Origin of the sequence: Nocardia sp. CNY236, assembly GCF_000482385.1 — a bacterium.
Classification (GTDB): domain Bacteria; phylum Actinomycetota; class Actinomycetes; order Mycobacteriales; family Mycobacteriaceae; genus Nocardia.
Window position 1 is genome coordinate 1 of record NZ_AXVD01000031.1, and the last position, 56,498, is coordinate 56,498.

General features: G+C 65.6%; 55 protein-coding genes, 2 rRNA genes and 2 pseudogenes (1 of these 59 running past the window's edge). 33 read left to right on the forward strand and 26 right to left on the reverse strand.

The genetic code is table 11. The annotated features are described in order from the left end of the window. The 3 genes from K940_RS0116480 to nucS form a co-directional block, all read left to right on the forward strand. Positions 1-95: ribosomal RNA gene (locus K940_RS0116480) — 23S ribosomal RNA — on the forward strand; the annotation flags it as partial. Between the two features lie 77 nt (positions 96-172). Then, positions 173-289 (forward strand): 5S ribosomal RNA (gene rrf, locus K940_RS0116485). 229 nt (positions 290-518) lie between these two features. Next, complete coding sequence (nucS, locus tag K940_RS0116495) at positions 519-1,208, forward strand: endonuclease NucS (RefSeq protein ID WP_036528884.1); 690 nt, start codon at positions 519-521, stop codon at positions 1,206-1,208. A gap of 406 nt (positions 1,209-1,614) precedes the next feature. Here nucS and K940_RS0116505 read toward each other — a convergent pair whose 3' ends face one another. Together K940_RS0116505 and mce are read right to left on the reverse strand one after the other, a co-directional pair. Next, positions 1,615-2,616, reverse strand: a complete 1,002-nt coding sequence (locus K940_RS0116505; protein ID WP_028478456.1) for a hypothetical protein — start codon at positions 2,614-2,616, stop codon at positions 1,615-1,617. Positions 2,617-2,703: 87 nt separating this feature from the next. Continuing rightward, the gene (mce, locus tag K940_RS0116510; RefSeq protein ID WP_028478457.1) at positions 2,704-3,177 is read right to left on the reverse strand and encodes a methylmalonyl-CoA epimerase; all 474 of its coding nucleotides are present in this window, start codon (positions 3,175-3,177) and stop codon (positions 2,704-2,706) included. A 124-nt stretch (positions 3,178-3,301) separates the two neighbouring features. Here mce and K940_RS0116515 point away from each other — a divergent pair, with 124 nt between their 5' ends. The 3 genes from K940_RS0116515 to K940_RS0116525 all read left to right on the forward strand — a co-directional run bounded on the left by K940_RS0116515 (position 3,302) and on the right by K940_RS0116525 (position 5,840). After that, entirely contained in the window at positions 3,302-4,480 is a 1,179-nt protein-coding gene (locus tag K940_RS0116515) for an acetyl-CoA C-acetyltransferase (protein ID WP_028478458.1), read from the forward strand. A 63-nt stretch (positions 4,481-4,543) separates the two neighbouring features. Further along, the gene (locus K940_RS0116520) at positions 4,544-4,921 is read left to right on the forward strand and encodes a DUF3817 domain-containing protein (RefSeq protein WP_028478459.1); all 378 of its coding nucleotides are present in this window, start codon (positions 4,544-4,546) and stop codon (positions 4,919-4,921) included. A gap of 61 nt (positions 4,922-4,982) precedes the next feature. Next, positions 4,983-5,840 (forward strand): tetratricopeptide repeat protein, encoded by an 858-nt coding sequence (locus tag K940_RS0116525; protein WP_028478460.1) that lies wholly within the window; start codon positions 4,983-4,985, stop codon positions 5,838-5,840. A 90-nt stretch (positions 5,841-5,930) separates the two neighbouring features. Here K940_RS0116525 and glgB read toward each other — a convergent pair whose 3' ends face one another. Both glgB and K940_RS0116535 read right to left on the reverse strand, forming a co-directional pair. After that, the gene (glgB, locus tag K940_RS0116530; protein ID WP_036528886.1) at positions 5,931-8,090 is read right to left on the reverse strand and encodes a 1,4-alpha-glucan branching protein GlgB; all 2,160 of its coding nucleotides are present in this window, start codon (positions 8,088-8,090) and stop codon (positions 5,931-5,933) included. Further along, positions 8,084-10,084 carry an alpha-1,4-glucan--maltose-1-phosphate maltosyltransferase gene (locus K940_RS0116535; RefSeq protein ID WP_028478462.1) on the reverse strand — a complete coding sequence of 667 codons (2,001 nt, stop codon included), beginning with the start codon at positions 10,082-10,084 and terminating at the stop codon, positions 8,084-8,086. Before K940_RS0116535 ends, glgB begins: the two co-directional genes overlap by 7 nt. 154 nt (positions 10,085-10,238) lie before the next feature. Between K940_RS0116535 and glgP the strand changes: the two genes are divergently transcribed. The 4 genes from glgP (at position 10,239) to K940_RS0116555 (ending at position 15,506) form a co-directional block, all read left to right on the forward strand. Then, the gene (gene glgP, locus K940_RS0116540; RefSeq protein WP_028478463.1) at positions 10,239-12,830 is read left to right on the forward strand and encodes an alpha-glucan family phosphorylase; all 2,592 of its coding nucleotides are present in this window, start codon (positions 10,239-10,241) and stop codon (positions 12,828-12,830) included. Between the two features lie 114 nt (positions 12,831-12,944). Further along, positions 12,945-14,309 (forward strand): NCS2 family permease, encoded by a 1,365-nt coding sequence (locus tag K940_RS0116545; protein ID WP_028478464.1) that lies wholly within the window; start codon positions 12,945-12,947, stop codon positions 14,307-14,309. Between the two features lie 165 nt (positions 14,310-14,474). Beyond that, on the forward strand, positions 14,475-15,008 hold the full coding sequence (locus K940_RS28650; protein WP_036528889.1) for a DoxX family protein: 534 nt from the start codon (positions 14,475-14,477) through the stop codon (positions 15,006-15,008). A gap of 87 nt (positions 15,009-15,095) precedes the next feature. Further along, positions 15,096-15,506: a RidA family protein gene (locus K940_RS0116555; protein ID WP_028478465.1), complete on the forward strand. Its 411-nt coding sequence runs from the start codon at positions 15,096-15,098 to the stop codon at positions 15,504-15,506. 23 nt (positions 15,507-15,529) lie between these two features. Here K940_RS0116555 and K940_RS0116560 read toward each other — a convergent pair whose 3' ends face one another. The 3 genes and pseudogenes from K940_RS0116560 to K940_RS28655 all read right to left on the reverse strand — a co-directional run bounded on the left by K940_RS0116560 (position 15,530) and on the right by K940_RS28655 (position 19,226). Further along, positions 15,530-17,572, reverse strand: a complete 2,043-nt coding sequence (locus K940_RS0116560; protein ID WP_028478466.1) for an ATP-dependent DNA helicase — start codon at positions 17,570-17,572, stop codon at positions 15,530-15,532. A 44-nt stretch (positions 17,573-17,616) separates the two neighbouring features. Next, positions 17,617-17,805 (reverse strand): annotated as a pseudogene (locus K940_RS0116565) (nicotinamidase); the annotation flags it as partial. 20 nt (positions 17,806-17,825) lie between these two features. Next, on the reverse strand, positions 17,826-19,226 hold the full coding sequence (locus tag K940_RS28655; protein WP_081706415.1) for a nicotinate phosphoribosyltransferase: 1,401 nt from the start codon (positions 19,224-19,226) through the stop codon (positions 17,826-17,828). 132 nt (positions 19,227-19,358) lie between these two features. Between K940_RS28655 and clpS the strand changes: the two genes are divergently transcribed. From clpS to rdgB, 10 genes are all read left to right on the forward strand, one after another. Further along, positions 19,359-19,709 (forward strand): ATP-dependent Clp protease adapter ClpS, encoded by a 351-nt coding sequence (clpS, locus tag K940_RS0116575; RefSeq protein ID WP_051407271.1) that lies wholly within the window; start codon positions 19,359-19,361, stop codon positions 19,707-19,709. 21 nt (positions 19,710-19,730) lie between these two features. Next, entirely contained in the window at positions 19,731-20,300 is a 570-nt protein-coding gene (locus K940_RS0116580; RefSeq protein WP_028478469.1) for a DUF2017 domain-containing protein, read from the forward strand. A gap of 63 nt (positions 20,301-20,363) precedes the next feature. Next, complete coding sequence (locus K940_RS0116585) at positions 20,364-21,428, forward strand: P1 family peptidase (RefSeq protein WP_028478470.1); 1,065 nt, start codon at positions 20,364-20,366, stop codon at positions 21,426-21,428. 123 nt (positions 21,429-21,551) lie between these two features. Next, the gene (locus K940_RS0116590) at positions 21,552-21,971 is read left to right on the forward strand and encodes a Mov34/MPN/PAD-1 family protein (protein ID WP_028478471.1); all 420 of its coding nucleotides are present in this window, start codon (positions 21,552-21,554) and stop codon (positions 21,969-21,971) included. A gap of 135 nt (positions 21,972-22,106) precedes the next feature. Further along, complete coding sequence (locus tag K940_RS0116595) at positions 22,107-22,379, forward strand: MoaD/ThiS family protein (protein ID WP_028478472.1); 273 nt, start codon at positions 22,107-22,109, stop codon at positions 22,377-22,379. Between the two features lie 8 nt (positions 22,380-22,387). Beyond that, entirely contained in the window at positions 22,388-23,350 is a 963-nt protein-coding gene (locus K940_RS0116600) for a PLP-dependent cysteine synthase family protein (RefSeq protein WP_028478473.1), read from the forward strand. Between the two features lie 66 nt (positions 23,351-23,416). After that, a complete protein-coding gene (locus K940_RS0116605; protein ID WP_028478474.1) occupies positions 23,417-24,142 on the forward strand; it encodes a rhomboid family intramembrane serine protease in 726 nt (241 codons plus the stop codon). Between the two features lie 69 nt (positions 24,143-24,211). Further along, on the forward strand, positions 24,212-24,976 hold the full coding sequence (locus K940_RS0116610) for a cyclic nucleotide-degrading phosphodiesterase (protein ID WP_028478475.1): 765 nt from the start codon (positions 24,212-24,214) through the stop codon (positions 24,974-24,976). Between the two features lie 140 nt (positions 24,977-25,116). Beyond that, positions 25,117-25,887, forward strand: coding sequence for a ribonuclease PH (gene rph, locus K940_RS0116615; protein ID WP_028478476.1), 771 nt, complete (start codon positions 25,117-25,119; stop codon positions 25,885-25,887). Next, positions 25,887-26,495 carry an RdgB/HAM1 family non-canonical purine NTP pyrophosphatase gene (gene rdgB / locus K940_RS0116620; protein ID WP_028478477.1) on the forward strand — a complete coding sequence of 203 codons (609 nt, stop codon included), beginning with the start codon at positions 25,887-25,889 and terminating at the stop codon, positions 26,493-26,495. Before rph ends, rdgB begins: the two co-directional genes overlap by 1 nt. Before the next feature lie 35 nt (positions 26,496-26,530). Here the strand turns inward: rdgB and K940_RS0116625 are convergent, their stop codons facing one another. From K940_RS0116625 to K940_RS0116645, 5 genes and pseudogenes are all read right to left on the reverse strand, one after another. After that, positions 26,531-26,896: a DUF3817 domain-containing protein gene (locus K940_RS0116625; protein WP_028478478.1), complete on the reverse strand. Its 366-nt coding sequence runs from the start codon at positions 26,894-26,896 to the stop codon at positions 26,531-26,533. 125 nt (positions 26,897-27,021) lie between these two features. Beyond that, positions 27,022-27,438 (reverse strand): annotated as a pseudogene (locus tag K940_RS28660) (transcriptional regulator); the annotation flags it as partial. Between the two features lie 78 nt (positions 27,439-27,516). After that, on the reverse strand, positions 27,517-28,392 hold the full coding sequence (locus tag K940_RS0116635; RefSeq protein WP_028478479.1) for an oxidoreductase: 876 nt from the start codon (positions 28,390-28,392) through the stop codon (positions 27,517-27,519). A gap of 102 nt (positions 28,393-28,494) precedes the next feature. After that, a complete protein-coding gene (locus tag K940_RS0116640; RefSeq protein WP_036528894.1) occupies positions 28,495-29,220 on the reverse strand; it encodes an HNH endonuclease family protein in 726 nt (241 codons plus the stop codon). Positions 29,221-29,373: 153 nt separating this feature from the next. Beyond that, on the reverse strand, positions 29,374-30,054 hold the full coding sequence (locus K940_RS0116645; RefSeq protein ID WP_036528897.1) for a PhoU domain-containing protein: 681 nt from the start codon (positions 30,052-30,054) through the stop codon (positions 29,374-29,376). A gap of 137 nt (positions 30,055-30,191) precedes the next feature. Between K940_RS0116645 and K940_RS0116650 the strand changes: the two genes are divergently transcribed. Further along, on the forward strand, positions 30,192-31,274 hold the full coding sequence (locus tag K940_RS0116650; protein ID WP_028478482.1) for a calcium:proton antiporter: 1,083 nt from the start codon (positions 30,192-30,194) through the stop codon (positions 31,272-31,274). Between the two features lie 93 nt (positions 31,275-31,367). Here the strand turns inward: K940_RS0116650 and K940_RS0116655 are convergent, their stop codons facing one another. Then, the gene (locus K940_RS0116655) at positions 31,368-31,748 is read right to left on the reverse strand and encodes a DUF5313 family protein (RefSeq protein WP_028478483.1); all 381 of its coding nucleotides are present in this window, start codon (positions 31,746-31,748) and stop codon (positions 31,368-31,370) included. After that, positions 31,745-32,248: a MarR family winged helix-turn-helix transcriptional regulator gene (locus tag K940_RS28665; protein ID WP_051407273.1), complete on the reverse strand. Its 504-nt coding sequence runs from the start codon at positions 32,246-32,248 to the stop codon at positions 31,745-31,747. Before K940_RS28665 ends, K940_RS0116655 begins: the two co-directional genes overlap by 4 nt. Positions 32,249-32,392: 144 nt before the next feature. Between K940_RS28665 and K940_RS28670 the strand changes: the two genes are divergently transcribed. Then, entirely contained in the window at positions 32,393-33,397 is a 1,005-nt protein-coding gene (locus K940_RS28670; RefSeq protein WP_036528900.1) for a DUF418 domain-containing protein, read from the forward strand. An 82-nt stretch (positions 33,398-33,479) separates the two neighbouring features. Here the strand turns inward: K940_RS28670 and K940_RS0116670 are convergent, their stop codons facing one another. Continuing rightward, on the reverse strand, positions 33,480-34,208 hold the full coding sequence (locus tag K940_RS0116670; RefSeq protein WP_051407265.1) for a VIT family protein: 729 nt from the start codon (positions 34,206-34,208) through the stop codon (positions 33,480-33,482). A 173-nt stretch (positions 34,209-34,381) separates the two neighbouring features. Here K940_RS0116670 and K940_RS0116675 point away from each other — a divergent pair, with 173 nt between their 5' ends. Continuing rightward, positions 34,382-34,792, forward strand: a complete 411-nt coding sequence (locus K940_RS0116675) for a nitroreductase/quinone reductase family protein (protein ID WP_028478485.1) — start codon at positions 34,382-34,384, stop codon at positions 34,790-34,792. 58 nt (positions 34,793-34,850) lie between these two features. Here the strand turns inward: K940_RS0116675 and K940_RS30895 are convergent, their stop codons facing one another. From K940_RS30895 to K940_RS28680, 4 genes are all read right to left on the reverse strand, one after another. Continuing rightward, complete coding sequence (locus K940_RS30895) at positions 34,851-35,858, reverse strand: hypothetical protein (RefSeq protein ID WP_051407266.1); 1,008 nt, start codon at positions 35,856-35,858, stop codon at positions 34,851-34,853. Next, positions 35,845-37,200, reverse strand: coding sequence for a hypothetical protein (locus tag K940_RS0116685; protein WP_231390406.1), 1,356 nt, complete (start codon positions 37,198-37,200; stop codon positions 35,845-35,847). Before K940_RS0116685 ends, K940_RS30895 begins: the two co-directional genes overlap by 14 nt. Before the next feature lie 5 nt (positions 37,201-37,205). Beyond that, positions 37,206-37,532 carry a hypothetical protein gene (locus K940_RS0116690; protein ID WP_231390407.1) on the reverse strand — a complete coding sequence of 109 codons (327 nt, stop codon included), beginning with the start codon at positions 37,530-37,532 and terminating at the stop codon, positions 37,206-37,208. 131 nt (positions 37,533-37,663) lie between these two features. Continuing rightward, a complete protein-coding gene (locus K940_RS28680; RefSeq protein ID WP_051407267.1) occupies positions 37,664-38,938 on the reverse strand; it encodes a hypothetical protein in 1,275 nt (424 codons plus the stop codon). A 245-nt stretch (positions 38,939-39,183) separates the two neighbouring features. Here K940_RS28680 and K940_RS0116700 point away from each other — a divergent pair, with 245 nt between their 5' ends. Together K940_RS0116700 and K940_RS0116705 are read left to right on the forward strand one after the other, a co-directional pair. After that, on the forward strand, positions 39,184-39,870 hold the full coding sequence (locus K940_RS0116700; RefSeq protein WP_028478488.1) for a crotonase/enoyl-CoA hydratase family protein: 687 nt from the start codon (positions 39,184-39,186) through the stop codon (positions 39,868-39,870). A 150-nt stretch (positions 39,871-40,020) separates the two neighbouring features. Further along, positions 40,021-41,028, forward strand: a complete 1,008-nt coding sequence (locus K940_RS0116705; RefSeq protein ID WP_036528902.1) for a cation diffusion facilitator family transporter — start codon at positions 40,021-40,023, stop codon at positions 41,026-41,028. Positions 41,029-41,052: 24 nt separating this feature from the next. Here the strand turns inward: K940_RS0116705 and K940_RS0116710 are convergent, their stop codons facing one another. From K940_RS0116710 to glpK (K940_RS0116720), 3 genes are all read right to left on the reverse strand, one after another. Then, a complete protein-coding gene (locus tag K940_RS0116710; protein ID WP_231390408.1) occupies positions 41,053-42,291 on the reverse strand; it encodes a cytochrome P450 in 1,239 nt (412 codons plus the stop codon). A 251-nt stretch (positions 42,292-42,542) separates the two neighbouring features. After that, positions 42,543-44,222 carry a glycerol-3-phosphate dehydrogenase gene (gene glpD, locus K940_RS0116715; protein WP_028478491.1) on the reverse strand — a complete coding sequence of 560 codons (1,680 nt, stop codon included), beginning with the start codon at positions 44,220-44,222 and terminating at the stop codon, positions 42,543-42,545. A gap of 66 nt (positions 44,223-44,288) precedes the next feature. Then, positions 44,289-45,809, reverse strand: coding sequence for a glycerol kinase GlpK (glpK, locus tag K940_RS0116720; RefSeq protein WP_028478492.1), 1,521 nt, complete (start codon positions 45,807-45,809; stop codon positions 44,289-44,291). A 251-nt stretch (positions 45,810-46,060) separates the two neighbouring features. Here glpK (K940_RS0116720) and K940_RS0116725 point away from each other — a divergent pair, with 251 nt between their 5' ends. The 3 genes from K940_RS0116725 (at position 46,061) to K940_RS28685 (ending at position 49,037) form a co-directional block, all read left to right on the forward strand. After that, positions 46,061-46,822, forward strand: coding sequence for an IclR family transcriptional regulator (locus tag K940_RS0116725; RefSeq protein WP_028478493.1), 762 nt, complete (start codon positions 46,061-46,063; stop codon positions 46,820-46,822). A gap of 51 nt (positions 46,823-46,873) precedes the next feature. Next, entirely contained in the window at positions 46,874-48,388 is a 1,515-nt protein-coding gene (gene glpK / locus K940_RS0116730; RefSeq protein WP_028478494.1) for a glycerol kinase GlpK, read from the forward strand. Between the two features lie 109 nt (positions 48,389-48,497). Beyond that, positions 48,498-49,037 (forward strand): Rv3235 family protein, encoded by a 540-nt coding sequence (locus K940_RS28685; protein ID WP_051407268.1) that lies wholly within the window; start codon positions 48,498-48,500, stop codon positions 49,035-49,037. Between the two features lie 91 nt (positions 49,038-49,128). Here the strand turns inward: K940_RS28685 and K940_RS0116740 are convergent, their stop codons facing one another. Next, complete coding sequence (locus tag K940_RS0116740; RefSeq protein ID WP_028478495.1) at positions 49,129-49,728, reverse strand: TetR/AcrR family transcriptional regulator; 600 nt, start codon at positions 49,726-49,728, stop codon at positions 49,129-49,131. 148 nt (positions 49,729-49,876) lie between these two features. Here K940_RS0116740 and K940_RS0116750 point away from each other — a divergent pair, with 148 nt between their 5' ends. After that, the gene (locus K940_RS0116750; protein ID WP_028478496.1) at positions 49,877-50,896 is read left to right on the forward strand and encodes a crotonase/enoyl-CoA hydratase family protein; all 1,020 of its coding nucleotides are present in this window, start codon (positions 49,877-49,879) and stop codon (positions 50,894-50,896) included. Between the two features lie 154 nt (positions 50,897-51,050). Here the strand turns inward: K940_RS0116750 and K940_RS33065 are convergent, their stop codons facing one another. After that, on the reverse strand, positions 51,051-51,377 hold the full coding sequence (locus K940_RS33065; RefSeq protein ID WP_036528904.1) for a hypothetical protein: 327 nt from the start codon (positions 51,375-51,377) through the stop codon (positions 51,051-51,053). A gap of 20 nt (positions 51,378-51,397) precedes the next feature. Between K940_RS33065 and K940_RS28695 the strand changes: the two genes are divergently transcribed. Together K940_RS28695 and K940_RS28700 are read left to right on the forward strand one after the other, a co-directional pair. Next, positions 51,398-51,889 (forward strand): hypothetical protein, encoded by a 492-nt coding sequence (locus tag K940_RS28695; RefSeq protein WP_231390409.1) that lies wholly within the window; start codon positions 51,398-51,400, stop codon positions 51,887-51,889. A 129-nt stretch (positions 51,890-52,018) separates the two neighbouring features. Continuing rightward, positions 52,019-53,293 carry a lipase family protein gene (locus K940_RS28700; protein ID WP_051407269.1) on the forward strand — a complete coding sequence of 425 codons (1,275 nt, stop codon included), beginning with the start codon at positions 52,019-52,021 and terminating at the stop codon, positions 53,291-53,293. Between the two features lie 33 nt (positions 53,294-53,326). On the opposite strand, the gene K940_RS0116765 is transcribed toward K940_RS28700, so the two are convergent. Then, on the reverse strand, positions 53,327-54,376 hold the full coding sequence (locus K940_RS0116765; protein WP_028478497.1) for a phosphotransferase family protein: 1,050 nt from the start codon (positions 54,374-54,376) through the stop codon (positions 53,327-53,329). Then, the gene (locus K940_RS0116770; RefSeq protein WP_028478498.1) at positions 54,373-55,581 is read right to left on the reverse strand and encodes an acyl-CoA dehydrogenase family protein; all 1,209 of its coding nucleotides are present in this window, start codon (positions 55,579-55,581) and stop codon (positions 54,373-54,375) included. Before K940_RS0116770 ends, K940_RS0116765 begins: the two co-directional genes overlap by 4 nt. 125 nt (positions 55,582-55,706) lie before the next feature. On the opposite strand from K940_RS0116770, the gene K940_RS28705 reads away from it, so the two are divergent. Continuing rightward, entirely contained in the window at positions 55,707-56,306 is a 600-nt protein-coding gene (locus tag K940_RS28705; protein WP_036528906.1) for a TetR/AcrR family transcriptional regulator, read from the forward strand. Positions 56,307-56,490: 184 nt separating this feature from the next. Then, positions 56,491-56,498 carry the 5' end (the start) of a hypothetical protein gene (locus tag K940_RS0116780; protein ID WP_028478499.1) on the forward strand. 1,612 nt of this gene lie beyond the right edge of the window, so the window shows 8 of its 1,620 coding nt (coding positions 1-8); the start codon lies at positions 56,491-56,493; the stop codon falls past the right edge of the window.

Below are 56,498 nucleotides of genomic sequence, written 5' to 3' on the forward strand. Positions count from 1 at the left end.
AAGGCCCCCCACAGACCATGGGGTTGATAGGCCGGAACTGGAAGCACGGCAACGTGTGAAGGTGACCGGTACTAACCGGCCGAAAACTTACCCACAAAAACACACCCCGCGTCCACTGTGCAGCATCTGAAACAACACACAACACACAACCGTGTGCACAGTTTCACAACGTTACGGCGGCCATAGCGGCAGGGAAACGCCCGGACCCATCCCGAACCCGGAAGCTAAGCCTACCAGCGCCGATGGTACTGCACCCGACAGAGTGTGGGAGAGTAGGACACCGCCGAAACACACCACCGATAGGGGACCCACAACCGGGTCCCCTATCACCATTTCCACCACCATTCCGCAGCGCGATACAACGAATGCCCGATACGACGAATCGACCGTCGGTCCGCTCGCTGTTCGTCGCTATCTGCGCCGAGCCGATGCATCGTCGGCGTTACCCGTGAATTCTCGAATGATCACACCTATGGGCGGATAGCGGCGTCCTTTCCGCACTGGCCTACAGTGCATGAGTGCGTCTCGTGATTGCTCGCTGTCAGGTGGATTATGTGGGGCGGCTGACCGCCCATCTCCCGATGGCTCGTCGACTATTGCTGATCAAGGCCGATGGTTCGGTGCTGGTGCACTCGGACGGTGGTTCGTACAAGCCGTTGAACTGGATGAGCCCGCCGTGCCGATTGGAAGAACGCACTACCGACGCCCAACTCCCGGATGACGGCGCGGCGCTCTGGGTGGTCAGCAACAAGTCCGGAGAAGAGCTCCGCATCCTCATCGAAGCGGTGGAACACGATTCGTCCCATGAACTCGGAGTCGACCCTGGATTGGTGAAGGACGGAGTGGAGGCGCATCTGCAGGAATTGCTCGCCGAGCATGTGCAGACCCTCGGCCCGGGCTACACGCTCGTCCGACGGGAGTACATGACCGCGATCGGCCCAGTCGACCTCTTGTGTCGGGACGGCGACGGCGGCACTGTGGCGGTCGAGATCAAACGGCGGGGTGAGATCGACGGGGTGGAACAACTCACGCGGTACCTCGAACTGCTCAACCGTGATCCGCTGCTCGCTCCGGTCGCTGGAGTTTTTGCCGCCCAGCAGATCAAACCCCAGGCGCGCACCCTTGCCGAAGATCGTGGCATTCGCTGTCTCACACTCGATTACGATGCGCTACGCGGCACGGAGAGCAACGAATTTCGGTTGTTTTGATCCCCGGGTGGGCGGATGCGGGTCGAGGCCGATTCGGGGTCACGTAATAGGCTGGCGACATGCCCCGGAGGAAACCTCGATCGGATCGGTCACGCGCGGTCGGCGCACCACTGGGGGACGTGTTCGGGCGTATCGACTCGGGTCCAGCCGGGGACGAAGACTATCTGGTTCGGGTGATTCCGGCTGCCCGCGCACTCAAGGCATATCGCTGCCCCGGGTGCGATCATGAGATCGCACCCGGGGTCACGCATATCGTCGCCTGGCCGGCGCACAATGGCGAAGACGATCGACGGCATTGGCATCGTGGTTGTTGGAATGGACGTCGGACCCGCACGATCACCCGACGCTGGTCCTGACCCCACCCGATGCTGGTCGTGAAACCAACTGCTGTCGCGAGGCCCGGACGTCAGTTGCCGACGTCTGCACTCTCGCGATCGTCGGTATCGATCTCGTTGTCGTCGCCGGTATTCTCGGAAAGCGCCTTCTGCCGGGAACCGCTGACCGATTTGGTCTTCCCGCCGACTGCCTTGCGCTGATCCGGAACACCATCGAGCAGTTCGCTCTCTCGGTTGACCGCGGCGAGCATCGCGGGCACCGAGTCCAGCTGGCCACGGATACCGAGCAACTGGGCGAGCACGCGTCCGCGCAGCACGCGCATTTCTTCGGCCAATTCTTTCGCGTGCGCGATCTTGCGTTCGGATGTCTGGGTGGCCGAGGTGATGAGTCGATTGGCTTCGTCGGTCGCGTCCTTGATCCGCTGTGCGGCCTCGGCGCGGCTGGTGGCCTCCAGCTCCTCCATAGCGCGGGTGAGTTTGGTGCGGCGTTCGGCCATCGTGGCCTCGAAATCCTGCTGGCTGGTCTTACGCTTCGCGTCGGCTTCCTTCGCGATGCGGTCGGCCTCGGCCTGGGCGGCCTCGATGATCTTGGCCGACTCGGTACGCGCATTGGCCAGGGTCTGCTCGAATTCGATCTCGAGCGCTTCGCGCTTCTCTTTCGTCTCCGCCAGCAGCGACTCGTACTTGCCGCGCATCTCGGTGGCCTGCTGCTCGGCGATCGACACCATCTCGGCTGCTTCGGCCTGGGCGAGTGCGCGTACCTCGGACGCCTCGTCGGATGCCAAGCGGAGCATGCGAGAAATGCGGTCGGACATACCTTCCGCAGTAGTCGGCGGCACCGAGAGTCGGTCGACTTCCTTGCGAAGTTCGTCGATCTCGTCGCGTGCGTCTTCCAGCTGGCCTGCGAGGTTACGTGCTTGTGCCGCGGCGGCATCGCGGTCGGTAGCGGTGACTCTCAGCTCCGCGTCGAGGCGGTCGAAGTAGTTACGCACCTCGTCTTGCGCATAACCCTTGCGCACAACGGTGAAGGGCAGCGCAATGAAGCGATTGCGAGCGGACTCGGGTGACGACATGGCACACAAACTACAGCCTGGAGACAATCGATGGTGACTCGACTGCGAATGTCATTCCAATGAGTCGCCCGAGTCCGATTTTCGATATTAGTCCGTAACATTCGGGTCGGGTTCGACCAACTCGATCAACACCCCACCGGCATCCTTCGGGTGGATGAAATTGATGCGAGAGTCTGCAGTTCCGTGCCGCGGAGTCTCGTAGAGCAAACGTACACCCCGAGCGTCCAGATAGGCGGCGACGGCATCGATGTCGGTCACCCGACAGGCCAGTTGTTGCAGGCCGGGGCCGTTGCGGCCGATGAACTTCGCAATGGTCGAATCCGCGTCGAGCGGGGCCAGCAGTTGTAGCGCGGTGGCCGTGTCCGAAGCGCTGGGCAGCGCGAGCATCGCCTCGTGTACCCCCTGCGCTTCGTTGATTTCCCGATGGGTCTCGATCATGCCGAGGTTCTCGGTGTACCAGGCCACCGCGGCGTCCAGATCGGGTACCGCGACGCCTACGTGGTCGATGGCGGTCACGTAGTCCGCGGGGAAGAAAGCTGACGGATCCGTAACGGCGTTCACCAGTCGAATCTACCGCGCCCTGGCCCGTACTGCGGTAGCCGTACCGGCTACCGTTGAGTTGTAGGCCTGCTGCTGCGCCGCCGGGCAGCGCGGGCAGGTTCGATCTACGAATGCGAGGCTCGTCGTGACCACTTCCGTGATCATCTCCGGAGCGCGTACGCCGATCGGTCGGCTGCTCGGGAGTCTGAAGGACTTCAGCGGCTCCGATTTGGGCGGTTTCGCCATCGAGGCGGCGTTGCAGAAGGGCGGTGTCGCGCCGGACCAGGTCGATTACGTGATCATGGGGCAGGTGTTGACCGCAGGCGCGGGACAGATTCCCGCTCGGCAGGCGGCGACGGCGGCGGGGATTCCGATGGACGTACCCGCGCTGACGGTGAACAAGGTGTGCCTGTCCGGAATCAATGCGATCGCCCTCGCCGATCAATTGATCCGGGCCGGCGAGTACGAGGTCGTGGTCGCCGGCGGCCAGGAGTCCATGAGTCGGGCGCCGCATCTGCTCGAGAAGAGTAGGGAAGGCTTCAAATACGGCGATGTGCGTCTGCGGGATCACATGGCCTACGACGGTCTGCACGACATCTTCACCGACCAGCCGATGGGTGCGCTCACCGAGCAGCGCAATGCGACCGATCGCATCGACCGGGCAGATCAAGACGCATTCGCCGCAGCCTCGCACCAGCGGGCGGCGGCGGCCTGGAAAAACGGCGTGTTCGACGACGAGGTGGTCCCGGTTTCGGTGCCCCAGCGCAAGGGTGATCCGCTCGTGGTGAACACGGATGAGGGCATTCGTGCCGACACCACAGTCGAGTCGTTGGCCAAGTTGCGCCCCGCGTTCGACAAGAACGGCACGATCACCGCGGGTACGTCCTCGCAGATCTCCGATGGCGCCGCGGCAGTGGTGGTGATGAGCAAGGAGAAGGCCGAGTCGCTGGGCCTGAGCTGGCTGGCGGAGATCGGTGCGGCCGGCGTGGTCGCCGGACCGGATTCGACGCTGCAGGACCAACCTGCCAACGCGATCGCCAAAGCGTGCGCGCGAGAGGGCATCTCACCTGCCGAGCTGGACGTGGTGGAGATCAACGAGGCGTTCGCGGCGGTCGGGATCGCCTCGACCCGCAGGTTGGGGATCGACCCGGCCAAGGTGAACGTCAACGGTGGCGCCATTGCGATCGGCCATCCGCTGGGCATGTCGGGCGCGCGCATTCTGCTGCACGTGGCGCTCGAGCTGAAGCGCCGCGGCGGCGGCATCGGCGTGGCGGCGCTGTGCGGCGGCGGCGGTCAGGGTGATGCGCTCATCGTTCGGGTCTGATCGCGGGCGCATCGTCGCGGTGTGATCCGGTCGACTACGACGATGCGTAGTGCATCCTGCAGAATGGTGCGCATGGGTAATGTCTTCGACCTCAGCACGGTAGCCAAGCGGTTTCGATTCATCGCAATGCTCGAGGCGATTTCCTGGGGGCTGCTGATCATCGGCTCGGTGTGCAAGCGCCTCCCCGAGCCGGTGCTGTGGCCGGTCAAGGTGTTCGGCTTGTCGCACGGCATCGTCTTCGTACTATTCGTGATCACCGCGATCGTGGCCGCGCGGGAACTGAGCTGGAGCCCCAAGACCACTGCTTTCGCGCTGTTGTCGAGCCTCCCGCCGTTCTGCACGGTGTTGTTCGAGGTCTGGGCTGCGCGTTCGGGCCAGATGGGTGAGCTGAGCATCGCGACATCGGCGGAGTCCGAAGCTCCCGCATCCGTGCGGTCGTGACAAACTAGGTGGCGTGAATCGACCAGTCGCACGCCGCCCTTCACCCGCTGTCGCCGCCGCCATGTCCGGCGCGGTCGATCTGTCCAGCCTGAAGCAGCCTGCAGGGGCCGCGGCCGGTGCGACCGGCGCGGCCGCGGGCGACCATGCCGTCACCGAGGCCGATTTCGAGGCCAAAGTGCTGCGTCGATCGATGCAGGTGCCTGTCGTGGTTGCGTTGTATTCCCAGCGCAGCCCAGGCAGTGTCGAATTGGTGAAGACGCTCGAGCGGTTGGTCGCCGCCGACGCAGGTACCTGGGACCTGGCGACCGTGGAAGCCGAGCCCAATATGCGTATCGCTCAGGCGCTGCGGGTGCAGGGCATTCCAACGGTGGTCGCGATCGCGGCGGGGCAGCCGCTGGCCGATTTCGAAGGAGCACAGCCCGAGCCGCAGGTGCGGCAATGGCTCGATGCCGTGATCGAGGCGGTGGCCGGCAAACTGGAAGGCGACGCCCCGCCACAGGAAGTCGCGGAAGATCCACGATTCGCGGCTGCCGAGGCGGCGCTGCAACGCGGCGATTTGGCCGAGGCCGAAGCGGCCTACCAGGCGGTTCTCGCTGAAGAGCCGACCAACGAACAGGCCACGGCAGCGTTGCGTCAGCTGCGGTTCCTCGCTCGGGCGCAAGAGGTGCCGGAGTCGGCCATTGCGACCGCGGACGCCGATCCCGCCGACATCGATGCCGCACTGGCCGCTGCCGACCTCGAGCTGTACCAGCAGCGGCCGGACGCGGCATTCGATCGCCTCATCGCCGTGGTCGAGCGCAGCGCGGGTGATGAGCGCACCACGGCGCGTACCCGGCTGTTGGAACTATTCGAACTGTTCGACCAAGCCGAGCCGTTCGTGGTCGCCGCGCGCCGGAGGCTGGCCGCTGCGCTGTACTGAATCGACACCCCCGCCGCCAGCGAACCGACCCCGCTGTCGGCGAACCGACACACTGTCGCGCGTTGCTCAGTGGCTGTCGTGCCGACCGACTCACTCGGGTCGTAACCAGATCGCGGTGTTGGGTGCGAGCCTTACCGTGGTCGACGCCGGACGACCTTGCCATGGATCAGTGGTGGCCGCCACCTCGCCGACATTCCCGATACCGGAGCCGCCGTACTGAATCGCGTCGGTATCGATGATCTGCAGCCAGCGTCCCGCGTGCGGGAGGCCCACACGGTACGCCTCGTGCGATGATCCGGAGAAGTTGTAGATGCACGCGACGACGTCGCCATCCGCGGCGTAACGCAGAAACGCCAGTACGTTGTTCACTCGGTCGTCGGCTTCGATCCAGGCGAAGCCGCCCGGCGCGGCGTCCTGGTTCCACAATGCGGGGTGTGCCCGGTAGACGGCGTTCAGGTCCCGTACCAGGGTCGCGACTCCCTGGTGCAATGGGTTGTCCAGCTCGTACCAATCCAGGTCACGGTCGTGGGACCATTCGCGAAACTGGCCGAAGTCCTGGCCCATGAACAGCAGTTGTTTGCCGGGGTGAGCCCACATGTAGGCCAAGAGCGCCCGCATGCCGCCGGCCTTGGCGAAATCGTCTCCCGGCATTCTGGACCAGAGCGTGCCCTTGCCGTGGACGACTTCGTCGTGGCTGATCGGCAGCACGTAGTTCTCGCTCCAGGCGTACACCAGTGAAAAGGTGATCTCGTTGTGATGCCAGGCGCGGTGCACCGGGTCTCGGCCGAGGAAGCTCAGGGTGTCGTGCATCCAGCCCATGTTCCACTTCATGGTGAAACCGAGGCCACCGACCTCGGTCCCCCGGGTGACGCCGGGCCAGGTGGTGGACTCTTCGGCAATGGTGGCCACGCCCGAATACAGATGGTGCACCGTTGCGTTGAGCTCTCGTAGGAAGTCGGCGGCCTCCAGGTTTTCTCGGCCGCCGTGCACATTGGGCTCCCACTGACCTTCCGTGCGTGAGTAGTCCAGGTAGAGCATGGACGCGACGGCGTCGACGCGCAGGCCGTCGATATGGAACTCCTCGATCCAGTAGCACGCATTGGCCACGAGGAAATTCCGTACTTCGTTTCGACCGAAGTCGAACACGTAGGTACCCCAGTCGAGCTGTTCGCCGCGCCGCGGGTCGGCGTGCTCGTAGAGCGGGGTGCCGTCGAACCGAGCCAGCGCCCAGTCGTCGCGGGGGAAGTGCGCGGGAACCCAGTCGAGAAGTACTCCGATACCGGCCGCATGCATGTGGTCGACGAACGCGCGAAAATCGTCCGGTGAACCGAATCGTGCGGTGGGCGCATAGTAGGACGTGACCTGGTACCCCCATGAGCCGCCGAAGGGGTACTCGGTGACGGGGAGCAGTTCGATGTGGGTGAATCCGGTCTCGCGTACATAGCTGGCAAGCTGTCGGGCCAGGTCGCGATAGTCGAGACCGGACCGCCACGAGCCGAGGTGGACTTCGTAGATACTCATCGGTGCGTGCGTCGGGTCGGTGGCCGTGCGGTGATCCAGCCAGGCGCGGTCGCGCCACACATAGCGGCTCTCGGTGACGATCGAGGCCGTTGCCGGGGGTGGTTCGGTGGCGAATGCGAGCGGGTCGGCATGATCGACGGTCCGTCCGTCCGCGCCGTGTATCCGGTATTTGTATTTGGTACCCGGCTCGACGCTGGGGACGAAGATCTCCCAGACTCCCGATGTTCCCAGCATGCGCATCGGCGCGGTATTGCCGCTCCAGTTGTCGAAGTCACCGAATACCGTGACCCCGCGCGCGTTCGGCGCCCACACCGCGAAGGAGGTTCCCGCCACCTCCCCGTCGGGGGTCTGAAAGCGACGTGGGTGGGCGCCGAGTACCTCCCAGAGCCGCTGGTGACGTCCTTCGCCGATCAGATGGAGATCGAGTTCGCCGAGTGTCGGCAGAAAGCGGTAGCCGTCGGCAGCGACGAGGGTGCGCCCATCGGCATAGGTGGTCACGACACGGTAGTCCATCCGCTCGGTGTGGGGCACCACCGCGGCGAAGACACCGTGGCCCAACGATTTCAGCGCGTGGTCGCGCTCGCCGATCCGCACCGACACCGCATCGGCGCGCGGACGCAGCACCCGCACCACAGTGCCTTCGGGATGGGGGTGCGCGCCGAGCACGGTGTGCGGGTCGGTGTGGGTGCCCGCCGCGAGCAGCATGAGGTCGCGGCGTCCGATCACCATGACCTGCGATATGCCAGCTCGGTCCGGGTCGGTTGCGACACCGGGGGCAGCGTGAGGACATGGGCGACCGCGCGGGCCGGATCCAATCGAACGAAATTCTGCCTCGCCCAGTGGTACTGCTCGCCGCTGACCTCGTCGACGACCACCAGGTGGTCGTGCCACTCGTGGCCGATCGCGGGCAGGTCGAGCGAGAGTTTTCCCCACTCGGTGCCGAACGGGTTCAGGTTGACCACAACCAGCACCGCGTCGCCGCTGGTGGGATCGACTTTGGAAAATGCGAGCAACGCGTCGTTGTCCACGTGGTGGAAGTTCAGACAGCGCAACTGTTGCAGGGCAGGGTGCGCGCGGCGGATCTCGTTGAGTCGAGTCAGCCACGGCTCCAGTGATTCTTCCCGCGCGAGCGCCTCGGCGAAGGGCCGTGGGCGCAGCTCGTACTTTTCCGAGTCGAGGTATTCCTCGCTACCCGGACGCAGCGCTCGGTGCTCGAACAACTCGAAACCGGAATAGACACCCCAGGACGGAGCCAGGGTAGCGGCCAGCGCCGCGCGAATGGCGAACATGCCCGGCCCGCCGTGTTGCAGGCTCTCGTGCAGGATGTCCGGAGTGTTCACGAACAGGTTCGGGCGGGCCTCGTCGGCTTTCGCCGCCAGTTCCGTACCGAATTCGGTCAGCTCCCACTTCGTCACCCGCCAGGTGAAGTAGGTATAGGACTGGCTGAAACCGCGCCGCGCCAACCCGTACAGCTTGGCCGGTCGGGTGAACGCCTCGGACAGGAAGATCACCTCCGGGTCGGTGCGGCGCACTGTCGCGATCAGCCATTCCCAGAAGTCGATCGGTTTGGTGTGCGGGTTGTCGACGCGGAAGATTTTGACGCCGGCGCCGATCCAGTGTCGGACCACGCGCAAGATCTCGGCGTACAGGCCGTCGGGATCGTTGTCGAAATCGATGGGATAGATGTCCTGGTATCGCTTGGGCGGGTTCTCCGCGTACGCAATGGTGCCGTCGGGCAGCGTGGTGAACCATTCCGGGTGGGTTCGCACCCAGGGATGGTCGGGCGCGCATTGCAACGCGAGATCGAGCGCCACCTCCAGGCCGAGGCGTTGCGCTGCTGCCACGAACTCGACGAAATCGGCCCAGGTGCCGAGGTCGGGATGTACTGCGTCGTGACCGCCGTGTCGCGAACCGATCGCCCAGGGTGAGCCCACGTCGTCCGGTTCGGCGGTGAGTGCATTGTTGCGACCTTTGCGGTTGACCTCGCCGATCGGGTGAATGGGCGGCAGATACACCACATCGAAGCCCATGGCGGCGATACGTGGGAGCTCTTTGATCGCGGTCGTGAAGGTGCCGTGGATCGGTGCGCCGTCGGCGTCGCGTCCGCCGGTGGAGCGGGGAAAGAATTCGTACCACGAACCGTAGAGCGCTCGCCGCCGCTCGACATCGACGGTGTGGCGCCGGCCGCGGGTGACCAGATCGCGTAGCGGTGCGGCCCGCAAGATTTCGATCGTGTCGGTGGCGAAGGCCGGCGCCACGCGCGCGGGCAGTTGCTGGTCGCTCCGCAAAGCGGCGGCGACCGCGTGCAGGTGCTCGAATTCCTTCTTGGGAACGGCCTGTGCCGCGCGTACGAACAGCCGGGCGCCGACCTCCAGATCGTTGGCCAGGTCGGCGGCGCATTGGCCGACGGCCAGTTTCGCCTCGATCGCGCAGCGCCAGGTGGCCAGCGGGTCGCTCCATCCTTCGATACGGTAGGTCCACGTCCCCGGGGCGTTCGCGCAGAAGGTCGCGTTGAACACATCGGGTTCGAAGTCCGGGCTCATCCGGATGCGAGTCGGTCGGGACGTACCCGGTGGGTGGACGACCACTGTGGCCGCGACCGCGCCCTGTCCTTCCCGCCACACCACGGCGCGGACCGGGAAGACCTCTCCGACCACTGCCTTGGCAGGTCGCCCTCCGGGGATGGACGGAGCGGTGTCATCGATGGCGATACGGCCGGTCACGCCGACCAACCTACCGGTTGCGGACGGCGAGGAGCGGTTGGCGGGCACTGTGGGCGCCGACCACGGGGCGATGGACCAACCCGCTGGTCAGGGCGCTGCACGGTCCGTGGTGGGTCCGTCACGGACCGTGCTCGATCCGTGTAGGTTCTACCGAATGAAGGCATTGCGCCGTTTCACCGTCCGTGCCCATCTGCCCGAGCGTCTGGTGGCCTTGAGCGAGCTCGCGACGAATGTGCGGTGGTCGTGGCATCCACCGACGCAGGATCTGTTCGCCGAGTTGGATCCGCAACGGTGGCAGGAACGAGGGCATGATCCGGTTCGTATGCTGGGGGACGTGCCTGCGGCGCGGCTGGACGAGCTCGCCGCCGACTCCGAGTACGTCGCCCGGGTCGACGCCGCGGCCGCGGACCTGCGCGAGTACTTGGCTGCGCCGGGGTGGTTCCAGCGTCGAGCAGCGCTCCAGCCCGCCGGAAGAGTACAAGGGGTGCGTGGCATTGCCTACTTCTCGATGGAATTCGGCGTTACCGAGGTGCTCCCGAACTATTCGGGCGGATTGGGAATCCTTGCCGGTGACCACCTGAAAGCTGCTTCCGATCTCGGGCTTCCGCTCATCGGGGTCGGATTGTTGTACCGTTCGGGCTATTTCAGGCAATCGTTGTCGGCCGACGGGTGGCAGGCCGAGCACTATCCTGCTCTGGATCCGCAAGGGCTGCCGTTGCGGGCGCTCACCTCGGGTGGGTCTGCGGTACTCATCCGGGTGGCCATGCCAGAGGGGCGGGTTCTGCGGGCGCGGGTATGGGTCGCGCAGGTCGGTCGGGTGCCCCTGCTGTTGCTGGACTCCGACATCGCCGAGAACGATCCGGAGCTTCGTGCGGTGACCGATCGACTGTACGGCGGCGACCAAGAACATCGAATCCGGCAGGAGATTCTGGCCGGTATCGGCGGCGTGCGTGCGGTGCGCGCATATACGTCGGCGGCCGCCGTGCCCGCACCGGACGTATTCCATGTGAACGAGGGCCACGCGGGTTTCCTCGGCCTCGAGCGAATCCGGGAGTTCGTCTCGGCGGGAATGGATTTCGATTCCGCGCTGGCAGCGGTGCGCGCCGGTACGGTGTTCACCACGCATACGCCGGTCCCCGCCGGTATCGATCGATTCCCGATGCCGATGGTGCGCCGCTACTTCGGGGGGGCGCACGGAGAGTCCGATTCCGCCTTGTTGCCCGGCCTTTCCGTGGACCGAATCGTCGCGCTCGGACGTGAAACAGACCCATCGGTCTTCAATATGGCGCACATGGGATTGCGGCTCGCTCAACGGGCGAACGGTGTGTCGACCCTGCACGGCGAGGTGAGTCGGGCGATGTTCGCCTCGCTGTGGCCGGGATTCGACCCGGCGGAGGTGCCGATCGGCTCGGTCACCAATGGCGTGCACGCCACCACATGGGCGGCCCGCGAGTGGGTGGACAAGGCGCGAGTGCTCATCGGCGCAGAGTTGGTGGAGGAAGCACGTGGCTGGGAACGGTTGCACGATGTCGATGCGACCGAGCTGTGGTCGACCCGCAACACTCTGCGTGCTGCCCTGGTCGAGGAGGTCCGTCGGCGGCTGCGTGCGTCGTGGCTGGAGCGGGGCGCGGCCGAGGCCGAACTCGGGTGGGTGCGTGGGGTCTTCGACCCCAACGTGCTGACCATCGGGTTCGCCCGCCGGGTGCCGACCTACAAGCGTCTGACGCTCATGATGCGCGATCCGCGCCGGTTGCGCGCCCTGCTGCTGGACCCGCGCCGGCCGATTCAGGTCGTGGTCGCCGGGAAGAGTCACCCGGCCGACGACGAGGGAAAGGCCCTCATCCAGGCCGCAGTGCGTTTCGCCGACGATCCCGAGGTGCGCCACCGGATCGTGTTTCTGCCCGACTACGACATTTCGATGGCTCGATACCTCTACTGGGGCTGTGACGTCTGGTTGAACAATCCGCTGCGTCCCTTGGAGGCGTGTGGAACCTCGGGTATGAAGTCGGCGCTCAACGGTGGGCTCAACCTGTCCATCCGCGACGGTTGGTGGGACGAGATGTACGACGGTGACAACGGGTGGGCGATTCCGACCGCGGAGGGTGTCCGCGACGAGAACCGTCGCGACGACCTGGAGGCCACCGCCCTCTACGACGTGCTCGAGCGCACCGTCGCGCCACGCTTCTACGATCGCGACGCCTCCGGAATGCCGGTGCGGTGGGTGGAGATGGTTCGCCATACTCTGCAGACCCTGGGGCCGAAGGTGCTGGCTTCCCGGATGGTCCGTGACTACGCGATCGGGTACTACGCGCCGGCCGCGTCGGCCTACCAGCAGGCAACGGCAGAGGATTTCGCCGGCGCCCGCGCGGTCGCCGAGTACCGCCGCCGGGTCGAGTCCGCATGGCCGGCGGTCAGGGTGATCCAGGTGGACAGTGCGGGATTGCCCGACACCCCGATCATCGGCGCTCGATTGTCGCTCACCGCACGGGTCGAGCTCGGCGGGCTACAGGTTCGTGACGTGGTGGTGCATGCGGTGCTCGGCCGGGTGTCCGCGACCGACGAACTCTCCGACATCACGACCGTCTCGATGACCCACACCGGGTCGGATTCCGGGGTCGAACTGTTCACCGTGGACACACCGGTCCCACTGTCGGGGGCGGTTGGCTATACGGTGCGTGTGCTGCCCCACCACGGGTTGTTGGCTTCGGATGCGGAGCTCGGTCTGGTGTCCGTGGCGCGCGCCTAGATCGGATGGCCCTGGTCACATCGGGCGCCCAGGCCCACGGTCGAGTTGCCCGCACAGAAGAATCGTCGGCTACCGTGCCTGGCAAGCTCGCAATGCTCTCGACTGGAGTCAGCCATGGTCACCGACGTTCTGAATCGGACCCGCGTACGTTTCGACAGCTATTTCGGGGTCCGGTCGGCGGGCTCGACCATACCGCGCGAACTCATGGCGGGGACGGTCACCTTCCTGGCCATGGCCTATGTGCTCGCGGTGAACCCCGCGATACTCGGTGATCGAGGCGCTCTGGGCGAGCAGGGCATTCCAATGCAAGCAGTCTTCACAGCGACCGCCGTGGCCGCTGTGTTAGGCACCGTGACCATGGCGGTGTGGGCACGGTATCCGGTAGCGCTGGCCCCGGGCATGGGGCTCAACGCCTTCTTCGCGTACTCGGTCGTGCTCGGTATGGGGATTCCATGGCAGGTGGCGTTGTCGGGGACGTTGCTGTCGGGGGTCCTGTTCTTCGTCCTCGCGATCACCAGGATTCGTGAACGGATCCTCGATGCCATTCCGATGCAGTTGAAGCTCGCAGTCGGTGCGGGTATCGGGCTGTTCGTGGCATTTCTCGGTTTGAAGAACGCCGGGATCGTGGTCGACAGCGAGGCGACATTGGTGACCCTCGGCGACTTCACCGAGCCCACGACGATGCTGGCATCGTTCGGTCTGCTCGTCACGGTGGTGTTCCTCGTGATCGGCTGGCGCGGTGCGGTGCTCTACGGCATCGTGCTCACCACGATCATCGGCATGGTCAGCGGTGTGGTCGACACGCCGAGCGGCGTGCTCGCCGCTCCATCGGGACTCGGGGATACCTTCGGCCAGGCGATCACCCACCTGCCCGACGTGTTCACCACGAAGCAGATGGCCGTGGTGGTGTTGACGATGCTGTTCGTGGACTTCTTCGATGCCTCGGGCACCTTGATCGGCGTTGCGAACCACGCCAAGTTGCTCGATGAGAACGGCAAGCTGCCGCGGGCCGCGAGCGCTTTGGCGGCGGATTCGGTCGGTACCGTCGCGGGCGCCGTCATCGGTACCTCGACCACCACCGCCTATGTCGAGTCGACCGCAGGTGTGTCCGCGGGCGGTCGTACAGGTCTGACGGGCCTCGCCACGGCAGGTTGGTTCCTCGTCGCGATGTTCTTCTACCCGATCTTCGCCGTGGTCGCGGATTCCGGTGCGGTGACCGCGGCGGCGCTGATCGTGGTAGGTGTCTTGATGGCCCGGTCGCTCGGTGAAATCGACTGGAACCGGTTGGAGTACTCGGTGCCGGCTTTCATCACGGTGGTGACCATGCCATTGACCTTCTCGATCGCCAACGGCCTGGCCATGGGCATGCTGTTCTTCCCGATCGTCATGGCGGCCAAGGGGCGCATCAAGGACGTTCACCCGGTCATGTGGGCGCTGATGGTGGTGTTCCTCGGCTACTTCTTCTTCCTGGCCGAGTAACCGTTCCGACTCCGGCGTAACATCCCGCGTGACGGAACACAGTGTGGACTGTGCGGGGGACCGGCAGAATTCAAAGCGAAACCTTGCCACTTCTCGTCATCTCGCGCAGTGACGATAGTCGAGTACGACGTAGCGTAAACGGCGACCGTAAAGGTGAGAACTCCCATGACCAGCAAACCCCTCGCAGAACGAGCCAGAACAGCTGGAGAGTTGGATGCGATCTCCATGGACCTGGGCCTACTGGTCATTCGCGTGGTCTTCGGTGGGCTGCTCGTCGCGCATGGTACACAGAAACTGTTCGGCTGGTGGGATGGGGGCGGCTGGCGAGGCACGGCCGACGGTTTCGAGCAGATGGGATACAACCCCGGCGAGGTCTTCGGCACGTTGGCCGGCCTGACCGAAGTCGGCGGCGGTCTGCTACTGGCGCTGGGCCTGCTGACGCCGCTTGCCGGAGCTGTCGTCCTCGGCACCATGCTCAACGCGATCAATGCGATGTGGAGCCACGGGCTGCTCGGTGGCTACGAGGTGCCTCTGGTGTTCGCCATTGTCGGTGCGGTCATACCTTTCACCGGGTCGGGCAAGTTCGCCATGGATGCGGGTCGCCCGTGGGAGCGTCACGGCTTCGTGTGGGGTGTGGGTGCATTGCTGTTGGCGCTCGTGACCGGTGTGCTGACGTTGATCTGTAAGTGGGCGCTGTGAATCTGTGATGTCGGCGGGGAGTCACAAAGCGGTCGGCCGCATCGTCGTACTGCTGTGACGTCCCGCGACAGCGTAGGAGGAGAATCGATGACCGTCGAGATCAGCAACCCGGTCGAGTTGCCGGATCCGACCCCATTCGGCTACAGCCACGTGGCGACAGCGCGCGGGGAACTGGTGTTCATTGCCGGGCAGTACGACTATGGCGCCCAAGACTCCAGCGCCCACGACGACGCGGTCGGCGTGGGCTTCGCGGTCCAAGTGGACAATGCTTTCGCGGCGCTCGAGACCGCGCTGCGTTCGGTGGGCTTGGATTTCGCCGACATCGCCCAGATGCGGACCTACATCGTCGACCACGATTCGGACAAGTTGTCAGTGGTCGGGCGGAAGACCGCAGCGATCTGGGGCAATCGGGCTCCGGCCCAGACTCTGACCGGAGTAGCCGCACTCGCATTGCCCGGCATGTTGTTCGAAGTCGATGCGGTGGCCGTTCGCGGCTGAGCGATCGCGCGGGGTGCGTGCCGCTACGGCCGGGTCTCGGCGAGGCGGCGCAGTGCCCCGAGCACCACCTCCGGGTCGGCAGTTTCCCAGAAGGGCGGCAGTGACGCACGCAGATAGCCGCTGTATCGAGCGGTCGCGAGCCGGGAATCGAGCACCGCGACCACGCCGCGATCATCGACACTGCGCAGCAGGCGTCCGGTTCCCTGGGCGAGCAGCAGCGCCGCATGCGCGGCGGCGACAGCCATGAAGCCGTTTCCGCCACGCGACTCCACCGCGCGCTGCCGGGCCGTGAGCAGCGGATCGTCCGGGCGGGGGAATGGGATGCGATCGAGGATCACCAGGCTCAGGGAAGGCCCGGGGACGTCGACACCCTGCCACAGGGACAGTGTGCCGAACAGTGAGGTCTGCGGGTCGGCAGCGAACCGCTGGACCAGCGCGCCCGTGGCGTCGTCACCTTGACACAGCACCGGGGTGCTCAACCGGCCACGCAACGCCTCCGTCGCGGCGCGCGCGGCGCGCATCGATGAGAACAGTCCGAGTGTGCGCCCTCCGGCCGCGGTGATCAGCCGCTCGATTTCGTCCAGGTAGCTGGATGCGAGCCCCTCGCGACCCGGGGCGGGCAGGTGTGCCGCGACATAGAGGATTCCCGACGCGGCGTGGTCGAACGGCGAACCGACATCCAAGCAGTTCCACCGGATGGCGTCGGCATCCGACGGTGCTTGGGCGCCGTTGGCCATGGCCGGGTCGGGGCGATTGCTCGACTGCGCCGGCAATCCCCACGTGGTGGCGAGTCCGTCGAACGAGCCGCCGCTCTGCAGTGTGGCGGAGGTCAACACGACGGTCGCGGCGCCGAAGAGTCTGCTGCGCAACAGGCCACCGACCGACAGGGGAGCCATGCGCACCGTTCGGCGGGTCGTGCCGCGGATCTCGTCCGCGGCCAGCCAGACGACATCGCGTCGCGCGGCCGGGTCGGCTGCGTCGAAAGCGGTCAGTGCGCGGACTGCGCTGTCGTGCACGTCCTCCACAGCGGCCAGCGCCAGATTGCGGGCGGCCGCGTCTGGATCGGCCTGAGCCGGGGTGCCGCCCTGTGGCCCGAGCGCGGTGCGCGCGTTCCACGCGGCGTCGCGGACGGCCGCCAACACCGCGGAGACGCCGTCGGGCAACTCGTCCCAACGACTGGCGGGCAGCTCGTCCAAAACGGTGTGCCAGGCTTCGGCAGCACCCTCCAAGCGGTCGATTTCGCGCTCGTCGACGAGTTTGGCACACCGTCGAGCGGCCGCGCCGATCGCAGTGGGAGACAGTTCCGCCGTGGCCATACCGGTCACTCGGTCGACCAGATCGTGCGCCTCGTCCACGATCACCACGTCGTGTTCCGGCAGGACCTGAACCTCGCTGATCGCGTCGATCGCAAGCAGTGCGTGGTTGGTCACCACCACGTCGGCCTGCGCCGACTCGGTCCTGACGCGTTCGGCGAAGCAGTCCTGACCATAGGGGCAGCGCGACTTTCCGAGGCATTCGCGCGATGACACGCTGAACTGCCGCCAGGCGCGGTCGCTCACCCCGGGGGTGAGTTCATCGCGGTCGCCGGTCTGGGTGTCGGAAGCCCATTCGGTGAGCCGCGCCACCTCGCGGCCGAGGCGCGAGATCGCGAATGCGTCGAACAGTTCCGCTTCGGCAGGATCGTCCGGGGGCGTGTTGTGCAGTTTGTTCAAGCACACATAGTTGTTGCGGCCCTTGAGGATCGCGAACCGAGGGGTCCGTTTCAGCGGAGTGCTCAACGCCTCGGCCAATCGCGGTAGGTCGCGATCGATCAGTTGCCGCTGCAAGGCGATGGTCGCCGTGGAGACCACGACCGTACGGCCGCTGCGCACGGCATGTCGCAGACTCGGCACCAGGTAGGCCAGCGATTTGCCGGTCCCGGTCCCTGCTTGCACCGCGAGATGCTCCTTGGTGTCGATCGCATGGTCGACCGCCGCCGCCATGGTCATCTGTCCGTCCCGCTCGGTACCACCGAGGGCTGTTACGGCGAGGGCCAGCAGGTCGGATACGGGTGGCAGCTCGGACACGTCAGCACCTTACTCGGTCTCGGTGACAGGGCGGGAAGGCCCAAGTCGGGGTCGTCGGAGAAGTGCGTACCGGGGTCGATGTGGTAATCCCGGGTGGCGACGACTGTGCTGTAGTTCGACGCCGCGAGGTGCGCACTGATCCGGGCGGCCACGGCGGCGCCGCCGTCGACCGCCAGCGGGCCGCCTTCGCAGAAATCGTTCTGGACGTCGACGATGATCAATGCTCTGGTCACGGTGTACTCCCGCGCAACGGTCAGGCGCCCCCTTCCGATTCTGCCGGTCGGTCCGATGGCGGCTGCACCCGGTGCGGGGTGGCGGGCAATGGCGCGGCGAAATGTGGACCGGAGACGAAGGTGGTGGCGATGGCCGGCTCGCCTGCGGATAGCTTCAGGCCTTCCCAGGGCAGGCTGAGCAGGCCACGAGCGACCAGATCGCGGCTGTCGGACAGCGATGGCAGGTGGTGTACCTGCTCACCGTGCCGTACCAAGGGGACGAGCAGTTCACGGGCCTGCAAGCCGTTTGCGGACGGTGGCGGTCCGGCGGCGGGATACACGATCTCCTCGACGATCGTGCCGGTCTCGCGCGCGAGGCGGATCGCTTTCTTGGCGCCGCCGCGTGAGCGTTTGTTGCTGCTGCGTTTGGCAACCGGTGCTCCGTCGACATCGACCAGTTTGTAGATCATCCCGGCGGTCGGGGCACCCGATCCGGTCACCAACGCCGTGCCGACCCCGTAGACGTCGACTGGTTCGGCACGCAGCGCCGCGATGGAGTATTCGTCGAGATCACCGGAGACCACGATCCGAGTCTTGGTCGCGCCGAGCGAGTCGAGTTGGTCGCGCACCTGCCGAGCCAGCATGCCGAGGTCGCCGGAGTCGATGCGTACCCCGCCCAGGTCGGGGCCTGCCACCGCGACGGCGGCCGCGACGCCTCCTGCGACGTCGAAGGTGTCCACCAGCAGGGTGGTCTCACTCCCGAGTGTGCCTACCTGGCCGCGAAACGCCTCGGCTTCGTGCGCGCCGTCGGGTCCGCTGTGCAGCAGAACGAATGCGTGTGCGCTTGTTCCGGCGCCTGGAATACCATAGCGGCGCACCGCCTCCAGGTTCGATGTGGCGTCGAAACCAGCGAGATACGCGGCCCGAGCGCTGTCGGGTGCGGCGCGCTCATGGGTGCGGCGCGAGCCCATTTCGATCATGCGGCGGCCTGCTGCCGCGCTCACCATACGCGCAGCCGCGGAGGCGATCGCGCTGTCGTGGTTGAGAATCGACAGGGTCAGCGTCTCCAACACCACGCACTCGGCGAAGCTGCCGCGCACCGACAGGATCGGGGAGCCGGGAAAATACAGTTCGCCTTCGAGATAGCCGTCGATGTCGCCGGTGAATCGATAGTCGTGCAGCCAGTCGAGCGTCCGGTGGTCCGAGAACGACGCGGCGACAGCAAGGTCGGCATCACCGAATCGGAACCGGCGTAGCGCGTCGAGCAGTCTGCCCGTTCCGCCCACCACACCGTAGCGACGACCGTTTGGCAAACGTCTAGCAAGCACTTCGAACGTGCAGCGCCGCTCCGCCGACCCATCGTGTAGCGCGGCGGCGAGCATGGTCAGTTCGTACTGGTCGGTCAGCAGCGCCGTGCTGGTGACTTCGTCACGCAGGTCCACGTGGCCACTGTAGACATCCCGGTCCGATCGCTGGGGGTATACCGCGCCGGCATCGATACGGTGAACCCGCGACGCGCGAGTCGTGGCTGCGTGGGTGTTGTTTATCGATGAACGCGTCGTACCCTTGACGTTATGGCCTTGTGCAATGTAGTCCGAGGTGACGTCGTGACGGCCGCCGCGAACGCGACACTGTCGGCGGCACAGGCGACGCCCGAGGCGGTCGAGTACACCGAGATATTGGAGGCGGAGGACCGTCCCTGGGTGACCGTGGTCTGGGACGACCCGGTCAATCTCATGCACTATGTGACCTACATCTTCCAGAAGTTGTTCGGCTACAGCAAAGCAAAGGCGACCGAGCTGATGCTGAAAGTCCACAACGAGGGAAGAGCCGTGGTTTCGTCGGGTTCTCGCGACAAGATGGAACACGATGTGCAGCGACTACACGCGGCGGGCCTGTGGGCAACCATGCAACGGGATGACTGACCGGACGACTACTCTGACGCCGTGCGTAAGTGGAGCAGGAAGAACTCGCTGAGTGGTCTCAAACTGCGTTCCGAGATGGACGCACGCGAGGCCAACGTGCTGCGGTCGCTGGTGGGTGCGGTGTCCGGGTTGCTCACCGAGCGCGCCGAGTCCGCCCCCGAAGACGACTTGGCGGCGCTGACCGGCCTGCGCTCCGGCAATACCACCCCGCCCGAGGATCCTCGGCTACGCAGACTCCTACCGGAATTCCACCGAAGCGAACCCGGTTCGCCCGATGCCGACCGCGCCGACCTCAACAGTGCGTTGCGTGGCCTGCACGAGCCGGACATCATCGACGCCAAGCTGGCGGCCGGCTCGGTGGTGCTCGATACCGTGCCGAATTCCGGGGGAAAGATCGTGCTCACCCCGGAACAGGCCCACGCATGGTTGACCGCGCTCACCGATGTTCGGCTGGCGTTGGGCACGGTGCTGAGCATCGATGCCGACACCCCGGACCAGCTCGACCCCGGCGATCCACGGGCCCCGCATCTGGACGTCTATCACTGGCTCACCTGGATGCAGGACTCGCTACTACAGGCTCTGGCTCCGTGATCGGTATGCGGTGAGCGCCAGCGTTCACCGGCGAGCAACGCCACCACGAATTCAGGAGCACAGATGACGCAAGCCCCACCGGGACAACGTAATTCGCTCGCCGACGTTGCAGGAATGCTGGTCGGCCACCATCATGTTCTCGACCCGGACGCCACGCTCGGTGCCGGGGCGGCGACCGGATGTACCGTGGTGCGGGTACCGGTGGGCGCCGTGGCGGCGGTGGACGTGCGCGGCGGCGGTCCAGGCACACGAGAGACCGATCTGCTCGACCCGATGAACAGTGTTCGTCGGGTCGATGCGATTGTGCTGACCGGTGGCAGCGCTTATGGTCTGGCTGCGGCCGACGGAGTGATGCGCTGGCTGGAAGACCACGGGGCGGGAACCGCGGTGGACCCAGGGGACGCGCGCCACGTGGTACCCATCGTTCCCGGCGCCGTGATCTTCGACCTCCCGGTCGGTGCATGGGATGTCCGGCCGACCGCCGAGTTCGGCTATCGAGCCGCTGCGGCCGCGGGGCTCGACTTCGCCCGCGGATCGGTCGGCGCCGGTGTCGGCGCTCGCGCCGGATCGATCAAGGGAGGGGTGGGGACGGCGAGTGTCGTCGTGACGCAGGGCGCGGCGGCCGGCGTCACGGTCGCCGCACTGATCGTGGCCAATCCACTTGGCTCGGTGTTCGATCCGCGCACGGGATTGCCGTGGGGCTGCGGAACCGACGGACCCGATTTCTTTCGTCTGGGTACTCCGAGTGCCGAGCAGGTGACTTCGGCCAATGCGTTGCCGGTGAAGGGTACTGCACTGAACACCACGATCGGCGTGGTCGCCACCGACGCCGCACTCGACCCGACCGGGTGTCGCCGGGTGGCGGCGACGGCGCACGACGGTTTGGCCCGGGCGGTGCGTCCCGCGCATTCTCCCTTGGATGGCGACACCCTGTTCGCAGTGGCTACCGGGACGGTCGCCACGGGTGCGCGCCCCGCGCCGGCGCCGGACTTTCGCGCCGATGTCGCGGTCCTGGATCAGGTGTGCACCGCGGCTGCATTGTGTGTCGAACGCGCTGTCGTCGACGCGATCTGCTGTGCGCATACCGTCGCGGGTATTCCGTCCTACCACGACCTGTTCCCCGGTTGAGCCGTCGGAGAGCGCCCTCGCGGGCCGGAATCGGGGACCGGTCGAACCGGCGGTGGGAATATCCGAATATCCTGGCTCGTTGTCGGCTGCGATGGGTTGGCGTTGTGGAAAGGTGTGCTATCCGTGCTGGTGATCAGGGCCGACCTCGTCGCGGCGATGGTGGCGCACGCGCGCGCCGATCACCCGGACGAGGCGTGTGGGGTCATTGCAGGTCCAGAGGGTGCGGATCGACCGGAACGGCTGATCCCCATGGTCAATGCCGAACGCTCGCCCACGTTCTACCGTTTCGATTCCGGTGAGCAATTGAAGGTGTGGCGAGAGATGGACGAGGCCGACGAGACGCCGGTCGTGATCTATCACTCGCATACGGCCACTGAGGCATACCCGAGCCGGACCGACGTGTCCTATGCATCCGAACCGTTCGCGCACTACGTGCTGATCTCCACTCGCGATCCGGAGCAGCACGAGCTGCGCAGCTACCGGATCGTCGACGGCGAGGTCACCGAAGAGCCGGTGCGCCTGGTCGATGCGTACGAGACCTGAGCCGATGCCTGGACGGGAATGCTCGACCGCGCGACCACGGTTGGTCTGTGCGTTCGCTTGTCCGTGAGTTCGTTGCTCATCTATGAGATCAGCTCATCTGTGAGATCTACCCCTCTGTGAGATCAAGGAGTACCGATGCCGGTAACCGTGTCCATCCCGACCATCATGCGTGGCTTCACCGGAGGTGAGAAGCGGGTGCACGCCGAGGGCGCCACAGTAGCCGCGCTGATCGAGGACCTCGAGGCCAACCACCCCGGCCTCGCCGAGCGTCTGCTCAAGGACGGCAAACTGAACCGCTATATCAATATCTATGTCGACGACGAAGACGTGCGATTTGCCGGTGGGTTGGCGGCCGAAGTACCGCAGGGCGCCAGCGTGACGATTCTTCCTGCTGTGGCCGGAGGCTGAACGGTCCCGTGGCGCGTTACGAATCGCTGATCGCAGCGCTGGGTGATACCCCGCTCGTCGGACTGCGAACTCTGTCCCCGCAGTGGGACGGCGACGACCATGTTCGGCTATGGGCCAAGCTCGAAGACCGCAACCCGACCGGTTCCATCAAGGATCGGCCCGCCCTACGCATGATCGAGCAGGCCGAGGCCGACGGACGACTGCGCCCCGGCTGTACGATTCTGGAACCTACGAGCGGCAATACCGGTATCTCCCTGGCAATGGCCGCGAGGTTGAAAGGCTATCGGCTGATCTGCGTGCTGCCGGAGAACACCTCGGTGGAGCGACGGCAATTGCTCACCATGTTCGGTGCACAGATCATCGATTCCCCGGCGGCGGGCGGCTCCAACCAGGCGGTGGCGCTGGCCAAGCAGATTGCGGCGGACAATCCGGACTGGGTGATGCTCTACCAGTACGGCAATCCGGCCAACGCGCTGGCTCACTACGAGAACACCGGCCCGGAGATACTGGCCGACCTGCCGGAGATCACCCACTTCGTCGCCGGTCTCGGTACCACCGGCACGCTGATGGGTGTCGGTCGGTTCCTCCGAGAGAAAGTGCCCGGGGTACAGATCGTCGCGGCCGAGCCGCGATACGGCGAGCTGGTCTATGGCCTGCGGAACATCGACGAGGGATTCATCCCCGAACTGTATGACGAGAGCGTGCTGACCACTCGGTTCTCGGTCGGTCCGCACGATGCCATCCAGCGGACCCGAGACCTGGTGCTCGAAGAAGGTATCTTCGCGGGGATCTCCACCGGCGCGGTCCTGCACGCCGCACTCGGTGCGGCTCGAAAGGCGGTGCGCGCCCACGCGCGTGCCGATATCGCGTTCGTCGTTGCCGACGGCGGCTGGAAGTACCTGTCCACGGGCGCCTACGACGGGACCGTGGAAGAGGCGGAGGAGCGGCTCGACGGCCAGCTCTGGGCCTGATTTCGGTCCGGGCCGGTACTCTGTGGGTACTGCGGGGCCGCGACTCCGCGCGGCAAGGAGGTGGCCATGACCGGCGCGCAGAGCGGACCGTCGTTCGACTCCGATCCGCTGGGCGCGCCGCCTGCCCGACTGCGTCGGCCGAACGGCGAGGCCGATCCGGTCTCACCGAACTCGAACAGAGGTTTCGTCGCCATGAGGCAGCTGTGGCTGCGCGCCGCGACGATCGTCCTCGTATTCGTCGCGCTGCTCTACGGCATCGAGGGTGTGGACCACGCGCTCGGCGATCGGTTGGAACAAGCGGGCATCGAACCCCGTACGGGCGACGGACTGTCCGGTATCGCATTCGCACCGGTACTGCACGGCGGGTGGGACCACCTGGTCGGCAATACCCTCCCGGTGCTGGTACTCGGCTTCCTTGCGCTGGCGGCAGGCATCGGCCGCGGTCTCGCCGCGACCGCGATCATCTGGCTCGTGGCGGGGGTCGGCACCTGGCTGACCGGGGCGACGGGCACCACCCACCTCGGCGCGTCCATGCTGGTGTTCGGCTGGCTGGTGTTCCTCATCTCGCGGGGGTGGTTCAGCCGTTCGATCGGACAGATCGTGCTCGGCTTGGTGGTGCTGGCCACCTATGGGTCGCTGCTGTGGGGCGTCTTGCCAGGACCTCCTGGAATCTCTTGGCAGGGACATCTTTTCGGCGCATTGGGTGGACTGTTCGCTGGCTGGGTACTCTCTGGTGATGAACGTCGACACCGTCGCGTGGCCCGGACGCGAGTCAGTGCCACGCCACGCTGAGTGCGCTGCCCGCCAGGAAATGTGGGGGATCCTTTCTTGAACGAGAGTTCCTCGTGGCAGCATGAGGGCATGCGCCTTACCGTCCTCGGGTGCTCGGGCAGTGTGTCCGGCCCGGACTCTCCCGCATCGGGGTATCTGCTGACCGGTCCGGACATGCGCCCGACAGTGCTGGATTTCGGTCCAGGGGTGTTGGGTGCGCTGCAGCGCTATGCCGACCCCGGCGCCGCCGATATATTCCTCAGTCACCTGCACGCCGATCATTGCATGGATCTGCCCGGCCTGTTGGTATGGCGGCGTTACCACCCGACACCGCCGGCCGGGAAAGCGGTGGTGCGCGGTCCCTCGGATACCGCTCTGCGTATTGGGCATGCCTCGGCCGAGGTCGGAGGAGAATGCGACGACTGGTCCGATGTCATCGACATGCACCCATGGATCGACGGTGAGCCGGTCGAGTTCGGGCCGGGACACACCGTGACCGCCCGCCGGATGTATCACCCGCCGGAGTCCTACGGTCTCCGGATCGTCACTACGACCGGACGAGTCTTCGCCTACACCGGCGACACTGCCGTGTGCCCGCAGGTACAGGAGTTGGCGCAAGGGGCCGACATCCTGATGGCCGAGGCGTCGTGGACGCACGACCCGGCGAATCGGCCTGCCGGCGTTCATCTTTCGGGAACCGATGCGGGTGTGATCGCCGCGAAGGCCGGGGTGAAGGAGTTGTTGCTCACCCACATACCGCCGTGGACCTCTCGCGAGGATGTGATCGCCGAGGCGAAGGCGCAGTTCACCGGTCCCGTGCATGCGGTGGCGCCCGGCGAGACATTCGATCTCTGAGCTGGTCTCAGCCGGCACGCTCGGTCGGTGCGGTACCCATCGGTGATCGCAGGCCGGACGCGGGCTCTGCGCAGCGCGACACGGGCCGGCCAACCGGCCGTGCCGCGGGTCCGGCACACGACACGCAGTAGGCTGTGGCGGTGTCGAGACGAGCCGATGGCAGGGCGGATGACGAACTCCGCGAAGTCCGGATCACCCGGGGATTCACCACGCATCCAGCAGGGTCGGTCCTGGTGGAATTCGGGCAGACGCGGGTGATGTGCACCGCGAGTGTGACCGAAGGGGTGCCGCCGTGGCGCCGCGACTCCGGATTGGGCTGGCTCACTGCGGAGTATGCGATGTTGCCGGCTGCAACACACACCCGTAGCGGTCGTGAATCGGTCAAGGGCAAGGTCGGTGGCCGGACTCAGGAGATCAGCCGTCTGGTCGGTCGCTCGTTGCGCGCATGCATCGATCTGGCCGCCATCGGCGAGAACACCATCGCCATGGACTGCGACGTCCTGCAGGCCGACGGAGGAACCCGGACCGCCGCCATCACCGGTGCCTATGTTGCGTTGGCCGATGCGGTGACCTTCCTCGGTGCGGCGGGCGCTCTGGCCGACCCACAACCGATTTCGTGTGCGATCGCCGCAGTGAGTGTCGGCGTGGTCGACGGCCGGGTGCGTTTGGACTTGCCGTACGAGGAGGATTCGCGGGCCGAAGTCGACATGAACGTGGTGGCCACCGATACCGGAACGCTGGTGGAGATCCAAGGCACCGGCGAGGGCGCCACCTTCCCGCGCTCCACGCTGGACAAATTGCTCGATGCTGCGCTCGCCGGCTGTGAGCAGCTGTTCACCGTGCAGAAACAGGCCCTGGCACTGCCGTACCCCGGGCTGCTTCCCGAGCCGATCGACGCGAAGAAGAAGTGATGCCTCGTCGTGTCCTCCTGGCCAGCCGCAATGCCAAAAAATTGCACGAGTTGCGCCGCATTCTCGAGGGCGCAGGACTCCATGACATCGCGGTCGTCGGGTTGGACGATGTTTGCTCGTATGCCGAGGCTCCTGAGACCGGTGCGACGTTCGAGGAGAACGCGCTGGCCAAGGCGCGCGACGGCGCTGCGGCCACAGGATTGGTGTGTATTGCCGACGATTCCGGCCTCGAGGTGGACGCCTTGAACGGGATGCCGGGCGTGCTGTCGGCACGGTGGGCGGGCGAGCACGGCGCGGATACGGCCAACACTGCGCTGTTGCTGGCGCAACTCGCCGATGTTCCGGATGAGCGGCGCGGGGCGCGGTTCGTCTCGACCTGTGCTTTGGTGGTGCCCGGAGGTACCGAGACCGTGGTGCGGGGTGAATGGCGCGGTTCGATCGCGCGGGAGCCGGCGGGCGATGGAGGTTTCGGCTACGACCCGATATTCGTCCCGGCGGGTGACACCGTCACGGCCGCGCAATTGGCGCCCGGCGTCAAGGACTCGGTGTCGCATCGCAACCGGGCGCTGATGCAGTTACAAACCGCCCTGGCTGAGCTCGGGGACTGACCTCGGGCCGGATCGGGCACGGCTCCGGATGTAGGTCACAGACCGAAGTCCTGCTTGACCCGTTTGGCATTGACATGCTCGACGAAGAAGGACAGCAGCGGGATGGTTCCGGCGAGCAGAGTGCCCACCGTGCGCAGCACCGGCCAGCGGACTTTGACCGCAAGGTCGGCTGTGACCAGCAGATAGATGAAGTACACCCAACCATGGACCACGGCGATCCAGCTGGGCGGGTGCGCGCCGAAGCCGTACTTGGCGATCATCTCACCGGTGAGCAGCAGCAGCCACAGGCCGGTGATCCAGGCCAATGTGCGATAGCGCACCAACGCCGCCGCGATCTTGGTGACCTCTGCCGGGGGGGTGGACGCAACAGCGGTCTCGGTGGAATTGTCACTGGTGGTCAACCGGCGCTCCTCTCGTGGGTGGGCTGGCTCGCCATTCGGACCTGCGCGGTGCTGTTCTCGGCGCTGTGCGCGGTGATGTCTTCGGCGCTGTGCGCGGTGATGTCTTCGGCGCTGTGCGCGGTGACGTCCTCGGCGTAGAGCGCCGCGAGGTACCGGTTGTACTCGGTGAGCACAGGGTCCTCGTCCCGAGTAGCTTTCGGGCGCTCGGGCAACAGACCAGCTGGGATCTCTCGGGTGCCGACTGTTTTCGCAGCGCGCTCCGACACTGCGATCGCGGTGCCGCTCTGGGGGGCGCCGTCCTGGGCGACGGTGTCCGCGCTCGCTTCCCGCTCGAGTCGGACGAACCGAAGGTAGGCGAAAACGGCAAACCCCGCGAACAACGGCCACTGCAGTGCGTAGCCCAAGTTCTGCCCGGTGCCGCTGGCGGACTCGAATCGCTCCCACTGCCACCAGGCCAGCGCCAAGCACCCCAGCGTGGTGACGATCACCAGCGCGACGAGAGCCGGGCGATTGTGTGCCGAGCGGCGTGAAGATGCGGACACGGACTCTACGGTACCCGTCCTACTACGCGGACCGTAGAGCCAGGTGCGCGCGTGGGCAGTGGGCTCGTGAGGTCGTGGTCAGAATCGGTAGGTCACCCTGGTCCGCTGCTCGGACTGTGCCCACAATTGCTCCCACAGGCGCTTGTTCTTCGACAAGCGAGTAGAGGAGGACTTCCCCACCGGTCCCTGGGTCCCGAAAAAGCGAGTCGGGCCCCAATAGACGTCGGGGTCGGCATCGGGCATGGTCGCGGCGAACAATGTGGAGTGTGCGGCCATCGCGGGCGGGTGCCCGACCAGGCGGATGAACGGCTTGGTGACATAGTCGAGTGGGGTCTCGGTGTGGGCGAACAGATCGGTGGCCGCCGCGCCGGGGTGCACGGCATAGGAGCGTTTGGCCGATCCGGAGTCGCTCAGCCTGCGCTGCAGTTCCCGCGCGAACATCAGATTGCACAACTTGGCCTGCGCATAGGCGAGGCCCCGAAGGTACCGCCGGTGCTCGTAATCGAGGTCGTCGACACGCAGTTTCGGGGCCATCAGGTGCGCGATGCTGGCCAGCGTCACCACGCGGTCGGCGATCCGATCCAGCAATAGTCCAGTGAGCGCGAAGTGCCCCAGGTGGTTGATCCCCCACTGAGCTTCGAACCCGTCCTTGGTTCGCGAGAACGGCAGATTCATCACACCCGCATTGTTGATCAGCACGTCGAAGGCATCGCAGTCGTCGGCGAACTTGCGAATCGAGGTCGAGTCGGACAGATCCAGTTCGGCTACCCGGACGTCGCCGTCGATGCGAGCCGCGATCTCCTGCGCTGTGGTCGTATTACGGCAGGCCATGATCACGGTTGCGCCCTTGGCTGCGAGGACTTCGGTAGTCACCGAGCCCAAGCCGCCGTTTGCGCCGGTCACGACGAAGGTGCGCCCGGATTGATCTGGGATTTCTGTAGGTTTCCACGCCATTGCACCGACACTACCGGGGGCGATCGCCCCCGGGAGGGGTCTGGGTTGTCGGTGCATGGCAAGTGGGCGGGTGACGATTGCGTTCGCCATCCCGGAGTGCGATCAGGGACACGTGTTCAGTCCCCGAACCATGGTCGTTTTTTCTTCCGGTGTGACCCAGAGATCGTAGGCCGCCTTCACCTGAATCTGCCTGGTGAGATACGCGCAGTGGAAGTTCTTGTTCGGTGGCAGCCAGTCCGCGGCGTCGGAGTCGCTCTTGGCTTGATTGGCGGGGCCGTCCACGGCCAGCAGATTCAGGGGATCGTTGGCGAGTGCGCGGCGGCGTTCGGCCGAAAGCTGCTGCGCTCCTTTCTGCCATGCGTCCGACAACGCGACGACATGGTCGATCTGCACCTGGGCCGAGGTCTTCGTGCCGCGCTCGAAGCCAATGGTCTGCCCGGTGTAGGGGTCCTCGAGTGTTCCCGTCGCGACGACACACTCGCCCGACTTGAATGTCACCTCGGTCAAGTCGCGTTGCAAAATGTCGTTTCGAGTGTCGCAACCATTGTTGCCGCCGGGAACCGAGACCTTGTCGGTCCACGGAGGCCCGAATTCGTCACGATCGTAACCGGTTTGCGCGGCGCGGTCGGCGACTCGAAGGGAACTCAAGACGTCCAGGGCCCGGCTACTGGGAATCGAGGCAAGTGTGGCCTCGCACCCTGGGTTGGCGGGATCGCACTCCGGTGCAGCGTCATCACCACCTGGGTCCAGATAGTAGACACCCAACCCAGCGAAGACCGCGATTACGAGGGTGAGTAGTGCCAGTCGCTGCTTCGGGGCGATCGTCATCGAACATCCTCACGTCGACCCCCCTGCGTAACTGTGACCGTCGACAAGATACCTGGTAGCGGTATCGGTCGAAAACCATGGGTGTCTGGGGAATTCGATGTTTCCGGATCGGGGCGCAGACCGGCCTGGGCCGCCTCGAGGTCCGGGTCGACGCTACTGGCCGTCGTGTGCTTGTGCCGTAGGGGGAATTCCGGTATCGAGGAAGAGCGTCAGGCGATCGACGCGTGCCGTGTGCTCGACACAGCGCTGCAAATGATGCCCGATCAGGGCGCTGGTGATCGTCGTGTCGGGGGATTGTTGCACCGCACGTTCGCACAATGTCGAATGCAATCGGTGACCGAGCGCCTCCATCGATCGTCCCATCGGTTCGGCGGCTTCCGTCGGCGGCTGCTGCCCCGCCACGGCCCGGCCGGCGCGCGCCGTGCTCTGCGCCGACAGCTGCCCCATTGCGGCAAGGATGCCGAGAATCGGTTCTCGTGCAACATGTTCCGGGTGGCACTGGTACACGCGATCGGCTATCTCACTGGCGAGCCGTCCGACCAAGGACAGCTCGCTGGCGATCTGGATCGCGGTCACCACCCGCCGCAGGTCGCGCGCGACCGGCGCCTGCAAGGCGAGTAGCACTACCGCACGCGCTTCGCAGGCGCCGTGCATCGCGCGCAACTGCTCATCGAGAGCAAAGGCTTCGTAGGTCGCGGTGAGATCGGCGTCGACGAGCCCGTCGGTGACCCGCGCTACGGCGTCGTGGGCGAGAACGCACATCCGCGTCAGATCGTTGGTCAACGCGATGAGCTCGGAAGTGAACTGGGTCCGCACCGCCAAATTCTCGCCCATCGGCGGGCGCCAGGGTGATCCTTCGTGGGATGTCCGTGGGTGAACGAGGTAGGGATTCGCGTACACGGCGGATGGATCGCATGGTGCGCAGACCAGCGTCCGGCCGGACGCTAAGAGTTCGCTGGAATCATGGAGGGATGACGCGTCTGCTGGCCCGACACTGGACGACCTCGGTTCCGCTGTTGGCCGCCGTGGTCTTGGCGATCGCGTGGGCGACCCACCCGTCGGGATCTGCTGTGATCGTGTTGGTGGTCGCGCTCGCCGGGGCGGTGCTGTCGGCCGTGCAGCACGCCGAGGTCGTGGCGCATCGCGTAGGGGAGCCGTTCGGATCGTTGGTTCTGGCAGTTGCTGTCACCGTGATCGAAGTCGGACTGATCTTGACATTGATGGCTTCCGGTGGTCCCGATGCTTCGTCATTGGCTCGCGATACGGTATTCGCGGCGGTGATGATCACGTGCAACGGCATTTTCGGCTTGTCGCTACTCGTGGGCGCCCTGCGACGACGAGTTGCGGTGTTCAATGCCGAGGGCACCGGCGCGGCGCTTGCGACGGTGGCGACCTTGGCCACCTTGAGTCTGGTGTTGCCGACATTCACCACCAGTAGGCCAGGGCCGGAGTTCTCCGGGTCGCAGCTGGTCTTCGCGGCAGTCGCGTCGTTGTTGCTGTACGGATTGTTCGTGACCGTGCAAACCGTTCGGCACCCGGATGATTTCCTCCCGGTCGAGGAGAGCGAACTCGAGCACCACCATCATGCGCCCCCGTCGATACGCACCACCTCGCTGAGTATGGCGCTGCTGATGGTCGCACTGGTCGGTGTCGTCGGTTTGGCGAAGATGGTGTCGCCCGCGATCGAGAACGACGTGCGCGCCGCAGGTCTGCCCCGCTCGGCAGTCGGTGTCGTGATCGCGCTGCTGGTGTTGTTGCCCGAGACGTTGGCCGCGCTACGCGCCGCACGCCGCGATCGCGTCCAGATCAGCTTGAACCTTGCGTTGGGTTCTGCGATGGCCAGTATCGGTCTGACGATTCCGGCGATTGCCGTGGCGAGCATCTGGTTGCACGGTCCACTGGTGCTCGGGTTGGGTGCGACCCAAATGGTTCTCCTGGCGCTGACGGTGGTCGTCGGCGCACTCACGGTGGTGCCGGGTCGCGCTACGCTCCTGCAAGGCGGTGTGCATTTGGCGGTGTTCTCGGCTTTCGTGTTTCTCGCCGCCAGTCCTTGACTCGAGCGTTCGGCGGCTCGAGCGGATCGGGCGCGCACCCCGTGCGCATTCGGTGTGCCGGTAGGCGTGGCAGCACCCGGTTGCCATTTCGGTTCAGCGGGGGTGTCGGGCCTCGTAACGGGCGCGTTCCAGCTCTCGTTGGCGCACCTTGCGCGGGTTTTCCAGATCCGCTGGCAACCCGTGCTTCGTCAGCCGATGCGCCCGGTTCATCGGCATGAACGCAACCGTATAGAACGTTGCGAGCAACACGGCGAGGCAGGTCGTGGCAGCCCGTAGCCACACCTCGCCAGGGATCAGGATAGCCACCACGAACAGTGGGCTGAGCGGTACCAACCCGCGCACTACGTGCCGGGCAACCGCATATCTACCGGTCAGGTCGTTGCGCACCCAATCTCGCATGGAGTCGGGTAGTCGGCGTCCGAATGCGTAGCCGATCCATTGAACCGGGTTGGGGCGGCGCTTGTCTCGCGTCATGGTTGTGCTTCTCCGTCGGTGGCGGTGAACGAATCGGACCAGCCGTCTGCGGTGAGTGCCGCACGGCGGGCCGCGTCGTTCACCCGGGTGAGTACGTCACGGAGTTCTTCGACGTCGGCCATGGTTACACCGAGACGCTGTACAACTGCGGGCGGGATCCGTTCTGCACGCGCGCGCAGTGCGGCTCCGGCCGCGGTCAGCTCCACCACCAACGTGCGTTCGTCTCGACTGTCGCGGCGCCGAGTGATCAGTCCGGCGCTTTCCAAGCGCTTGAGCAGCGGTGACAGCGTCGGCGAATCGAGTTGGACGGCATCGGCTATCGCCTTGACCGACATCGGCGCCTCGCCCCAGAGTGCCAGCATGACCAGGTACTGCGGATGGGTGAGCCCGAGTGGCTCGAGGAGTGGTCGATAGACCGCCAGCACTGCGCGATTGGCCACGGCCAGCGCGAAGCACACCTGTCGATCCAGCTGCAGTGGATCATCGATCTCGATCTCCATTGCCCTTCCTCGTCGGCGGTTCTGGGTTGTCGGTCGGTTCTGCCGGATTGATTTCGTGCATGAATACTTCATGCACAAACTATCATCGGTGACACCTCGGGTGAATTCCAGGTCCACACGTCGGTCGTCGTTATCGTGGGTCGCATGCATAGCGACGCGGGTGAGCTGCGCATCGACGAATGGGACGTCGCCCGTGGCTTCGCACTGTGCGGAATTCTGGCGGTCGACAGCTGGCGGATCACCGGCTTGGCCACTACCGACGAGTGGGGCGTGATCCTCCCAGCGAGGCACGTCTTGGCCGTGGTCTTCGAAGGACGGTTCCTACCGATCTTCTCGTTTTTGTTCGGGCTCGGATTCGCCGTGCTGCTCGACCGTGCGGTCGAGCGCAGTGGCCGTCCGCGACTCGTGTTGGCCCGCTATCTGATCGCACTCGGGGTGCTCGGTGTGGTTGTCCAGCAGGTCCAACCACGAGCGATATTGTTGCCCCACGCCTTGGTCGGCTTGCTGATGTTGTTGCCCGCGGTGACACTTCCGGGATGGATGGTCGCGGTGGCAGGAGTAGTCGGTACTGCCGGCGTTGCGTCCACTTTCGGTGGAGAGTTGGCCCTGGTGCCGGGCGTGTGCCTGCTCGGTATGGCCAGCGCGCGGTTCGGGCTTGCGAATGTGTTGCGTGCAGGGCGGTGGCGGATCGGTGGGGTCTTCCTCGTCGCACTGCCTGCCGCAGTCGTGGCGAGCACGTGGGAGTCGCGCACAGCGAATCTCGAGCTGTGGTCGGGACCGACGACGGCGGTGGCTGCCACACTCGGCGCTCTCGCCTACTCGACCGGGCTTCTGCTGTTGTTGCGAAGCGAACCGGGGCAGGTGCTCGCGGAGGTTCTTCGGCCGCTGGGCCGGATGACCGTGACCAACTATGTCGGCGGCACAGTGACGATCGTGCTCATCGCACCGCACCTGAAACTGTCCGGCTCCAGCGACTATGCGACACCGTTGGGATTGGCGGTGGGGGTCGTGCTGGGACTGGTGCTCGTGAGCGCACTGTGGTTGCGGGTGTTCGCCTACGGGCCGCTCGAATGGGCATGGCGTTGCCTCACCTGGTGGACAGTGGGCGCCTTCTGGCGCAGCCGCAAGCCCGAGTACCGATCCTCATAGGGAGGAGGGGGATTCACTCGCTGAGTTCAGGTTTCGGCCGGGCGCCGCATTCCCTCGGCCATCGACGTCGGATCGGCGATCGTCAGATTCCGGCGACTCCGGCCAGCTCCCCGATGCCATAGGTGACTGCCATCGCCAACGCCCCTCCGACAACCACCCGCACTACAGCGCGACCGACCGAGCTTCCGCCCAGCCGAGCGCTGACCGACCCGGTCAGCGCCAGTGCGGTCAGTACGGCAGCGAAGGTCACTGGGACGCGCACACTGGTCGGCAACAGCACGATGGCCAGCAGTGGGAGCAATGCGCCGAGGACGAAGGCCACAGCCGATGCACCAGCCGCCCACCAGGGGTTGGTCAGCTCGGTGGGATTCAGACCCAGTTCGGCCTCGGCGTGCGCGGTGAGCGCGTCATGCGCGGTGAGTTCTTCGGCAACTGCGCGTGCGGTCTGCGGGGTCAACCCTTTGGCTCGGTAGATCTCGGTGAGTTCGACCAACTCGTAGTCCGGATCGTCGCGTAGCTCCCGACGCTCGGTCGCGAGCAGTGCACGCTCGGAGTCTCGTTGGGTGCTGACCGAGACATATTCGCCGACCGCCATCGAGATCGCTCCGGCCGTCAGGCCCGCAATTCCCGCGGCGAGCAATGTCGAGGTATCGGTTGTCACCGCCGCGACGCCCACGACGAGGCCGGCGGTCGATACGATGCCGTCGTTGGCGCCGAGCACGCCGGCGCGCAGCCAGTTCAGTCTGGACGCGAAACTGTCGCCGTGTGGTTCGTGCGGACTCGGGCCGGGTGTGCCGATCGTGCGGTCCATGTCGCCGACTATGTCATGCGGTCGATTCGACGGTCCCACTGCGACGCGCAGACGTCTTTCAGGACAGCGAATTCGGCGCTGGGCGGAGTATCGTCGAAGTGGCGGGCGCATCACCCGTTCGGCCGATATTCCTCTCTCGCAGGTGATCCGCGACCGACTCCACAGGAGACTCCATGGCAGGCGATTGGAACACCCAGATCATCGAAGAATTTCGCGCCAATCACGGCAAGGTCGGTGGTTTCCTCGCGGCCCATGAGTTGTTGCTGCTCACCACCACTGGCGCCAAGTCGGGGCTGCGGCGGACAACTCCCTTGGTATTCATTCGGGACGGTGACGATATCGTCGTCGTTGCTTCCGATTCCGGAGCCGCCACCAATCCCGCCTGGTTCCACAATATCCGGGTAAATCCCGAGGTGACCCTCGAAGTCGGCGGCGAGGTCGTCCAGGCCAGGGCTGCTGCGATCACCGAGGGCCCTGATCGAGACCGACTGTTCGCCGCGATGGTCGAGGAGATGGACAGGTTCGCTGGCTATCAAGACCAGACCGACCGAGTCATTCCGGTCGTCAAGTTCACCCTGCACTGAACGAGGTGGTCCGCCTCGGGATGCGCGCCGGCAGATGGTGTGCCAGGCGGTCCGAGTGTCAGCCGGCAGCGATCTCCGTGATCAGCGTTCGGTCGCTGCCGGTCCGGGTTGTAATGAACTGGGTGAACTCACTCGGCTGTTCACCGGGAAACTGTTGGGTCAGACGAACTTCCCACCGTGCATGGCCTTCGGCGCTCTGTCCGGCCGCGGTGATGAGCACGCAGTATCGGGTGCCGAGCGGCACCAGGTCGATGCCACGCTGTATCTGGTCGGCTGTCGACACCGCTGCATCCGGGGCGACCACTGCCCGGGCACGATACCCGGAACGTTCTGCATAGTAGGCGTATTCGAAGGCGAGGATGGCATCCGGACCATTGCCGGTGCCGCCCGGGGCAGTGCCGGAGACGGTGTCTCCGGTGCGCTGTTGGGCACACCCTGGTGTCGCGATGGCCGATGGTGAGTCGGCGCCCACAGTCGGGGTTGCAGTGACCGGTGCCGAACCACCCGGCGTTCGTGCGGCGGTCGTTTCCTTCGCAGGAGTATCGGACCCATAGGCGATGGTCAGTGCGATCGAGCCGGTGGCGACGGCGAGCCCGAGCACGATCAATACCAGCAGCGGTCTGCTGCCACGCTGCCCATCGGGCGCGCGCCGCGCGTGCCGAACCGGAGCGCCGGGGTGGGGTCCGGATCGATTGACGATCCCCGGTGTCCGGGACTGGTCGTTGTCGGGTTTCGGCGACTGCGGTGCGGCCGATGACGTCGGCTCGATCGGTACACTCGCCTGCCGTGCGGCAGGGGAATGCGAGTGCATGTCGGTCGAAGGCGCCGTGTCGAGCCATTGCGCCCACTCGCCGAACTGGGGTCTGGCGCTTTCCTCGTATGAAACAGCCAGCCGCGCAGTGTCTTCGGCTTTCGGCTCGCGGCGGCGAATCTGTGCGCGCCGGCCAGGGCGGCGACGGCGCTTCACCGCCTTCTTCGACGGGGTGCGCAGCATCGGGAGGCCGGTATCGAACGGGTTGTCGGGAACTGGGCCGTGTCTCGGGTCGTGCTCCTCAGTCGGCGTCATCGTCGAACTCGCCCAACACCGGAACCACCGTGGTTCCGGTAGCAGGAACTGTCACCCCGAGTTGGCCGTCGCGCGGCTTGTGTTGTTCGTCGCTTCCAGCCGAGGGTGGCGCCGGTGGCACCATCATGCCGCCGGCTGGGCCGGGGTGGCCAGCGTGATCGGGCTGGCCAGGATGGCTGGGGCGAACAGGCGGCGGTGGTGCGGAGTCGACCATGGGGGGCGGGCCGCCGGGGGGCGGCTTGGCATCCATCTGAGGCAGGTCCGGCTTCGCGCTGGACAGTGCATTGCCGAACGGGGGGTTGCCGAACGGGGGGTTGCCGGACGCGGAGTGGCCGGGTGGGGCGAACGCGCTGGTTCCGGTCGAGGGTTCGGAATCCGGTGAGCGGTCGAGGGCGTCGAACAGCTTCGCGGAGTCCGTCGAATCGCCGTTGTTGGCCGCCGAATTCGCATCGGAGCCGGGGTCGACCAGTTCCGGAATCGCCGATGCCGCCACGGTATCGATCGCATGAATGCCGACCTCGGTGATCTTGTCGATGAGGTGGGTGCCGATATCGACTCCTGCGGTGATGGCCGTGGTGGCGAGCTGTACGCCGGCGGCGATGAGCTGCTGCTGGAGTTGCAGTTGTGCGGCCAGCGCCGGGTCCATCGGTTGCTGCCTGGCCGCTGGAACCGGTTCCGCGGGGTCGGGGAGAGATCGGCCCGGGGAGTTCTGCTCAGGGATCCGATCGGTGGTGGTTGCCGATGGCGTGGTGATCGTCAGTGGCCCCATGTCATCGAGCTTCCGGACGTGGTCGTCCATCTCGGACCGGGCGGTGGTCACGGTGTCGATGGCGTCGCGCAATGCTTGGGCACCGCGGACGACTATGGCGTCGGTCTCGGGGGCCGACGTCGCATTGTCCAGAATCGTTCGTGCGTCACGCCGGAACTCGGCAATGATCTCCTCGACACGCTTGGCTGCGTATCCGGAGGTCGCGTGTGCATCGGCCAGGACCGACAGATAGGCGGGGCCACGGTCGGAGATGTCGCCGATCTGGGTCTGCGTCGTGCGCAATGCGGGTACCGTGGCATCGGCGCCGCGCGAAGTCCACGTCGACTCCAGCGCGTGCAGTCCGTCACGGTGCGGGCCTTCGGAGTCGACCACCTGCGCAGTGGCGGATGAAAGTGCCTCGGTAGCAGTCACATCGGGTGCTTCGGCGCCGGAACCGAGTGTAGCGCGCAAGGTCAGCAGCGGACCGACCAGAGCGGCGATGATCGGCGGGTCCACGCCCGGCTCGGCGCTCGGCGGGCGCGGGTTCTCCGCCGCCGGTTCGGTGGCGGAAGTTCGTTTTCGTAGTCCCATCATGGTTCTCACACCTGCGTATGGTCGGTCCGGCTGATAGCGGTCGCCGTCGTCGCGTCGATGTCGCTGACATGCTCGGTGTATTCGCGCAGTACGTGACCATATGCGCCGACCAACTGCCCCGCGGTCGACAACGCCTGGGCGTGTTCGGACACCGCCGCGGTGAATCGCGCCGCGAATTCCGCTCCGACCAGCCCGAGATCGGTGCTCAGCTGCTGCGGGTGCACTGCACCGGAGACGACCGCGGCCGCCGATGCCAATTGTTCGGACACCGCGTCCGCAATCGCGGTGTAGGCGGCCACTGCCGCCGGGTCGAGTCCGAGTGTATCCACCATTCCCCTCCCAGATCTCGGGCTGTCGTTACCACACCATGACCGACACTCATCGCCCAGGGTACTGTGCCGGTGGGTGCTGTGCCTCGAATCTCGGAGGGTCCCTCTGGTCGGGGACGGTCGGGGAGACCATCTCACCATCGCTGTTCGCGTGGAGCCAGCGCCGCAATGCCCGTCGTGCCGGGGTCGGACAAATGCGCTGCGAGCAGCCGCACGCGTACCTTCTGTTCGGCCGTGGTCTCTTCGGGGTGATGGATTTCGATGCTCAACCGGTTGTCGAACGTGCTGACGATGATGGTGCCACTCAACTGCTGGAGTCGGTGCCCGGTCTTGTCCGGCTTGCCGAGCATGATGGAGCGGAAGTCGGTGACGCGCAGCCCGTCCGGCATCGTCGGCCGACGCACCCGCCCCCAGTTGGTCGCGAGCACCACTCCGTGTTCATGGGGTGGGGGGCCGGCGGCGATCTCCGGGATGTGCAGAGGGGTTTGCTGCACGATACCGACATCCAGACCGCGGCGCAGCGCGCCACTGATGTCACGCGCCAGGTCGCTCAGTGACGCGTCGGGTCCGGGCGCCGGCACGAAATTTTCGAAGCCGAGCACGTTGGTGCCCTCGGTCATGCCGATCGGCGGCCGCACTCGGGTGCGCAGATCCACCGAGTAGGTGTACCTGAGTTCGGCCAGGGGTAGTCCCCGTAGTTCGGCCTCGGTGAGCAGGATCGCGGCGGAGGCGAGTCCATTGATCGTGGTTCGTTCCCGCCGCCCGAGCGCGACCAGCGCCGCGGTCTGCTGTGAGCTCAGTCGACAGCGCGCCGTGCGCGGAAGAAGATAGTCGGGATCGATCGGGGTGGACGTCATTCGGGTGGCGCCCGCGAGGCGAGGTGGCATCGCCGGTAGATCGATCTTTTCGACCCCGCGCTCGTAGAGCAGATCTTCGATCGACCGCGGAAATCCCCCTGGCGTCGTTTCGCGCACTCGGCCGTGAGTGTGGTCGGAATATCGCGACCACAACTCACCGAACACCTCCAGCGAGTGCGAAGCATCAGCGATACTGTGGTGAGTGACCAGTGTGACGGCTGCATGGTCACCATCGCGCACGACACACAACGCGCCGAGTGCTCGCCGCTGATCCAGTCGGGCGCCGGTGAGCAGGTACTCGGGGTCGCCATCGGCGACCGACATCTCCGGCGGCGTGCCGGGCGATTCGAGCAGCACGTGTCCGCCGTGGTCGTCCTCCACCAGTCGTGCGCCGAGGACCGGGTGGGAGCGGAGCAGAGATTCGAACGATGCGGCCAGCGCAGTCAGGTCCAACCGACCCGTCACCCGAACCGAATAGCCGACGAGGACTTCGCTATTGGCGAAGATCGCTTCGCTCGGCGCCAGCGGACGGATGACGGTCGCTGCGGTCATGTCGGTTCCTCCACCTGAGCCTGTCCCCGAGGCCGGCCGGCAACTCGGACGCGCCGAGCTGGCCGGAACTGCGCCTCTATCGTGTATCGGGGAATCCGGCAGCGTTGTTTCCCGTCGTCGCCGCAATTTCTCATCGTTGCCGCAATGAAACCTTGCTGCGCAAGCAGTCGTCAGCCGGAACCTTGTGCGTGTTCGGTAGGGCTAGAGCGATAATATAGAGCGATCCCCCCGAGGAAGTTGTCGTCATGACCGAACTCGTTACCTACCAGCTCGGCAACGGCGTAGCCACGATCACGCTAGACGATGGCAAGGCGAATGTCATGTCCGAGAAAATGATTCGTGCTGTCGCCACTGCATTCGACCGTGCCGAGGCCGATCGGGCAGTCGTCCTGCTCACTGGGCGGCCAGGCATGTTCTCCGCAGGCTATGACTTGGCGACTTTCTCTCGATCCGAGGACGAGATTCGCCAGACGCTGCGCGCGGGTGGAAATCTGATCCATCGTCTACTCGGATTCCCGCTGCCCGTGGTTGCCGCCTGCTCAGGGCACGCGATCGCTCAAGGGGCCTTCACGTTGCTCGCCGCGGACGTGCGCTTCGGCATCGCGGGAGATTTCAAGCTGGGTTTGAACGAGGTCGCGATCGGACTGACCATTCCGCATTATGGGGTCGAAGTCGCGCGGCATCGACTCACCAGGCCAGGGTTCGACCGTGCGATGAACACCGGCATCCTGGTGGGCCCCGAGGAGGCGAGGGAGCTGGGCTTCCTCGATGCCTTGGTCGCCGACGCGGACGAGTTGCACACGCGTGCAACAGCGGAAGCCCACAGGTTGACCGAAATCGACCTCGGGGCGCACGCCTGGACCAAACTACGGGTGCGCGCCCAGGTGCTCACGGCAGTACGCTCCGGTATCGATTCGGAGTTCGGCGCCTAGGGCGGGTCGGCCGCACGCGGTGATCTATATCACGTTCTGAGGCTACCCTGAGTAACCGTCCATAGGTTATGCTCTGCACATCAAATGCAAATATGCGCATACATTATGGGATGCGCGCGCAATACGGTGACGCGAAAGGTTTTCGAGGCGATGGGACGTGGCAGCGAGCATGGAGATGGCCATGCACACGGGCATGGGATCTCGGGTTCGGCCGACCGTAGGTGGCTGATGGTTGCACTGGCTCTGATCGTCGGTTTCATGTCGATCGAGGTCGTGGTCGGCATCATGGCCAATTCGTTGGCGCTGATCTCCGATGCGGCGCACATGCTCACCGACGCAGTCGCCATCGTGCTCGCACTGGTCGCCATCCGGTTCGCCGCCCGCCCCGCGAGTGGCAAATACACCTATGGCTTCAAGCGCGCCGAGATTCTGTCCGCTCTGGTCAACGGCGCCACTCTCCTTCTGCTGGCCGCCTGGCTGCTCTACGAAGCCATACGCCGACTTCTGGAACCACCCGAGGTGACCGGTGGACTCGTCCTGGTGACTGCGCTGGCGGGTGTCGCCGTCAATGTCGTGGCCACCGTCGCGATCAGTCGGGCCAACCGTTCCAGCCTCAATGTCGAGGGCGCCTTCCAGCACGTGCTCAACGACCTGTACGGCTTCATTGCCACCGCAGTCGCTGGCGCGGTCGTGATGACCACTGGATTCGCCAGAGCGGACGCGATCGCCACGCTGATCGTGGTCGCACTGATGGTGAAGGCGGGATACGGACTGGTTCGTGAGTCCACGCGGATCTTCCTGGAGGCCGCGCCCGCGGGCATCGATCCGGACGAGCTCGGCGGTCACCTGGTCGATGTCGAGGGAGTCGACGAAGTGCACGACCTGCACGTGTGGCAGATCACCTCCGGCGACATCGCGTTGTCCGCGCATGTCCTAGTACAGCCCGGCGCCGATTGCCACGGTTTGCGCCAACGGGTCGAGCGACTGCTCGCCGACGACTACGCCATTACCCACACCACCTTGCAGGTCGACCACAGTCGGGCGGTCGCCGGCTCGGCGGGCGCCGATCTGCGGCGTCGTCTTCCGGTGGTATCGCAGCATTGCGCCGAGGCGCACGGCCTGGTACACCGCGACCAGTTGGTGAACGTGGCCGGTTGATGTCCTCCGCCGGGCGAATGTCGACTACCGTGGCAGGATCTCGGCGAACTCGATCGGCACGTGCGCGGGACCGCGCAGGTCGACATGGTCTCGATATGGCGGCGGGTCCACCGTCAGCTTCGGCGATTCGACCCGTTGCACCAACCGGGTCAACGCCACCCGTGCTTCCAGGCGTCCCAGCGGCGCGCCGAGACAGAAGTGGGCGCCGAGCCCGAAAGTCAAGTGATGATTGTTCTTCCGCATCGGGTCGAACCGATCAGGATTGTCGAACTCCGCCGGATCGCGATTGCCCGCGGCAGTGAGCACGATCAGGGTATCGCCTCGCCGAATGTTCATCTCGGGAATGTCGTCGGCGGCGACGCGCGGCACGAACTGGACCGGCGGGTCGTAACGCAACGTCTCCTCGACCACGGCTTCGGCCCGGCTTGGGTCCGCACGAAAAGCATCCAGTTCACGCCGATTGCGCAACAGGGCCAACATGGCATTGGCGATCAAGGTGACTGCGGTCTCGTGCCCGGCGACCAACAACAGAACACACGTCGAGTTCAGCTCCGCACGGGTGAGCTTGTCCCCGGCATCCTCGGCGGCAATCAATTCGGAGAGCAAATCTTCACCGGGAGCATCGCGCCGCCGCTCGACCAGCTCGTCGAAGTAGGAGATCAACGCAACCCCCGAGGGCTGCAGCTCGGCGGGGTCGCCGGTGTATCGGGCGGCTGTTTGTGCCGATGGGTCCAGCGCACGGCTGGCCAGTACGGACCAGATGTGCAGCCGAGCCTCGTCCTCGACCGGGACGCCGAGCAGCTCACGGATGATGGTCATCGAGATCGGGTACGCAAAATGATTGACGACATCGAGAGTGCGGGCGCTGGCGCGCTGGTCGAGCAACGTATCGGCGAGCTCGGTGATCCGTGGCTCCAACCGCTGCACGATGCGCGCGGTGAATGCTTTCGACACCAACCGACGGAGCCGAGTGTGGTCGGGCGGATCCAGGAACAAGAACATCGGACTCGACGCGACGTGCCCGTCCCGTTGCGCGGCACCGGTGCCTTGCAATGTGTCACGCCGCAGTTGTGACAGGGTGCGATCGGACCGCACTCGCGGATCACGCAACACCGCACTGCAGTCGGCATAGCGGGCGATGACGGCGGCGGGCAGGTTCTGCACCCGGAAGGGACTGGCTTCGCGCAACTGTGCGAAGAGTGGATAGGGATCCGGACGCACGGAAGGATCGAGCATCCGCAACGTGTCGCTTACGCTTGCCACCACAGTCCCCTGTCCGACCCGGGTGTTTCGGGTTCGTCGACGGACATCACCACAGTCATGCTAATCCGCTGTGGGAGCGGATTCGGGCAGAGTTCGCAACTATCTGGCAACACTGCCCGGGTGTCGATGCCAAGCTGTTAGCGCCGCGGCCTGCAAAGTTGGATACGACCGTCCCGTGGATGGTCGGTGTGGATCGCTGCTGTGCGCCGACCCGGCATAGCCAGTGGCCGGCGTCGTCCAGCGCAATCGGATCAGGCGATAGCCGCAAGCCGCGCCGCGTTGGCGGCTTCGTCGTCGGCTGCTCGGTTGGCGGTCAGTTCGGCCGCTACCCGGTCACGGTAGCGGCCGATCTCCCGTTCGGTCTTTTCGGCGTCCCAGCCGAGGCGGGCGCCGATCAGCCGGGCGACGTGTGGGGCGGCGGCGAGTCCACGATCGTCGGCTTCGATGGAGATGCGGCAGCGGCGAGTGAGCACATCGTCCAAGTGCACAGCGCCCTCATGAGTCGCCGCGTACACCACCTCGGCGCCGAGGTACTCCGGTGCTCCTGCCAGCGGCATGCCCAGATCGGGCTCTCGGGTGATCAGATCGAACAGTTCGGTGACCACCGAACCATAGCGGCCGAGCAGGCGTTCGACCGTGGCCCTCGGTAACCCGGTGCGCTGGGCGAGACCGTCGAGGTCGGCGACGAGTTCGTGATAGCCGACCGCGCCCAGCAGCGGTAGATGCTCGGTGACCGACGGTGCGACGGCTCGGCCGAGCCCCGCGACCGCGGCGTCCACCACATCGGCCGCCATCACCCGGTAGGTGGTGTATTTGCCGCCGGCGATCACGAACAGCCCGGGAACAGGCTCGGCGACCGCGTGCTCGCGCGAGAGTGTCGCGGTATCGGCCGACGCGCCCGATAGCAGTGGGCGCAGTCCCGCATACGTGCCGACGATGTCGTCACCGGTGAGCGGCTCGCGCAATACCTGGTTGATCTGGTCGAGAAGGTACTGCACATCGGCATTGCTGGCCGCGGGGTGGTTCTTGTCCAGTGACCAGTCGGTGTCGGTGGTGCCGATGATCCAGTGGCGATACCACGGGATGACGAACAGCACGCTCTTTTCGGTGCGCATGATCAGTCCGGTGTCCATATTCAGCCGGTGGCGGGGCACCAGAATGTGTACGCCCTTGGACATGCGGACCCGGAAGGGGAATTCGACGCCGGTCAGCTGGTTCATCTCGTCGGTCCACACGCCGGTCGCGCTGATCACTCGGCGTGCACGAACGGTATGGGTCCGGCCGGTCTCCATATCGGTGACCTCCGCGCCGACGACACGCTCCCCTTCGCGCAGCAATCCGGTCACCTTGGTACGGGTGAGCACGGTGGCGCCGTGCTGGGCCGCGGTTCGGGCGATCATCATGGTGTGGCGGGCATCGTCGACCTGTGCGTCGAAATACCGAATGGCACCGGTGAGCGCCTCTGCGCGGAGTGCCGGCGCCAACTCGAGGGCACGAGTACGAGATAGATGCCGATGCATGGGCAGTGCACGAGCGCCGCCGATGGTGTCGTAGAGGGCGACGCCGGCCCCGATGTAGGCGCGCTCCCATACGCGGTGACGCAGCGGCAACATGAACGACACCGGACGCACCAGATGGGGGGCGAGCCGCTGCAGAAGCAGGCCGCGTTCTTTCAAAGCCTCACGCACCAGCCAGAAATCGAGTTGCTCGAGGTAGCGCAGGCCTCCGTGAATGAGTTTGCTGGAGCGGCTCGAGGTGCCCGCGGCGAAATCCCGGGCCTCCACCAGGGTGGCAGTGAGTCCGCGTGATGCCGCGTCCAAGGCGGCGCCTGCGCCGACCACGCCACCGCCGATGACGAGCACGTCGATCTCGGTGTCGCCGAGTGTGTTCACCGCGTGGGCGCGGTAGTTGGAGTCCAATCGTGCGGACACGGTCGTTATGTCTCCTCGTTCGGTGATGGTGATTTCAGCAATCGTGGTGTTCGTTCGGCCGCCGGGTCAGTCGTCGACATCGATCCAGTCGAGGGTGCGATCGACTGCTTTCTGCCAGCGCGCATAGCCTTGCTCACGCTGCTGCGGCGACCAGGTGGGCTCCCAGCGTTTGGCCTCGTGCCAGTTCTGCTCGAGTTCGTCGGTGTCGGTCCAGAACCCCACGGCCAGTCCCGCAGCGTAGGCGGCGCCGAGTGCAGTGGTCTCGGCGACCTCGGGGCGCGAGACCGGCACACCGAGGAAATCGGCCTGAAGCTGCATGCACAACTCGTTCGCGGTAACGCCGCCGTCCACGCGCAATACGTCCAGTCGCACCCCGGAGTCGGCCTGCATGGCCTCGACCACGTCGCGGGTTTGGTAGCAGATCGATTCCAGTGTGGCCCGCGCAAGGTGGGCGTTGGTGCTGTAGCGGGACAGACCGACAATGGCGCCGCGCGCGTCGGAGCGCCAATACGGCGCGAACAGACCGGAGAACGCCGGGACGAAATACACACCGCCGTTGTCCTCGGCCTGTCGAGCCAGTGATTCGCTCTGCGCGGCACCGGAGATGATGCCCAGCTGATCGCGCAGCCACTGCACGGCCGAGCCGGTCACCGCGATCGAGCCCTCCAGGGCATAGACCGGTTTCGCCGAGCCGAACTGGTAGGCAACCGTGGTGAGCAGGCCGTGCTGGGAACGTACGATCTCATGTCCGGTGTTGAGCAGCAGGAAGTTTCCCGTGCCGTAGGTGTTCTTGGCCGATCCGGGACGAAAACAGACCTGTCCCACAGTGGCGGCTTGTTGGTCGCCGAGGACCCCGGACAATGCGACTGCTCCGCCGAACGGTCCATCGGCACGAGTGGTGCCGAACAGATTCGGATTGGCCGACGGCGCAATTCGCGGCAGCATGGTGCGCGGGATACCGAACAGGGACAGCAGCTCGTCGTCCCAGTCCAAGGTTTCCAGGTTCATCAGCATGGTACGGCTGGCATTGGTCGGGTCGGTGGCGTGCACACCACCGTCGACGCCCCCGGTGAGCTGCCACAGCAGCCAGCTGTCGGTGGTACCGAACAGCGCGTCGCCGCGTTCGGCGTCCGCGGCGACGCCTGGAATATTGTCCAGGATCCAGCGCAGTTTGCCGGCGGAGAAGTAGGTGGCCGGCGGAAGCCCTGCCGTGCGCCGGATGACATCGCCGTGTCCGGCGCGTTCGATCTCGGCGACGATCCGATCGGTTCGAGTGTCCTGCCAGACGATGGCGTTGCCGTACGGGCGCCCGGTCTTCCGATTCCACACGACGGTGGTTTCGCGCTGATTGGTGATGCCGACGGCGGCCAGATCGCTGGCAACGAGGTCGGCCTTGGTGAGGGCGGTCTGGATGACCGCCCGCGCTCGTTCCCAGATTTCGGTCGGGTTGTGCTCGACCCAGCCCGGGTGCGGCAGGATCTGTTCGTGCTCGAGCTGGTGGCGGGCGACTTCGTTGCCTCCATGGTCGAACACCATGAAGCGGGTGCTGGTGGTGCCCTGGTCGATAGCGCCGACGAATTGGCTCATCGTGGTCCTTCCCTGACAGATGACGGCCCTGACAACTGACGGTGCTACTCCCATGGGGGCGAGTCCCATGGGGGCGAGCGCGGCCATGGTGAACGGAACCCGACCATGGTGGACAGAACCTATGCCGGAACGCCGCAGCGATACATACTGGGCGTTCGACAATGTCGAACAGCTCGAGCACTGGTCGCCGACAGGGGAATGGTGCAGCTCACACATTGTCGAATGCGGACCTACCCGATAGGTTTCCCGGCATGCCGGGCCCGATCCAGTCGATCGAGCGGGCGGCAGCCGTGCTGCGGCTGCTGGCCCGCGGCTCCGGCCGCCTCGGTGTCGGCGAAATCGCCGGAGCCCTCGATTTGGCCAAGCCGACCGCGCACGGCATCTTGCGTACCTTGCAGGGCGTCGGGTTCGTCGAGCAGGACCCGACGAGTGGGAGGTACCAACTCGGTGCGGCGTTGCTGCAGCTGGGCAGCAACTATCTCGACGCCAACGAGCTACGTTCCCGGGCGATCAATTGGGCCGATGCGCTGGCTGCGCGTACGGGCGAATCGGTGCGCATCGGTGCCTCGATGGACGGCGCGGTCGTGGTGGTCCATCACGTGTTCCGGCCCGACAACAGCGACCAAGCGCTCGAACTCGGCGAACGCTTGCCGCCACACGCCGCCGCGCTGGGCAAGGTGCTGCTGGCCTACGACATCGAGCTGGCCACAGCCATGCGCGATGGTGACTTGCCCGCGCACACGCACCGCACACTCGTCGATCGTGCCGCACTCGGCCGGGCGCTCGCCGAGGTGCGAGGTGTCGGATGGGCCGGCGACGTAGAGGAATTCCGAATGGGACAGGCGGGCATCGCGGCCCCGATCCGAGGGCGCGGCGGACTCGTCGTCGGCGCCATCGGCATCACCGGTGCAGTGGATCGGTTGTGTGACGCGCACCTGCGGCACCGGTCGGCATTGGTCGGCCGAGTACTCGACGCCGCACGAGCGATATCGAGGGATCTCGGTGCGGGGTAGTGAGTTTCGCTGGATCGACGTCCGCCGAACGTCGACGAGGAGCGGTCGAGAATGACGCAACAGTATGTGCTGGCCATCGACCAGGGCACCACCTCCACCCGGTGCATCTTGTTCGATCGGCGCGCCCGGTTGGTCGGCGTCGCGCAGCGCCCGCACCACCAGCACTATCCGCGACCGGGGTGGGCCGAGCAGGACGCGATGGAGATCTGGCGCAATGTCGAGCGAATCGTCCCCCAAGCACTGCGGGATTCCGGTGTCGCCGCGCAGCAGATCGCCGCGCTCGGCATCGCCAACCAGCGCGAAACCACCGTCGTCTGGGACCGCCGCACCGGCCGGCCGATCCGGCGGGCAATCGTGTGGCAGGATGTGCGGACCGAAGAATTGGTCGGCACACTGCAGCGGCGTGTGGGCGCGGAGCAGATCCGTCGACGATGTGGTTTGCCGCTGGCCACCTACTTCGCGGCGCCACGCCTGCGCTGGATTCTGGACAGTGAACCGGGCCTGCGAGAGCGCGCCGAGCGCGGCGAAGTGTTGTTCGGCACCATGGAAACCTGGCTGATCTGGAACCTCACCGGTGGAGTCGACGGGGGGCTGCACCTGACCGATGTCACGAACGCCAGTCGCACACTGCTGATGGATCTGAGCACCCTTACCTGGAACGATGATTTGTCGACCTTCTTCGGCATCCCGGCGGCGATGTTGCCCCGGATCCAACCTTCGACCGCACCGTACGGTGTCACCAGTCGAGTAGTGCCCGGAATTCGGATCGCCGCCGCGCTCGGCGATCAGCATGCCGCACTCTTCGGTCAAACCTGTTTCGCCCGTGGGGAAATCAAATGTACCTACGGCACCGGTGGATTCCTGATGATGAACACCGGAAGCGAGCTGGTGCGCTCCGAGCACGGCCTGCTCACGACGATCGGCTACCAGATCGGTTCCGAGCCGGTATACGCATTGGAGGGACCGATTGCGGTCACCGGATCACTCGTGCAATGGGTTCGGGACAACATCGGCCTGGTGGCCAGCGCGCCGGAGATCGAAACTCTCGCTCGTAGCGTCGACGACAATGGCGGCTGTTACATCGTGCCCGCCTTTTCCGGGCTCTACGCACCGTATTGGCGCAGCGACGCTCGCGGCCTCATCGCTGGGTTGACCTCCTACATCACCAAAGGTCACATCGCTCGGGCTGTGCTGGAGGCCACCGCGTGGCAGACCCGTGACGTGGTGGAGGCGATGAACGCCGACTCCGGTCTGCGGGCCGAAGCATTGCGCGTGGACGGCGGCATGACGGCGAACAACCTGCTCATGCAAATCGTGGCCGATGTATTGGACCTCGCCGTCCTGCGCCCGTTCGTCGCCGAGACCGTCTCGCTCGGAGCGGCATATGCCGCGGGGCTGGCTGTCGGATATTGGCCCGACCTCGAGGGGTTGCGCAGTAACTGGCGCCGTGCCGCGCAATGGGTTCCGCGGATGGAGCCGGCGCACCGCGCCGACGAGTACGACAACTGGAAACGTGCGGTCGAGCTGGCCTCCGGGTGGTTGCGCACCCCGCCGCACGATCGGTGAGCGAGACCGGCGTGACAAGTCGAGTAGTCGACTACCCGCGACATCCGAATGTCGGTCTGCAGAATCGGTCACCACAATGTTTCCGCTACAGGGTTTTGGAGGAGTTCGGATGGCTGGATATCGCGATTGGTTGGCGCCTGCGCCGAATCCGGAGCCGCCGTTGGACAGTCGTCGCACCGAGGGTGGGAATACCACGCGCGATCCAGCGACCGCACGCGCACAACCGTGCCGGTCACGCGTACCCGCTGTGCCGGCACGAGTGAAACCCGGCGCACCCGGCGCACTGCACCGTGGTCGTCGACTCGACGTAGGTGACGAACAGACCCGAGCGGCGGCGCGGCGTTTCGCCGAGTCGGCGGTGCGGGTGGTGCTCGAGGCACTCGATCGGCGCAGGCCGGTGTCGCAGTTGAAGGTCGTCGCCGATGCCACGGTCGTCTCGGCGGTACGCACGTTGATCGGTGGGGATCTGGTGCCGGGTCGTCGCAAGGGGGTCGCGGTACCGGTGCGAGTGGGTGTGGTGTTGGTCGATACCAGGACCGCCGAGGTCTACGCCGGATATACCAGGGGCGGACGTCATTTCGCGCTGGCGGCGCGAATTGCTCGGACCCGTACCACCGGCTGGCGGCTGACAGCGCTACGGGTGCGATGACGGCGCCGGCCGTGTCGGTCGGCGAATCGGGTGCTACCGAATGGAACCGAGCAGCGTAGCTGCTATCGAGTGGAACCGAGCAGCGTAGCTGCTACCCAGGGGACTCGAGCAGCATGGCGATGACGTCCGCCCATTGATCGATGGTCGTGGTGGCCACGCGTTCGGTCGTGCGCAACGGACGAGACATCGCGATACCGCGCAGAATCGCCACCGTGAGAGTGCGGACGGCTGGATACCGTGGGTGAACCACGAGGTCGGGACCGAACAGCGTGTCGATCACCCGGTGCAGGTCGCGTCCGGCGTGCTGTTCGGCCGCATGCAGCGCGGTGGCGAGCGCGGGATCGGTGCGTGCGGCGGCCCACAGTTCGAATTCGGCCTGTGCCGCGGGGCGGGCCATCGACTCGTACACCGCGCTCAGGGCGCGCACCACCGGATCGGTGTTCTCGCCGAGCCGCTCCGCGACCTGGTGCACTGCGGCTTCGTTGAGGGTGACCAGGTGGGCGACCAACTCGGGAACCAACGCAGCCATGGTGGGGAAGTGGTGCAGTAGGGCCCCGCGGCTCACGCCCGCTGCACGCTGGACAGACAGTGTGGACAGGGCGCGGTAGCCCTGAGCGGCGAGCAGGTCCGCAGCGGCATCGAGGATACGGTCGCGGGTCGCTCGTTTCTGTCTCGCACGAGATCCTTCCATTCGGTTACCTCCGTTCCGGCTCGGTGTCGGGATCGACGACCAGTTGACAGTCAGTATTGACTGTCAACTGGTCGGTGCACCACACTGTGGCCACCAGGACTAGCGCCGATGGGTATCCGGGGCTAGCACCGAGTCGAAGGGAACAGTAATGACCAACGGTGAAACCCGAACCGACGACGGTTCGGCCGCGTGGTATCGCAACTGGTCCGAGGGGCCGGAGTCGCCCTGGGCGGGCCGGACCGAGCCGGAAGATACCTGCGCGTATCGAACGTTGACTTACGAGCGTGACGGTCGCATCGCGCGCATTACCTTCAACCGGCCCGAGAAGGGCAATTCGATCACCCCGGACACGCCGCACGACCTGGCACATGCGGTCGAACGCGCCGACCTCGACCCGCGGGTGCATGTGATCTTGTTGTCCGGACGCGGCAAAGGGTTTTGCGGTGGCTATGACCTGAGCATGTTCGCCGAGCAGAGTTTCTCGGTAACCCGCGAGTCGCACGACGCGACGGGTACGGTGTTGGATCCGGTGGTGCAGGGGCGCAATCACGACCCGTCCCACAACTGGGATCCGATGATCGATTACGCGATGATAAGCCGATACAACCGTGGCTTCGCCAGCTTGATGCAGGCGAACAAGCCGACCGTTGCCAAGCTGCACGGTTTCGCAGTCGCGGGCGGCACCGACATCGCACTGTTCGCCGACCAAATCATCTGCGCCGACGATACCAAGATCGGATATCCGCCGGCGCGCGTGTGGGGCATCCCGGCCGCGGGTATGTGGGCGCACCGACTCGGGGATCAGCGAGCCAAGCGACTGCTGCTGACCGGCGATTGCCTGACCGGCACTCAGGCCGTCGACTGGGGTTTGGCGGTCGAATCCTGGCCCGCCGACGAACTCGATGCGCGCACCGAGGATTTCGTCGCGCGCATTGCCCGCATGCCGGTCAATCAGCTCATGATGGCCAAACTGGCGCTCAACTCGGCGCTGTACGCGCAGGGCGTCAACACCTCCGGGATGATCAGCACCGTTTTCGACGGCATATCGCGGCACACGCGTGAAGGCCACGAATTCAAAGCGCGTGCTGCCACGGTCGGATTCCGTGAGGCGGTTCGAGAACGCGACGAGCCGTTCGGCGATTACAAGCGCAGTGGACCCGAGCGGTAGCCACCTCGAGCCGAGCCCTGTCGGGTGATACTGCCCGTGTCGGGCGCCGGTGATACTGCCCGTGTCGGGCGCCGGTGATACTGCCCGTGTCGGGCGCCGGTGATACTGCCCGTGTCGGGCGCAGGTGACACTGCCTGAACCCGGCGCAGCCGAATCACGTCTGCTTCCAGTTCATTCGGCCGACGTGATCGGCGTCGATATGCAATGTTGTTACCTGGCAGTGGCAATGGGTGCCGAGCAGTGGCATCGAGAAGGGACCCACGGTAGCCGACGAGGCACCGGTAAAGGGGGCGTGACGAGGTCGTGTCATCGAATCCATCCATGCCCGGCGGCCGGCGCACTCGTACTCCTCGATCTGGGCCGGAGGGCGCGCCCACATGGCCGGGAATGCTCCCGCCGCGACAACCGTCGCCCACTGTTCGGCGCGTGGTCCACGCCCGCGGCCGGACTTCGCGTCATCGGCGTCGAGCCCGGCGCGCATGGCTGGTCGGAGGTGTCGCAGTGGCAGCCTCGTTGGCCGTTGTCGTGCTGGTGCTGGCCTATACCGACGCGGCGTCGGGTCCACCGCAGTCGATGACCGTCGCCGACCCGGCGGCCATTGCCGATCCGGTGCTCGGTGGCAGCCCCGGTTGTGAACCGACCCGCGGTGATCTAGTGGTTCGCGGGAACGGCACCGGTTCGGTCGAATCGGGTCCGGATGTGATCCTGGCTTTTCAACATGCCTACTACGTGGCTCGTTCAGGGACCCTCGCCCGGGCGCTGACGACCGCGGATGCCGCACTGCCGCCCGCGGCGGTGATCGACGAGGGGATCGCTTCCATTCCCGCCGGAACACAACACTGTGTATTGATCACCCAGATGCTGGACGGTCGCCACGACGTGTGGATCACCGAACAGCGACCGGGTGCAACCAACTACACATATCGCCAATTCGTCACTGTGGCAACCAAGGCCGGCAAATTCACCATTGTCGCGATCACCCCGCCGTCCTGATTCGTGCTGATCGTCAGCGGGGCGCGTGTTGCCACCGATGGATGCTAGAAATTAGCTATTATACGACCGCCGGAGCGGTCGATCGGCGGAACGCAGCGCATGGCAGGTCGATTCCAGGGGAGGTCGTCGGTGGGCGTCGCACGATACGGCATGGTGGTTGGCGTAGTGTTCTCGGTGCTGTGGGCATCGCCGAGCCCCGAGTCGTCCGCGATGCCGGACATCGGTGCGGCCACCGAGCCGGCGCTGCCGGCATATGACGAGTTCTACCGGCCATCGGCTGATCTGGTTGCGTCGGCGCATCCGGGTGACATTCTCGCTGCGCGGCCGATAGAGATCGCGAGCCGGCTGCGCGAATCCCTCGGTGTCCGGGCGTGGCAACTGTCCTACCGATCGAACAACAGCGTCGATCAACCGATAGCGGCAGTGGCGACGGTGCTGAAGCCACGTGGCGGAATCGGAAAGCTGGTATCGCTACATGCCGCCGAGGACTCCACTGGGCAGCACTGCGCGCCGTCGTACACAGTGCAGCGGCCGGCCCACGCGGGACTGCTGGATGGTCAACTCGACCCGCTGCGCGGTGCACCGGCGCTGCTGGCGCAGGGATGGACGGTGGTGTTGCCCGACCACCAGGGCCCCGACGCCGCCTTCGCTCATGGGCCACTGGCTGCCCGCATCGCCTTGGACGGGATCCGAGCCGCGGAGAATTTCGGCCCGCTGCGCTTGCCTGGCGCCGACACCGAGGTGGCGATGTGGGGGTATTCCGGAGGTTCGATCCCGACACTGCACGGTGCGGAAATACGCGCTGCCTACGCACCGGAGGTGAACATCGTGGGCGTCGTCTCCGGTGGCACCGACGTCGACCTCGAGGTTCTCGCGCGAGAGGCGAACAAGGGGCCCGGTGCCGGTCTGGTCACGGCCGCCATCATCGGACTCGCTCGCGAGGAACCCGCATTGGAGGCATATCTCCGCGCGAACGCCACCCCACGGGGACGGGAGGTGCTGGCGGCGAAGGACCGGACCTGCGCATTGCGCCACGTCGCGATCGAGCCGTTTCTCGATATCGATACTTTGGTACAGGGCGGTCTTCTGGACGCTCCAGTGGTCCGTGAAGTATTCGACCGGACCAGGATGGGAAAGGCCGTCCCGGATTCGCCGGTCTTTCTCTATCATGCGGTCGCGGACTGGCTCGTGCCGATCGGTCCGGCCGACGATCTGGTTGCGACCTATTGCCAGGACCCGACCGCACGAGTCACCTACGTTCGCGATCACGCCAGCGAGCATCTGACGCTGAACTCGCTTGCCGAACGCCGGGTGGTCACGTGGTTGCACGAGCGATTCGCCGGCATTCCGGTCGAGAACGGGTGCACGACAACGAATGTCGGATCGATCGCCCTCGGCCGCTGAGTCCGGTCCGGCGCGACTCGTTCCCCCGAGCAGCTACTGGATTCCGGCGATTCTTCGGCAGCGATCGTCCAAGTAGTTGATCAGCGTCCAGAAGTCCTTGAACGCGGGGTTGGTGGTCTGTCCGTGGTGGTATCGGTAGTAGATCTGCTGAGCAATTACTGCGAGCCGGAACAAGCCGAAAACCTCGTAGAACGGCCAGTTGTCGGCGGATCGACCGGTGCGGTCACAGTAGTGTTGAACGATTCGGGCGCGGGTCGGCATTCCGGGCAGGTGACTGGGTTGGCGACGAGATGCCCGCATGAGGTCGTCGTCATCGGCCTGCACCCAGTAGGCCAGTGCGCCACCGAGATCCATCAGCGGATCGCCCACGGTGGCCATTTCCCAGTCGAGTACGCCGACGACCGAGCCGGCGGGGTCGAGCACCAGATTGTCCAGCCGGAAGTCGTTGTGGATGATGGTGGCGGCGACATCCGCGGGCTGGTTGTGCTCGAGCCATGCCATCACTGCGGCGAAGTCGCTGACGTTGTCGGTGCGCGCAGCGCCGAACCGGCGCGACCACCCGGCGACCTGACGCTCGACGTAGCCGGCGCCCTTGCCGATCTCGGCAAGTCCGGCGGCTTCGGGATCCACGGCATGTAGTTCGATCAAGCAGTCGAACGCGGTGGTCGACAGCCGTCGTGCCTGTTCGATGGACAGGCTCGTACCGTCCGGGAGATCACCGCGCAGGATCGTGCCCTCCAGCCGTTCCATCACATAGAATTCGCTACCGATCACGCTGGGGTCGGTGCATCGGGCGATCATGTGGGGCACATATGGGTAGTACGGACGCAACCGTTGTTGCACCAGGAACTCACGGCCCATATCGTGCGCGGACGCGGCTTTGGTTCCGCCGGGCGGGCGCCGCAGGATCAGATCTCGGTCCGGATAGTGCAGCAGATAGGTGAGATTGGATGCCCCACCGGAGAATTGGCGCACCTCTGGTGGTCCGCTGAGCCCGGGCACCTGCTGCGCGAGCCAGGCGTGCGCGGCGGCGACATCGAAGGCATCCTCGGTGCGTACGGTGGTGGTCTCCGGCTTGTTCATCGGTCGGTTCCGTACTTGCGCAGTTCCTGACGGGCGATCACTCCGAGGTGTACCTCGTCGGGACCATCGGCGAAGCGGAGGGAACGAATGCCCGCGAAGGCTCGCGCCAACGGGAAGTCATCGGATAGCCCGGCGCCGCCGTGCAGTTGGATCGCCATATCGAGCACCTCTTGAGTCATGCGTGGGACAACCGCTTTGATTTGAGAGACTTCGCTGCGCGCGCCGGCCAGTCCCTTGGTGTCCAGTAGCCACGCGGTGTGCAGGACCAGCAGGCGCGCTTGGTCGATCGCCAGACGTGCGTTGGCGATACGCTCCCGGTTGCCTCCCAGGTTGGCCAGTGGTTTGCCGAACGCCGTGCGCGAGAGACTTCGACGGCAGGCCAGTTCGAGTGCGCGTTCGGCCAGTCCGATCGCGCGCATGCAATGGTGGACACGGCCCGGGCCGAGGCGTCCCTGCGCGATCTCGAATCCGCGTCCCGGCCCGGCGATCACGGCATCGCGCGGAAGCCGCACATCGGTGAAGGTGACCTCACCGTGCCCATATGGTTCGTCCAGGTAGCCGAAGGTGCTGAGCATGCGCTCGATCCGGACGCCCGGCGTGTCCACGGGAACGAGCACCATCGAATGACGCCGATAGGCGTGTGCCTCGGGGTCGGTGAGCCCCATGAAGATGACGAACTTGCAGTTCGGATGGCCGATACCTGTACTCCACCACTTGCGGCCATTGAGCACGACGTGCTCGCCCTCGATGGTGGCGGTCGCGGCCATATTGGTCGCGTCGGAGGAGGCGACCTCGGGTTCTGTCATGCAGAACGCGGAGCGAATCGCGCCGTCCAGCAGAGGGCGCAGCCACTCTCCTTTCTGCTCCGCGCTGCCGTAGTGCACCAAGACCTCGGCATTGCCGGTGTCGGGCGCATTGCAATTGAACACCTCTGGTGCCCAACTCGACACGCCCATGACCTCGGCCATGGGCGCATAGTCGACGGTGCTCAGGCCGGCGCCGAGTTCCGGATCGGGGAGGAAGAGATTCCACAGCCCGGCATCGCGCGCTTTTTGTTTGAGTTCATCGACCACCGGGGGGACCGCCCATGGCGAATCCCGCAAGGCAGCCGCGTGCGCTTCTTCGCGTGGCGCTATCTCGTCGCGCACGAATTGCCGCACCTGGTCGGTGAGCCGGGCGGCCCGGTCGGAATGCGTGAAGTCCATACCCATCCTCGAGGTTTGCTGAGCCATAGCGCAGCGTCTGATCTGGATGTCGCTCTGCTCCGACTATCGGTAGCATACTATTGAGCATTGCTCAATAGTGAGGACTCGACGATGGAGTGCGGTGGATGACCGATACGACCGCAGGGTCCGGCCGTCGGCGCTCGGCCGAGGACCGACGCGGACAACTGATCGGGATCGGGTTGGGGATGCTGGTCGACCGTCCGTGGCACCAGATCACTGTGGACGCGGTCGCGCACCGTGCGGGTATTTCGCGCGGGCTGCTGTTCCACTACTTTCCGACCAAACAGGACTACTACGCACAGCTCGTGCGCGCCGCCGCCCGCCGATTTCTCCGCGCTATCGACTCCGACCCTGGTGCCGACCCACTGCGGTCGATGATCGCCCACTTCGTGAGATATATGCGTCGACGCAGCGGCCCGGTGATAGGTCTGCTTCGTGCGGCCGGGCAGGACCCGGTAATCGAGGCGATCATCGAACAGTTGCACGACGAGCTGACCGACCGGGTATTCGCCGCCCTGGGTCGGGCCGCACCGTCCACGGCCGAACGTCTACTGGTCCGATCGTGGTGGGCGATGGCCCAGGAACTGACCGCCCAATGGTTGGTTCGTGACGATGTCGACCAGGACCGGTTGGACGAGCTGCTGTTCATCACATTGTCGCGGGTGCTGGACTCGGCGGCTACTCGGCGCACCGCGGCACGGTAATTCCGAACGCTGCGCCGCAGGAATCCGCCTTTCGGGAACACGGTTGCCACCATCACGTCGGATCATGTGCCAGTGGCAAATCGATAGTTTCGTTGTCGGCGGTGTATCGAGTATTAATTGGGGTTGTGCGGTTCCTATACGCGATCGTTTGCCTGCCACCGAATCTCCCGCGTAGGGAGGGTTGATGGTTGT

Excerpts from the sequence above, each read along its gene's own strand:
- K940_RS0116505 (WP_028478456.1), bottom strand. The coding sequence starts at position 2,616 with ATGTCGTCACCCGAGTCCGCTCGCAATCGCTTCATTGCGCTGCCCTTC.
- K940_RS0116520 (WP_028478459.1), top strand. The coding sequence starts at position 4,544 with ATGGTGCGCATGGGTAATGTCTTCGACCTCAGCACGGTAGCCAAGCGG.
- K940_RS0116525 (WP_028478460.1), top strand. The coding sequence starts at position 4,983 with ATGTCCGGCGCGGTCGATCTGTCCAGCCTGAAGCAGCCTGCAGGGGCC.
- glgB (WP_036528886.1), bottom strand. The coding sequence starts at position 8,090 with ATGGTGATCGGACGCCGCGACCTCATGCTGCTCGCGGCGGGCACCCAC.
- glgP (WP_028478463.1), top strand. The coding sequence starts at position 10,239 with ATGAAGGCATTGCGCCGTTTCACCGTCCGTGCCCATCTGCCCGAGCGT.
- K940_RS0116545 (WP_028478464.1), top strand. The coding sequence starts at position 12,945 with ATGGTCACCGACGTTCTGAATCGGACCCGCGTACGTTTCGACAGCTAT.
- K940_RS28650 (WP_036528889.1), top strand. The coding sequence starts at position 14,475 with ATGACCAGCAAACCCCTCGCAGAACGAGCCAGAACAGCTGGAGAGTTG.
- K940_RS0116555 (WP_028478465.1), top strand. The coding sequence starts at position 15,096 with ATGACCGTCGAGATCAGCAACCCGGTCGAGTTGCCGGATCCGACCCCA.
- clpS (WP_051407271.1), top strand. The coding sequence starts at position 19,359 with ATGGCCTTGTGCAATGTAGTCCGAGGTGACGTCGTGACGGCCGCCGCG.
- K940_RS0116585 (WP_028478470.1), top strand. The coding sequence starts at position 20,364 with ATGACGCAAGCCCCACCGGGACAACGTAATTCGCTCGCCGACGTTGCA.
- K940_RS0116595 (WP_028478472.1), top strand. The coding sequence starts at position 22,107 with ATGCCGGTAACCGTGTCCATCCCGACCATCATGCGTGGCTTCACCGGA.
- K940_RS0116605 (WP_028478474.1), top strand. The coding sequence starts at position 23,417 with ATGACCGGCGCGCAGAGCGGACCGTCGTTCGACTCCGATCCGCTGGGC.
- K940_RS0116610 (WP_028478475.1), top strand. The coding sequence starts at position 24,212 with ATGCGCCTTACCGTCCTCGGGTGCTCGGGCAGTGTGTCCGGCCCGGAC.
- rdgB (WP_028478477.1), top strand. The coding sequence starts at position 25,887 with ATGCCTCGTCGTGTCCTCCTGGCCAGCCGCAATGCCAAAAAATTGCAC.
- K940_RS0116635 (WP_028478479.1), bottom strand. The coding sequence starts at position 28,392 with ATGGCGTGGAAACCTACAGAAATCCCAGATCAATCCGGGCGCACCTTC.
- K940_RS0116640 (WP_036528894.1), bottom strand. The coding sequence starts at position 29,220 with ATGACGATCGCCCCGAAGCAGCGACTGGCACTACTCACCCTCGTAATC.
- K940_RS0116645 (WP_036528897.1), bottom strand. The coding sequence starts at position 30,054 with ATGGGCGAGAATTTGGCGGTGCGGACCCAGTTCACTTCCGAGCTCATC.
- K940_RS0116650 (WP_028478482.1), top strand. The coding sequence starts at position 30,192 with ATGACGCGTCTGCTGGCCCGACACTGGACGACCTCGGTTCCGCTGTTG.
- K940_RS0116655 (WP_028478483.1), bottom strand. The coding sequence starts at position 31,748 with ATGACGCGAGACAAGCGCCGCCCCAACCCGGTTCAATGGATCGGCTAC.
- K940_RS28665 (WP_051407273.1), bottom strand. The coding sequence starts at position 32,248 with ATGGAGATCGAGATCGATGATCCACTGCAGCTGGATCGACAGGTGTGC.
- K940_RS28670 (WP_036528900.1), top strand. The coding sequence starts at position 32,393 with ATGCATAGCGACGCGGGTGAGCTGCGCATCGACGAATGGGACGTCGCC.
- K940_RS0116670 (WP_051407265.1), bottom strand. The coding sequence starts at position 34,208 with ATGGACCGCACGATCGGCACACCCGGCCCGAGTCCGCACGAACCACAC.
- K940_RS0116675 (WP_028478485.1), top strand. The coding sequence starts at position 34,382 with ATGGCAGGCGATTGGAACACCCAGATCATCGAAGAATTTCGCGCCAAT.
- K940_RS30895 (WP_051407266.1), bottom strand. The coding sequence starts at position 35,858 with ATGACGCCGACTGAGGAGCACGACCCGAGACACGGCCCAGTTCCCGAC.
- K940_RS0116685 (WP_231390406.1), bottom strand. The coding sequence starts at position 37,200 with ATGATGGGACTACGAAAACGAACTTCCGCCACCGAACCGGCGGCGGAG.
- K940_RS0116690 (WP_231390407.1), bottom strand. The coding sequence starts at position 37,532 with ATGGTGGATACACTCGGACTCGACCCGGCGGCAGTGGCCGCCTACACC.
- K940_RS28680 (WP_051407267.1), bottom strand. The coding sequence starts at position 38,938 with ATGACCGCAGCGACCGTCATCCGTCCGCTGGCGCCGAGCGAAGCGATC.
- K940_RS0116700 (WP_028478488.1), top strand. The coding sequence starts at position 39,184 with ATGACCGAACTCGTTACCTACCAGCTCGGCAACGGCGTAGCCACGATC.
- K940_RS0116705 (WP_036528902.1), top strand. The coding sequence starts at position 40,021 with ATGGGACGTGGCAGCGAGCATGGAGATGGCCATGCACACGGGCATGGG.
- glpK (WP_028478492.1), bottom strand. The coding sequence starts at position 45,809 with ATGAGCCAATTCGTCGGCGCTATCGACCAGGGCACCACCAGCACCCGC.
- K940_RS0116725 (WP_028478493.1), top strand. The coding sequence starts at position 46,061 with ATGCCGGGCCCGATCCAGTCGATCGAGCGGGCGGCAGCCGTGCTGCGG.
- glpK (WP_028478494.1), top strand. The coding sequence starts at position 46,874 with ATGACGCAACAGTATGTGCTGGCCATCGACCAGGGCACCACCTCCACC.
- K940_RS28685 (WP_051407268.1), top strand. The coding sequence starts at position 48,498 with ATGGCTGGATATCGCGATTGGTTGGCGCCTGCGCCGAATCCGGAGCCG.
- K940_RS0116740 (WP_028478495.1), bottom strand. The coding sequence starts at position 49,728 with ATGGAAGGATCTCGTGCGAGACAGAAACGAGCGACCCGCGACCGTATC.
- K940_RS0116750 (WP_028478496.1), top strand. The coding sequence starts at position 49,877 with ATGACCAACGGTGAAACCCGAACCGACGACGGTTCGGCCGCGTGGTAT.
- K940_RS33065 (WP_036528904.1), bottom strand. The coding sequence starts at position 51,377 with ATGCGCGCCGGGCTCGACGCCGATGACGCGAAGTCCGGCCGCGGGCGT.
- K940_RS0116765 (WP_028478497.1), bottom strand. The coding sequence starts at position 54,376 with ATGAACAAGCCGGAGACCACCACCGTACGCACCGAGGATGCCTTCGAT.
- K940_RS0116770 (WP_028478498.1), bottom strand. The coding sequence starts at position 55,581 with ATGGACTTCACGCATTCCGACCGGGCCGCCCGGCTCACCGACCAGGTG.
- K940_RS28705 (WP_036528906.1), top strand. The coding sequence starts at position 55,707 with ATGACCGATACGACCGCAGGGTCCGGCCGTCGGCGCTCGGCCGAGGAC.